The 57,671-nt window shown below is 64.8% G+C and carries 46 protein-coding genes and 1 riboswitch (2 of these 47 cut by a window edge); of the genes, 27 read left to right on the forward strand and 19 right to left on the reverse strand.

The annotated features are described in order from the left end of the window. On the reverse strand, window positions 1–339 hold the start of the coding sequence (locus DK366_RS03810) for a tetratricopeptide repeat protein (RefSeq protein WP_109124177.1). The gene continues 654 nt to the left of window position 1, outside the view; the window shows 339 of its 993 coding nt (coding positions 1–339); it begins with the start codon at window positions 337–339; the stop codon falls past the left edge of the window. 272 nt (window positions 340–611) lie between these two features. Here DK366_RS03810 and DK366_RS03815 point away from each other — a divergent pair, with 272 nt between their 5' ends. Next, complete coding sequence (locus DK366_RS03815) at window positions 612–2,219, forward strand: APC family permease (RefSeq protein ID WP_109124178.1); 1,608 nt, start codon at window positions 612–614, stop codon at window positions 2,217–2,219. Window positions 2,220–2,380: 161 nt separating this feature from the next. Here the strand turns inward: DK366_RS03815 and DK366_RS03820 are convergent, their stop codons facing one another. The 4 genes from DK366_RS03820 to DK366_RS03835 form a co-directional block, all read right to left on the reverse strand. Continuing rightward, entirely contained in the window at window positions 2,381–3,466 is a 1,086-nt protein-coding gene (locus DK366_RS03820; RefSeq protein ID WP_109124179.1) for a homoserine dehydrogenase, read from the reverse strand. Then, entirely contained in the window at window positions 3,463–4,653 is a 1,191-nt protein-coding gene (gene metB, locus DK366_RS03825; protein ID WP_109124180.1) for a cystathionine gamma-synthase, read from the reverse strand. The genes DK366_RS03820 and metB overlap by 4 nt, the downstream gene beginning before the upstream one ends. 36 nt (window positions 4,654–4,689) lie before the next feature. Then, window positions 4,690–5,733, reverse strand: a complete 1,044-nt coding sequence (locus DK366_RS03830) for a homoserine O-succinyltransferase (RefSeq protein ID WP_109124181.1) — start codon at window positions 5,731–5,733, stop codon at window positions 4,690–4,692. Between the two features lie 86 nt (window positions 5,734–5,819). Continuing rightward, a riboswitch (SAM riboswitch) is annotated at window positions 5,820–5,934 on the reverse strand. A gap of 159 nt (window positions 5,935–6,093) precedes the next feature. Beyond that, complete coding sequence (locus DK366_RS03835; protein WP_198651405.1) at window positions 6,094–6,885, reverse strand: hypothetical protein; 792 nt, start codon at window positions 6,883–6,885, stop codon at window positions 6,094–6,096. Window positions 6,886–7,094: 209 nt separating this feature from the next. Here DK366_RS03835 and DK366_RS03840 point away from each other — a divergent pair, with 209 nt between their 5' ends. The 8 genes from DK366_RS03840 to DK366_RS03875 all read left to right on the forward strand — a co-directional run bounded on the left by DK366_RS03840 (window position 7,095) and on the right by DK366_RS03875 (window position 17,475). Further along, window positions 7,095–7,451, forward strand: a complete 357-nt coding sequence (locus DK366_RS03840) for a DUF1304 domain-containing protein (RefSeq protein ID WP_109124182.1) — start codon at window positions 7,095–7,097, stop codon at window positions 7,449–7,451. Between the two features lie 81 nt (window positions 7,452–7,532). Further along, window positions 7,533–8,195 (forward strand): M24 family metallopeptidase, encoded by a 663-nt coding sequence (locus tag DK366_RS03845; RefSeq protein ID WP_109124183.1) that lies wholly within the window; start codon window positions 7,533–7,535, stop codon window positions 8,193–8,195. Window positions 8,196–8,529: 334 nt separating this feature from the next. Continuing rightward, window positions 8,530–10,131: a peptide chain release factor 3 gene (locus DK366_RS03850; RefSeq protein WP_109124184.1), complete on the forward strand. Its 1,602-nt coding sequence runs from the start codon at window positions 8,530–8,532 to the stop codon at window positions 10,129–10,131. Window positions 10,132–10,364: 233 nt separating this feature from the next. Continuing rightward, the gene (locus DK366_RS03855; RefSeq protein WP_109124185.1) at window positions 10,365–11,282 is read left to right on the forward strand and encodes a type II CAAX endopeptidase family protein; all 918 of its coding nucleotides are present in this window, start codon (window positions 10,365–10,367) and stop codon (window positions 11,280–11,282) included. 91 nt (window positions 11,283–11,373) lie between these two features. Beyond that, window positions 11,374–15,045, forward strand: a complete 3,672-nt coding sequence (locus tag DK366_RS03860; protein ID WP_109124186.1) for a response regulator — start codon at window positions 11,374–11,376, stop codon at window positions 15,043–15,045. Beyond that, on the forward strand, window positions 15,042–15,911 hold the full coding sequence (locus DK366_RS03865; RefSeq protein WP_109124187.1) for a protein-glutamate O-methyltransferase CheR: 870 nt from the start codon (window positions 15,042–15,044) through the stop codon (window positions 15,909–15,911). Before DK366_RS03860 ends, DK366_RS03865 begins: the two co-directional genes overlap by 4 nt. Window positions 15,912–15,913: 2 nt before the next feature. After that, a complete protein-coding gene (locus DK366_RS03870; RefSeq protein WP_109124188.1) occupies window positions 15,914–16,483 on the forward strand; it encodes a chemotaxis protein CheB in 570 nt (189 codons plus the stop codon). After that, entirely contained in the window at window positions 16,480–17,475 is a 996-nt protein-coding gene (locus DK366_RS03875) for a diguanylate cyclase (protein WP_109124189.1), read from the forward strand. The genes DK366_RS03870 and DK366_RS03875 overlap by 4 nt, the downstream gene beginning before the upstream one ends. Window position 17,476: 1 nt before the next feature. Here DK366_RS03875 and DK366_RS03880 read toward each other — a convergent pair whose 3' ends face one another. From DK366_RS03880 to DK366_RS03890, 3 genes are all read right to left on the reverse strand, one after another. Continuing rightward, a complete protein-coding gene (locus DK366_RS03880) occupies window positions 17,477–17,947 on the reverse strand; it encodes a hotdog fold domain-containing protein (RefSeq protein WP_109124286.1) in 471 nt (156 codons plus the stop codon). A gap of 207 nt (window positions 17,948–18,154) precedes the next feature. Then, window positions 18,155–20,626, reverse strand: coding sequence for an acyl-CoA dehydrogenase (locus DK366_RS03885; protein WP_109124190.1), 2,472 nt, complete (start codon window positions 20,624–20,626; stop codon window positions 18,155–18,157). A gap of 49 nt (window positions 20,627–20,675) precedes the next feature. Continuing rightward, window positions 20,676–21,566 carry an alpha/beta hydrolase gene (locus tag DK366_RS03890; RefSeq protein WP_109124191.1) on the reverse strand — a complete coding sequence of 297 codons (891 nt, stop codon included), beginning with the start codon at window positions 21,564–21,566 and terminating at the stop codon, window positions 20,676–20,678. Window positions 21,567–21,691: 125 nt separating this feature from the next. Between DK366_RS03890 and DK366_RS03895 the strand changes: the two genes are divergently transcribed. The 5 genes from DK366_RS03895 (at window position 21,692) to DK366_RS03915 (ending at window position 26,355) form a co-directional block, all read left to right on the forward strand. Further along, window positions 21,692–22,270: a TetR/AcrR family transcriptional regulator gene (locus DK366_RS03895; RefSeq protein WP_109124192.1), complete on the forward strand. Its 579-nt coding sequence runs from the start codon at window positions 21,692–21,694 to the stop codon at window positions 22,268–22,270. A gap of 233 nt (window positions 22,271–22,503) precedes the next feature. After that, window positions 22,504–24,285 (forward strand): phosphoenolpyruvate carboxykinase (GTP), encoded by a 1,782-nt coding sequence (locus DK366_RS03900; protein WP_109124193.1) that lies wholly within the window; start codon window positions 22,504–22,506, stop codon window positions 24,283–24,285. 153 nt (window positions 24,286–24,438) lie between these two features. Next, window positions 24,439–24,990: a sigma-70 family RNA polymerase sigma factor gene (locus DK366_RS03905; RefSeq protein ID WP_109124194.1), complete on the forward strand. Its 552-nt coding sequence runs from the start codon at window positions 24,439–24,441 to the stop codon at window positions 24,988–24,990. After that, entirely contained in the window at window positions 24,987–25,433 is a 447-nt protein-coding gene (locus tag DK366_RS03910; RefSeq protein WP_109124195.1) for a hypothetical protein, read from the forward strand. Before DK366_RS03905 ends, DK366_RS03910 begins: the two co-directional genes overlap by 4 nt. 19 nt (window positions 25,434–25,452) lie before the next feature. After that, complete coding sequence (locus DK366_RS03915) at window positions 25,453–26,355, forward strand: DUF4097 family beta strand repeat-containing protein (RefSeq protein WP_109124196.1); 903 nt, start codon at window positions 25,453–25,455, stop codon at window positions 26,353–26,355. Between the two features lie 81 nt (window positions 26,356–26,436). Here DK366_RS03915 and DK366_RS03920 read toward each other — a convergent pair whose 3' ends face one another. Beyond that, window positions 26,437–27,354, reverse strand: coding sequence for a hypothetical protein (locus DK366_RS03920; protein WP_109124197.1), 918 nt, complete (start codon window positions 27,352–27,354; stop codon window positions 26,437–26,439). Between the two features lie 262 nt (window positions 27,355–27,616). On the opposite strand from DK366_RS03920, the gene DK366_RS03925 reads away from it, so the two are divergent. Continuing rightward, the gene (locus DK366_RS03925; protein ID WP_109124198.1) at window positions 27,617–30,514 is read left to right on the forward strand and encodes an EAL domain-containing protein; all 2,898 of its coding nucleotides are present in this window, start codon (window positions 27,617–27,619) and stop codon (window positions 30,512–30,514) included. A 270-nt stretch (window positions 30,515–30,784) separates the two neighbouring features. Here DK366_RS03925 and DK366_RS03930 read toward each other — a convergent pair whose 3' ends face one another. Further along, a complete protein-coding gene (locus tag DK366_RS03930; protein ID WP_109124199.1) occupies window positions 30,785–31,684 on the reverse strand; it encodes an Hsp33 family molecular chaperone HslO in 900 nt (299 codons plus the stop codon). Window positions 31,685–31,815: 131 nt separating this feature from the next. Between DK366_RS03930 and mtgA the strand changes: the two genes are divergently transcribed. From mtgA to DK366_RS03945, 3 genes are all read left to right on the forward strand, one after another. Beyond that, window positions 31,816–32,556: a monofunctional biosynthetic peptidoglycan transglycosylase gene (mtgA, locus tag DK366_RS03935; RefSeq protein ID WP_109124200.1), complete on the forward strand. Its 741-nt coding sequence runs from the start codon at window positions 31,816–31,818 to the stop codon at window positions 32,554–32,556. A gap of 66 nt (window positions 32,557–32,622) precedes the next feature. Continuing rightward, window positions 32,623–33,561 carry a glycosyltransferase family 2 protein gene (locus DK366_RS03940; RefSeq protein WP_109124201.1) on the forward strand — a complete coding sequence of 313 codons (939 nt, stop codon included), beginning with the start codon at window positions 32,623–32,625 and terminating at the stop codon, window positions 33,559–33,561. 87 nt (window positions 33,562–33,648) lie between these two features. Then, window positions 33,649–34,077 (forward strand): CBS domain-containing protein, encoded by a 429-nt coding sequence (locus tag DK366_RS03945; RefSeq protein WP_109124202.1) that lies wholly within the window; start codon window positions 33,649–33,651, stop codon window positions 34,075–34,077. A gap of 7 nt (window positions 34,078–34,084) precedes the next feature. Here the strand turns inward: DK366_RS03945 and DK366_RS03950 are convergent, their stop codons facing one another. After that, window positions 34,085–35,419: an MFS transporter gene (locus DK366_RS03950; protein ID WP_255412546.1), complete on the reverse strand. Its 1,335-nt coding sequence runs from the start codon at window positions 35,417–35,419 to the stop codon at window positions 34,085–34,087. 69 nt (window positions 35,420–35,488) lie between these two features. Between DK366_RS03950 and DK366_RS03955 the strand changes: the two genes are divergently transcribed. Together DK366_RS03955 and DK366_RS03960 are read left to right on the forward strand one after the other, a co-directional pair. Then, window positions 35,489–37,090 (forward strand): choline dehydrogenase, encoded by a 1,602-nt coding sequence (locus DK366_RS03955; protein WP_232820890.1) that lies wholly within the window; start codon window positions 35,489–35,491, stop codon window positions 37,088–37,090. A 152-nt stretch (window positions 37,091–37,242) separates the two neighbouring features. Further along, window positions 37,243–38,541: a serine hydrolase domain-containing protein gene (locus DK366_RS03960; protein WP_109124204.1), complete on the forward strand. Its 1,299-nt coding sequence runs from the start codon at window positions 37,243–37,245 to the stop codon at window positions 38,539–38,541. Window positions 38,542–38,637: 96 nt separating this feature from the next. Here DK366_RS03960 and DK366_RS03965 read toward each other — a convergent pair whose 3' ends face one another. From DK366_RS03965 to cysD, 6 genes are all read right to left on the reverse strand, one after another. Beyond that, complete coding sequence (locus DK366_RS03965) at window positions 38,638–39,687, reverse strand: energy transducer TonB (protein ID WP_109124205.1); 1,050 nt, start codon at window positions 39,685–39,687, stop codon at window positions 38,638–38,640. Between the two features lie 335 nt (window positions 39,688–40,022). After that, window positions 40,023–40,604, reverse strand: coding sequence for a met regulon transcriptional regulator MetJ (gene metJ / locus DK366_RS21675; RefSeq protein ID WP_109124206.1), 582 nt, complete (start codon window positions 40,602–40,604; stop codon window positions 40,023–40,025). A 624-nt stretch (window positions 40,605–41,228) separates the two neighbouring features. Next, the gene (gene gcvH / locus DK366_RS03975; RefSeq protein WP_109124207.1) at window positions 41,229–41,624 is read right to left on the reverse strand and encodes a glycine cleavage system protein GcvH; all 396 of its coding nucleotides are present in this window, start codon (window positions 41,622–41,624) and stop codon (window positions 41,229–41,231) included. Between the two features lie 103 nt (window positions 41,625–41,727). Then, the gene (gcvT, locus tag DK366_RS03980) at window positions 41,728–42,828 is read right to left on the reverse strand and encodes a glycine cleavage system aminomethyltransferase GcvT (RefSeq protein WP_109124208.1); all 1,101 of its coding nucleotides are present in this window, start codon (window positions 42,826–42,828) and stop codon (window positions 41,728–41,730) included. A gap of 206 nt (window positions 42,829–43,034) precedes the next feature. After that, on the reverse strand, window positions 43,035–44,918 hold the full coding sequence (gene cysN, locus DK366_RS03985; RefSeq protein ID WP_109124209.1) for a sulfate adenylyltransferase subunit CysN: 1,884 nt from the start codon (window positions 44,916–44,918) through the stop codon (window positions 43,035–43,037). Beyond that, window positions 44,918–45,820: a sulfate adenylyltransferase subunit CysD gene (gene cysD, locus DK366_RS03990; RefSeq protein ID WP_109124210.1), complete on the reverse strand. Its 903-nt coding sequence runs from the start codon at window positions 45,818–45,820 to the stop codon at window positions 44,918–44,920. Before cysD ends, cysN begins: the two co-directional genes overlap by 1 nt. A gap of 203 nt (window positions 45,821–46,023) precedes the next feature. Between cysD and DK366_RS03995 the strand changes: the two genes are divergently transcribed. The 4 genes from DK366_RS03995 to DK366_RS04010 are packed head-to-tail and all read left to right on the forward strand — an operon-like array spanning window position 46,024 to window position 49,529. Beyond that, window positions 46,024–47,157 (forward strand): ABC transporter permease, encoded by a 1,134-nt coding sequence (locus DK366_RS03995; protein WP_198651407.1) that lies wholly within the window; start codon window positions 46,024–46,026, stop codon window positions 47,155–47,157. Further along, the gene (locus DK366_RS04000; RefSeq protein ID WP_255412549.1) at window positions 47,154–47,969 is read left to right on the forward strand and encodes an ABC transporter ATP-binding protein; all 816 of its coding nucleotides are present in this window, start codon (window positions 47,154–47,156) and stop codon (window positions 47,967–47,969) included. Before DK366_RS03995 ends, DK366_RS04000 begins: the two co-directional genes overlap by 4 nt. A 1-nt stretch (window position 47,970) precedes the next feature. Then, window positions 47,971–48,909: an MlaD family protein gene (locus DK366_RS04005; protein WP_109124212.1), complete on the forward strand. Its 939-nt coding sequence runs from the start codon at window positions 47,971–47,973 to the stop codon at window positions 48,907–48,909. Continuing rightward, entirely contained in the window at window positions 48,906–49,529 is a 624-nt protein-coding gene (locus DK366_RS04010; protein WP_109124213.1) for an ABC-type transport auxiliary lipoprotein family protein, read from the forward strand. The genes DK366_RS04005 and DK366_RS04010 overlap by 4 nt, the downstream gene beginning before the upstream one ends. 347 nt (window positions 49,530–49,876) lie before the next feature. Here DK366_RS04010 and DK366_RS04015 read toward each other — a convergent pair whose 3' ends face one another. Then, window positions 49,877–50,503: an alpha-ketoglutarate-dependent dioxygenase AlkB gene (locus DK366_RS04015; RefSeq protein ID WP_109124214.1), complete on the reverse strand. Its 627-nt coding sequence runs from the start codon at window positions 50,501–50,503 to the stop codon at window positions 49,877–49,879. An 11-nt stretch (window positions 50,504–50,514) separates the two neighbouring features. Next, window positions 50,515–51,912, reverse strand: a complete 1,398-nt coding sequence (locus DK366_RS04020; protein WP_109124215.1) for an amidase — start codon at window positions 51,910–51,912, stop codon at window positions 50,515–50,517. Between the two features lie 172 nt (window positions 51,913–52,084). Between DK366_RS04020 and DK366_RS04025 the strand changes: the two genes are divergently transcribed. From DK366_RS04025 to DK366_RS04035, 3 genes are all read left to right on the forward strand, one after another. Continuing rightward, window positions 52,085–53,704 carry an electron transfer flavoprotein-ubiquinone oxidoreductase gene (locus DK366_RS04025; protein WP_109124289.1) on the forward strand — a complete coding sequence of 540 codons (1,620 nt, stop codon included), beginning with the start codon at window positions 52,085–52,087 and terminating at the stop codon, window positions 53,702–53,704. 81 nt (window positions 53,705–53,785) lie between these two features. Beyond that, entirely contained in the window at window positions 53,786–55,801 is a 2,016-nt protein-coding gene (locus DK366_RS04030; protein ID WP_232820891.1) for a glycosyltransferase, read from the forward strand. Between the two features lie 49 nt (window positions 55,802–55,850). After that, window positions 55,851–57,671, forward strand: partial view of a glycoside hydrolase family 99-like domain-containing protein gene (locus DK366_RS04035; protein ID WP_109124216.1) — the 5' portion only. 237 nt of this gene lie beyond the right edge of the window; only the first 1,821 of its 2,058 coding nucleotides appear in the window; the start codon lies at window positions 55,851–55,853; its stop codon lies beyond the right edge, outside the window.

Genomic DNA, 57,671 nt, shown 5'->3' on the forward strand with positions numbered 1-57,671 from the left:
GTGGTCGGGGTTCTGATCCAGGTTGACGCTCTTGCGCATCCAGTCGATACCGCCGGGCACGTCGCGCGGCACACCCGTGCCGCCCAGCATGGACGAGCCCAGCATCCATGCACCTTCGGCACTGCCCGTGGCGGCGGCCTTGCGGAACCACTCCGCACCAGCGGCCTTGTCGGCAGGCGCGCCGTCGTTCTGCAAGGCGCGTCCCAACGCGACCTGGGCACTGGGATCGCCGGACACGGCCTTCTTCTGCAACGCGTCGCGAGCAGCATCGGCAGATACGGGAACCGAAAACACGGCTAGCGCCGCGGCCATCACCACCAGCAACGCGGCACGGATCATGGTGCGCCTACCTGACGTGGGAAGGCTCGATAGTAGCCGGCCCGACCACGGGCGCCAATTTGCCGGTTGCCCGATGCCGATCGTCGTGCACAAGGCATTTCATGCGTCGATTCAATAGCCTAAGTGCTGCGCTGCGCCACGGTTCGTGACGCCCTGCGGGCTGACAGTTGTAGGAGCGGTCTGTCATTATCCGTCCCTTGTGCCGCCCGGGAGGCGGCGCGTGAGTGTCGCCCCGGGAGGCGGCCCGTCGATCCACTGACCTGGGGACCTGCATGTCTCAATCTCCGATCCGCCGCGACGTCGGCCCGTTCGCCCTCATGCTTACCGGCCTGGGCTCCATCATCGGCTCCGGCTGGCTGTTCGGCGCCTGGCGCGCGGCAGGCCTGGCCGGTCCCGGTGCCGTGTGGGCCTGGGTGCTGGGCGCCGCGATCATCATGACCATCGCGCTGACCTACGCGGAACTGGGCGCCATGTTCCCAGAGTCCGGCGGCATGGTGCGTTACAGCCACTACTCGCACGGCTCGCTGGTGGGCTTCATCGGCGCGTGGGCCAACTGGATCGCCATCGTCTCGGTGATTCCGGTGGAAGCCGAAGCCTCGGTGCAGTACATGGCCTCGTGGCCGTGGAAGTGGGCGCAGGACTTGTACGTGCACATGCCCGATGGCCACGGCGAACTCACCCTGCCCGGCCTGTATATCGCTGCCGTGCTGGTGCTGATCTACTTCCTGCTGAACTTCTGGAGCGTGAAGCTGTTTGCGCGCTCCAACACCTTGATCACCGTGTTCAAGCTGATCGTGCCGGCCGCGACCGGCCTGGCGTTGATCGCCAGCGGTTTCCACAGCGGCAACTTCTCGGTGGGCGTGAATGGCGATGCGCATGCCATCGACTTCGCCGCGGTGCTGACGGCCGTCGCCACGGCGGGCATCGTTTTCAGCTTCAACGGTTTCCAGAGTCCGGTGAATCTGGCGGGTGAAGCGCGCAACCCGGGCAAGAGCATTCCGTTTGCGGTGATCGGCTCGATCCTGCTGGCCACCGTGGTGTACGTGATCCTGCAGGTGGCGTATCTGGGCGCGGTGCCGCCGGACATGCTCGCCAAGGCGGGCTGGCACGGCATCGACTTCCGCTCGCCGTTCGCCGAGCTGGCCATCATCGTCAACCTGCACTGGCTGGCCATGCTGCTGTACGTGGATGCCTTCATCAGCCCCAGCGGCACCGGCATGACCTACACCGCCACCACCGCGCGCATGATCTACGGCATGGAGCGCAACGGCACGATGCCGAAGATCCTCGGCCGCATTCATCCCAAGTGGGGCGTGCCGCGTCCGGCGATGTGGTTCAACCTGGTCATCTCCTACATCTTCCTGTTCAAGTTCCGCGGCTGGGGCACGCTGGCTGCGGTGATCTCGGTGGCCACGATCATTTCCTATCTCACCGGCCCGGTGAGCGCGATGACACTGCGCCGCACGGCACCGAACCTGCACCGTCCGCTGCGCATCGCGGGCCTGCCGATTCTTGCCGGCGTGGCCTTCATCATGGCCACGGAACTGCTGTACTGGGCGCGCTGGCCGCTGACCGGCGAGATCATCCTGCTGATGGTCGTGGCGCTGCCGGTGTACTTGTTCTATCAGTTCAAGGCCAACTGGCACGACTTCGGTCGCCAGCTGAAGGGCGCGTTGTGGCTCATTTTCTACCTGCCGACGCTGGCACTCGTGTCCTGGCTGGGCAGCACGGATTTCGGCGGCCACGGTTACCTGCCCTACGGCATCGACCTCGCTGTCGTCGCGGCGGTGGGCCTGGTGTTCTACGTGTGGGGCGTGAAGTCCGGCTGGCGTACGCCGTCGGTGGAAGAAGCGGAAGCGAATCCACACGTGCACGATTAATCGACACACTTACACCATGAAATGAAAAACGCGCGGCTCATCACCGCGCGTTTTTTTGTTTGGCGTGTCGCGCTCTGGAGGTCAGTCGCGCACAGGGTGCGCTCCCACAGTGTGGCGGCGCTCTTGTGGGAGCGCACCCTGTGCGCGACGTGCGGAATACATCACGCCAGCGCGAGCACATCTCCCAGCAACGCCTGCGCCGTCACTTCGGGACCCGCACCCGGCCCCTGGATCACCAGCGGCTGCGTGTTGTAGCGCGTGGTGCTGAGCGCGAACTGGTTGTCGGTGCCGTAGAGGCGCGTGGCAGGGTGGTTGGCGGGAACTTCGACCAGTCCAACGCGCGCACGGCCACGCTGGTTGAGTCGCGCAAGGAAGCGCAAGGCGCCGCCGCGCGCTTTTGCTTCAGCGAAACGTGCAGCCAGCGGTTCGTCGAGTTCCTCCAGGCGCGAGAGGAACGCGGCCACGTCCACGCCGCGCAGGTTGTCGGGCACCAGGCTTTCCACTTCCACTTCGTCGGGACGCAGTGCGAACCCGGCGCAGCGCGCGAGGATGAGCAGCTTGCGCGCCACGTCTTCGCCGGACAGATCGCTGCGCGGATCGGGTTCGGTGTAACCGAGTTCGCGCGCACGGCGCAGCAATGCCGAGAACGGCTGGCTGCCGTCGTACTGGTTGAACAGGTACGAGAGCGAACCGGAGAAAACGCCCTCGAGCGTTAGCAGCGCATCGCCACAGTGACGCAACCGGCGCAAGGTGGAAATGACCGGCAGGCCTGCGCCCACCGTCGCCGAGTCGCCGTAACGACCGCCACTCGCCAACGCTGCCTGCAACGCACGCCAGCCCGGCAGATCGCCACCGGCCAGCGACTTGTTGGCTGTCACCACGTGATAGCCGCGCTCCAGCCACTCCGCGTGGCGGGACGCGAGCGTGCCGCAGGCGGTGGCGTCGATGATCACTTTCACCGATGCCTCGTTGGCATCCAGTGCGGCCAGCAACGACGCATCGTTGCGGGCATCGCCGTTGATTTTCAGTTTCTCGCGCAGGCTGCGATCCGCGAGTTGTTCGGCCTGTGTCTGCTGGCGACGCGAATTGGCCGCGCCCACCAACCGGATCGATGACGCGGCCGGCGTGTTGAGCAGCTTGAGGAATGCACCACCCACCACGCCGGTGCCAAGCAGTACGGCAACAATGGACGATGGCGCTTGTGCTTTCGATACGTTCGCGGCTTCCGACGTCAGCACCGCGCTCATGCGCTCACCCGACGTTTGGTGTGCAGGGCGGCCTCGGCGCGCAGCAGGGCCGCATCGACATCGCGCAGCAGGTCATCACCATCTTCGATGCCCACGGAGAGGCGCAGCAGCGTGTCGGCAATGCCGGCGGCACGGCGTGCTTCCGGCGCCATCGAGGCGTGCGTCATCGTGGCCGGATGCGCTACCAGGCTTTCCACGCCGCCCAGTGATTCGGCCAGCGAGAAATAGTGGAGCCCGTCGACGAAGGCCGTGACCTGATCCTCACCGCCTTCCAGCTCGAAACTCAGCATGGCGCCGAAGCCCAGCTGCTGGCGTGCTGCCAGCGCGTGACCCGCATGACTCTCCAGGCCCGGGTAGTACACCTTGCGAATGGCCGCATGGCCGTCCAGGCGATCGGCAATGCGCACGGCGTTTTCCTGGTGCTGGCGCAGCCGCACACTGAGCGTGCGCAGGCCGCGCAGGGTCAGGAAGCTGTCGAACGGTGCACCCGTAAGGCCGTTGCAGTTGCCCCACCACTTGAGCTGCTCGGCCACGGCGGCGTCGCGCGCCACCACGGCACCACCCACCACATCGCTATGGCCGTTGATGTACTTGGTGGTGGAGTGCACCACCACGTCGGCACCCAGCGTCAGCGGCTGCTGCAGCGCCGGCGACAGGAAGGTGTTGTCCACCACCAGCAACGCACCCACCGCATGGGCCGCCTGCGCCACGTGGCGAATGTCGGTAATGCGCAGCAAGGGATTGGACGGCGTTTCCACCCATACCAGCGACGGCTTGAGCGCGAGACCTTCCGCCAGCGTGTGGTTGTTGGTGAGGTCGACGAACTTCACCTGGAAGCGACCCTTCTTCGCCCATGCATCCAGCAGGCGCCAGGTACCGCCGTAACAGTCGTGCGCCGCCAGCACCAGCGAGCCGGCCGGCACCAGCTCGAGCGCCAGCGCCACCGCCGCCATGCCGCTCGCCGTCACCACGGCGCCCGCGCCCTGCTCCAGTTCGGCCAGCGCTTCGCCCAGCAGATCGCGCGTGGGGTTGCCGCTGCGCGAGTAGTCGTAGGCGCGCTTCTTGCCGAAGCCTTCGAACGCATAGTTCGTGGACAGGTGCAGCGGCGGCACCACGGCGCCGTGCTGGGTGTCCGATTCAATGCCGGCGCGCACGGCGCGGGTAGCGGGGGCGGTGATGTCGCTCATGGTGGATCTCCGTGCGTGTGCTTTTTTCGATTGGGTTCAACAACCGGCCAGCGCATCGCGCAACAGCGGCGCAAGACGGTCGGTTTCCTTGAGGAAGGCGTCATGGCCATAGGGCGACTCGACCACTTCGAGCGTGGCCGGGCCATGCAGGCGCCGCTGCAGCTCGCACAGGTCAGCCAGCGGCACCAGGCGATCGGACGGGAAACCGATCAGCGTGGCGGGCGCGGCGACCTGCTCGGGCGTGACGTCGTGCAGGTCGATGGATTCGGACAGCGCCAGGAAGCGTTCCACGTCGAAGCGTTCGACGAAGCGACGACCGGCGTGTTCGAGATAGTCCTCGACCGGGAAATGGAAGCGGCCATCGCGAAATTCCGGCGCAGCGTTGAAGCGCTTGGCGAATTCCTCGCTGCCGCGATAGGTGGTCATGGCGAGCTGGCGGGCCAGCGCCAATGCCTGCTCCGGCTGCCCGCATTCCAGGCCCAGGCGCACGATGCCGCGCTGGATGGAACGCTGCGCCGTGGCCAGCGGATGCGGACGATGCGCGCCCGCCAGCAGCACGAGGCGACCCAGCGCATAGGGATGACGTGCAGCGAACGCCAGCGCCACCATCGCGCCGTAGGAGGAACCGATGAAGGCATGCACGCGGTTGATGCCCAATGCCTCGACCAGTGCGGCGAGTACGTCGGCCTGGTCTTCGCTCGACACGGTCTGCACACCGGTGAGCTCAGCCGGCGTGACCCAGTTGATGGACAGCACGCGGTAACGATCCAGATCCAGCGGCTGGCCACTGCCGATCTGTTCCTGCCACCAGCCCGGCGCGGATTCGCCATCCAGTGCCACCACGTCGCGCGTGGCGGAAATGCCGCCCTGCACGATCACGGTGGGAGCATCGGGCGCGCCGCACCACAGGTAGCTGACTTCCACCTCGCACGACGCACTGCCGTACTTGGGCGTGATGGCGAGGCGGCGAGTGCAGCGCTGGGTGGTGAGGTCCGGCGTGGCCAGGTCCGGCCGCATGCCGACGGTCACCGCGGCGGGAGCGGTGGCGACGGTCGGGATGGGTTGCGGCTGGCTGGACATCTGGCGCTTCTCCGGTCGGCATCGAACCCGCGGACCGGAGAGGAGAGCAACGCACAACCGGCATGAGGCGCGGCGGTGCTTATCTGCCCTCATCTCGCGGCGTGCGCCCTAGGCGCTGCCGCAGGAATTGGCACCGTCGCGGAAAATCCGCAGGTTGCCCCGGCTTCAAAGGGCCTGTCCCTCCGCCGGTCTCGATGAGTGAAGGAGAATCTAACGCCCACACATGGTCGTGTCAATAGACGTCTAAACGTCTATGCATCTAGCCATCGGTACATGGCGTGATGGAGACGTCTGTTTCGCATGAAACCACCTGGGAAACCGCGCCCGGCATGGGTCTGCGTCGGGCGCAGCTTCGCTGACTTATTGCTTCGTGGCGACAAAAGCCATCTTGCGGTCGCGCAGCTTGTCGTCCCACTGCACGTTCATGGTCTTGCCATCGGCGGTTACGGTGGTGGTCATGACGCCGATGACCTTGCCGTCACGCTTGTCGGTTTCCACCATGGACATCTTGCCGGTCTGTTTCACGGTGACGCTGGTGATGCCGGGATCACCCTTGTAGGGCGCTTCCGTGCCATCCAGCCTGGCGTCATAGGACTGCCCGGTGGGCGTGGTCATGTTGAGCATGTTGCCGTCCTGCTTATAGACCAGCGTGGTGCCGTTGGCCGACATGTCGGCAATGTTGGCCGTCACCCATGAGCCGGAGACGGCATGCGATCCAGCCGGCCCGGCGGCCACCTGCTTCAGTTCGCCATTGCCCGTGACGGGCGCGGCATTGGTATTGCTGCTGTCGGTGAACTCGAAGTGCGCCGTCTTGCCGTCGGCGGCCACCGTGGTGGTGGTGGTGGCAACGACCTTGCCGCCCTTCTTGTCGGTTTCCTTGATGGTGTGCGCGTCCACCACCTGGATGGCGATCGAATCGAGATAGGGGTGCCCGGTGATGGCGTGATCCTGTCCGTCGGCCTTGATGTCGATCGACGGCACGCAGGTCTTGCACGCGTACATGCCGTCCTTGAGCAGAAGCACATCAGGCTTCTTGGGCATCTGCACCTTGCTCATGTCGATCTTCCAGGTGCCGTCGAACGGCCCGTCGGCCAGCACGGCCAGCGGAAACAGCAATAGCAGGCCGAGGCCTGCGGACAGTGGCTTGTTCATGGCGAGGACTCTCCAGAGATGGTTTTGCCGGGCGATGCCCACGTCCCCTGGAGACGTCACTGTCGGTCGGGTGCACTCCCTCCGACCCGGTGAGGCCACGCTACGCCGCACCTCGACAGGCAGCCATTGGCCGGAAGTGTTAGCTGCGTTTGCCGGCACCGCACCGGGGCTGCAACACTGCGCGCCCGACCCTACGCTCCCGGATGCCGATGTCCCTCGCCGCCCACCTCGTCGTCGCCCTCGTCGCCCTGCTCCATCTGTGGTTCCTGGTGCTGGAGATGTTCCTGTGGACCCGCCCGGCCGGTCGCCGCGCTTTCGGCCTGACGGCGGAGTTCGCCGAGCAGTCGAAGGTGCTGGCCGCGAACCAGGGTCTCTACAACGGCTTTCTGGCCGCCGGCCTGCTCTGGAGCCTGTGGCTGGGCGACGCCGGGCGCGCTGTTGCGCTGTTCTTCCTCGGCTGCGTGCTGGTTGCCGGGCTGTACGGCGGCTTCACGGCCACCCGCAAGGTGCTCTGGATCCAGGGCCTGCCGGCGCTGATCGGCCTGGTACTGGTCCTGTTGACCTGAGCCTCGCGCAGCTTGGCGGTTTCTGCGCCGGAGACGGTGCTGTGCCATGCTTTTCGTCTTCCTGAACTATCCGGCACCCGCATGACCACCATCCACCAGGAAGCGGTAGGTACCCGCTTCGATCCCAGGCACATGCTGCACGCCCGCGAGCGCACCTGGGCGGCCGTGCAGGGTATCCGCGAACGCATGCGCCCCGGCATTACCGAGGAAGAGGCCAAGGCCGAGGCGGCCGAGGTGTTCCGCGCGCTGGGCTTCGAGCGGCTGTGGCACCCGGTGATCATCCGCATCGGCCCCAACACCACCAAGACCTATCGCGAGCGCTCGGAGCCCGTTCGGCTGGGCGAGAACGACATCTATTTCATCGACCTCGGCCTGGTTTTCGAAGGTCACGAGGGCGATGCCGGCGACACCTTCGTGATCGGCCACGCCCCCGAACAGCAGGCCTGCGCCGATGCGGCGCGCGAACTGTTCCGTGTCACCGCCGACGCCTGGCGCCAGCAAGGCCTGACCGGCGAGGCGCTGTACGCGTTTGCCGAGCAGCAGGCGGAAGCCATGGGCTGGCGCCTGAACCACGAGATCAAGGGTCATCGCGTCAGCGACTTCCCGCATTCGGTGCACAAGGCCGGCGACCTGGGCGAGTACGGTGACAACCCGTCCAGCGGGCTCTGGATTCTGGAAATCCAGATCGCCCACCCGACCGAACCCTACGGGGCGTTCTACGAAGACCTGCTGACGCGGGATTGAGCCGTCCGCCATCCTGCCCTGTGGGAGCGCACCCTGTGCGCGACTGCGGACTGGCGGCGCACTTCAGCCCGTGAAGCCCGGGCAAAAGGCGGTCGCGCACAAAGTGCGCTCCTACAGAGGTAGGACCGTGGCCCGGCATCCCGGCCTCACTCCCCTGTAGGAGCGCATCTTGTGCGCGACCGCGACCTGGCGGCGAACCTCAGTCCCTGAAGCGCGCGGCGAAACGTGTTCGCGCAAAGGGTGCGCTCCCACAAGGGTTTCGCCATGTAGGCCGTCCCGGCACCCCTGCCCCGCCCTTGGTACAATGGCCGGTTCGAGACACTGATACCCCGCCATGTCCACGCATCTCACCGAAACCCGCCGTCGCCGCACCTTCGCCATCGTCAGCCATCCTGACGCGGGCAAGACCACGCTCACTGAAAAGCTGCTGCTGTTCGGCGGTGCCATCCAGATGGCCGGCTCGGTGAAGGGCCGCAAGGCCGCTCGCCACGCGACGTCCGACTGGATGGCGCTGGAAAAGGAGCGCGGCATTTCGGTCACCTCGTCGGTGATGCAGTTCCCTTATGAGGGCCGCATCGTCAACCTGCTCGACACCCCGGGCCACGCGGACTTCTCCGAAGACACCTACCGCGTGCTCACCGCCGTGGACTCGGCGCTGATGGTGATCGACTGCGCCAAGGGCGTGGAAGAGCGCACGATCAAGCTGATGGAGGTGTGCCGCCTGCGCGACACGCCCATCATGACCTTCATCAACAAGCTGGACCGCGAAGGCCGCTCGCCCATCGAACTGCTGGACGAGGTGGAATCGGTGCTCGGCATCGCCTGCGCCCCGCTGACCTGGCCCATCGGCATGGGCAAGCGCCTGAAGGGCGTGTACCACCTGCTGCTCGACGAAGTGCACGTGTTCGAGCAGGGCAAGAATTTCACGCGCCAGGATTCGACCATCTTCAAGGGTCTCGATGCCCCGGGCCTGGAAGCCGCCATCGGTGCCGAGGCACTGACTGAACTGCGCGACGAACTGGAACTGGTGCAGGGTGCCTCGCATCCGTTCGACGTCGAGCAGTACCTCGCCGGCAAGCTCACGCCGGTGTTCTTCGGCTCGGCGGTGAACAATTTCGGCGTGCAGCTGCTGCTGGATTTCTTCGTCGAGCATGCGCCCTCGCCCAAGTCGCGCGGCACGCTCACGCGTGAAGTGAAGCCCGAGGAAGAGGCTCTTACCGGTTTCGTGTTCAAGATCCAGGCGAACATGGACCCGGCGCACCGCGACCGCATCGCCTTCATGCGTGTCTGCTCGGGCACGTACAACGCCGGCATGAAGATGATGCAGACGCGTACCGGCAAGGATGTGCGCATCGCCAACGCGCTTACCTTCATGGCGAGCGACCGCGAAATCGTGGAGAACGCGTATCCGGGCGATGTGATCGGCCTGCACAACCACGGCACCATCGGCATTGGCGACACCTTCACCGAAGGCGAGATGGTCAGCTTCCCCGGCATCCCCAACTTTGCCCCGGAACTGTTCCGCCGTGCGCGCCTGCGCGACCCGCTGAAGATGAAGGCGCTGCAGAAGGGCCTGGCGCAGCTGTCCGAGGAAGGCGCCACGCAGTTCTTCCGTCCGCTGATGAGCAACGACCTGATCCTCGGCGCGGTCGGCGTGCTGCAGTTCGATGTGGTGGCCTATCGCCTGAAGGACGAATACGGCGTGGACGCCACCTTCGAACCCGTCACGGTGGCGACCGCGCGCTGGATTCATTGCAGCGACGCGAAGAAGCTCGAGGAATTCCGCGAGAAGAACGCCAACAACCTGGCCATCGATGCGGCCGGGGAACTGGTGTACCTCGCACCCTCACGCGTGAACCTGCAGCTGGCACAGGAGCGTTCGCCGGCCGTGCGCTTCTCGGCCACGCGCGAGCATGCGACGTCGGTTGATCTGTAAGGCGTAAGTCGCGCACAGGTTGCGCTCCCACAGTGGCCGGTGTGCCAGTGGGAGTGTTCCCTGTGTGCAATGCCGGTCGACAGTCAAGGGCTGAAGTCCGCACAAAGTGCGCTCCCTCGGCAAGCATCGATGGGTGTTGTGGGAGCGCACCCTGTGCGCGACACCGCCCAGCCCCTGTCTGGAATCCTGAGCAGGCTGTTACCCTCCCCGACATCACCAGGGGGATTCAACGCATGCCGGCCGAGCAAATCGCCTTCACCACACCTGTCAACGCCACATCGTGGCAACGCTGGATGGTCTTCTCGCCGTTCGGCCGCATCGTCTTCTTCGCCGCCCTCTACTTCGTGCTGTTCAAGCTGGTGTCGGCGAGCATCGGCGTGACGGGCCTGATGGCGCCAGAGGTTTCACCCATCTCGCGCGCCTTCGGCATCCTGCTGATGCAGTTGATTCCGGCCGTGGTGGCGTACGTCATCCTGGTGAAGGCCATTGAACGTCGCCCGATGCGCGAGCTGGCCGCTCGTGACGTTCCCACGCTCGGCGGTGCAGGCCTGCTCGTGGGCGCCGTGCTGTTCAGTACCGTGGTGCTCGTGCTGTGGCTTGCCGGCAGCTACCACGTCACCGGCACCAACCCGCAGGTGAACTGGCTGCCCGCCGTGTTGACCACCGGCTTGGGCGCAGGCATTGGCGAAGAAATCCTGACGCGCGGCGTGCTGTTCCGTGCGGTGGAAGAAGGCCTGGGCACCTGGTGGGCGCTGGCCATCTCGGCCCTGTTCTTCGGCGCCGCCCACATCTTCAACCCCGGCGCCACGCTGTGGAGCTCGCTCGCCATCGCCATCGAGGCCGGCGTGCTGCTCGCCCTGCTCTATCACGTGACCCGCTCGCTGTGGCCGTGCATTGGCCTGCATGCCGCCTGGAACGTCATGCAGGGCACGGTGTATGGCATCCCCGTGTCGGGCACCACGGCGCACGGATGGCTGGTGTCCAACCGCACCGGTCCGGACTGGCTGAGCGGCGGCGTGTTTGGCGCGGAAGCGTCGGTGGTTGCGCTGATCGTCTGCTCCGCCTGCTCGGCCCTGCTGCTCATCGTGGCGCTGCGCCGCGGCACCATCGTTGCGCCTGCCTGGCGACGCAGGCCGTCCGCAGCCGCCTGAGGTCAGCTATCGCCTTCACGAAACTGCGGATACCCTGACGCGTACCGCCCCGGCCTGGCAGGACCGCCAGGCCTCAAACATGTGAAGACGCATGGCCACAACCAAGAACCGCTACTCCTGGCTGGCACACCAGCCGATGCAGCAGAAGATCCTCGTCGCGATCGGCACGCTGGTGCTGCTGTTCCTGATATGCAGCGTGGTCACCCTGCAATCGCTGTCACGCCAGGAGGTCAGCGCCCACTGGTCGCGGCACACCTACGAGGTGCGCGCCAAGATCGATGACGTGATCGAGCATCTGCAGGCCAGCCAGATGGCCTTGCGCGGTTACCTGCTCAATCCCGACGGCGGCGAGTTGACGGGCCATCAGCGCTCGAACGCCGACATCCTCAGGGACCTCGCCGACCTGCGCACGCTGACCAGCGACAACCCGCTCCAGCAGGTGCGGATCGACCGCGTGGAGTCGATGGTCACGCAATGGCAGCAGGACGCCCTGCACAACGGCATCGAGCCGCTGCAGGCCATCCACACGACCGATCCGGCCGAAGCGGCCATCGAACACGTGCGCGTGCAGACGCAATACCTGGGCCGCCGCACTGTGTTCGTCAATGACATCCTGGGCGTGCTCAACCAGATGGACGCCACCGAGGCCGGCCTGCTGGAGGAACGCCAGGCCACCCAGCACCGCGACGTGCTGGAGGTGCGTGCCGTCACCTGGATCACCATGGTGCTCAGCCTTGTGCTGGGCATTTCGGTGGTCTACATGACGTTCCGGCTGATCACGCGCCCCATCCGGCGCATGACAGACCTGATGACACGCCTGGCCGACCACGACCACACCGTGGAGATCCGCCAGCTGGAGCGTCGCGACGAGATCGGCGAGATCGCGCGCGCGCTCCAGGTGTTCAAGCAGATGGCCATCGAGACGGCCGCACAAACCTGGGTGAAAACACAGGTCTCGCAGATCGCCAGCGATCTGCAGAAAACGGAAAGCGAGCGCGAATTCGCCGAGCAGCTCACCGGCACGCTGGGTCCCCTGCTCGAATGCGGCGTGGCCGTGTTCTATCGCTACGACGAAGAACAGCATCGCCTGCGCCTGCAAGGCACCTACGGTTACCAGCAGCGTCGCCACCTGGGCACCGAATACACGCTGGGTGAAGGGCTCGTTGGGCAGTGCGCCGTGGAAATGAAGCCCATCACGTTGCAGAACGTGCCGGACGACTACGTGCGCATCCACTCGGGCACGGGCGAAGCCTCGCCGCGCAGCATTTCCGTGCTGCCGATGATTTACCGCGGCAAGCTGCTTGGCGTGCTGGAACTGGCCAGCTTCCAGCACTTCACCAATCCGCAGGAGCGCCTGCTGCAGGAACTCATTCCCATTGCTGCGCTGTCGCTGGAAAATCTGGGTCGCGCCATTCGCACGCAGGATCTGCTTGAGCGCACCAGCGAGCAGGCTGACGAGCTGCGCGCGTCCGAAGACATCCTGCGCCGCCAGCAGCAGGATCTCCAGGTCACCAACGAAGAACTTAACGCCAAGACGCACGAGCTGCAGGAACAGTCACAACGACTGCTCGCGTCGGAAGAAGAACTGCGCGTGCAGACCGAAGAGCTGCAGGCCTCCAACGAAGAACTGCGCCAGAAGACTGACACGCTCAACCAGCAGAAGCACGTGCTGGAACAGCTGCAGCGCGAGACGCAGGAAAAGGCCGAGGAACTGGCACGCGCCAGCCAGTACAAGTCCGAGTTCCTCGCCAACATGTCGCACGAGTTGCGCACGCCGCTGAACAGCCTGCTGATCCTTTCGCGCAGCCTTGCGGACAACCGCGAAGGCAACCTCGACGGCGAGCAGGTGGAATCGGCGCGCATCATCCACGACTCGGGCAGCAACCTGCTGCGCCTCATCAACGACATCCTCGACCTTTCGAAGGTGGAAGCCGGCAAGATGGACGTCGTCATCGACGACTTCCCGCTGGCCGACCTGGAACGCGCGCTCAAGCGAACCTTCAATCATGTAGCGCAGGAGAAACAACTCTCCTTCGTCGTGAAGATCGACCCCGGCCTGCCCGATGCCATTCGCACCGACTCCACCAAGCTGGAGCAGGTCGCCAACAACCTCATCGGCAATGCCTTCAAGTTCACGCACCAGGGCGCGGTGACGGTGCACATCGGGCGCCCGTCGGCCGCCATCGCGCTGCCGCCGTCGCTGCGCGGCAAGGACGTGCTGGCCATTGCCGTCACGGACACCGGCATCGGCATTCCGCCGGAGAAGGCGCAGAAGATCTTCCAGGCCTTCGAACAGGTCGACGCCAGCACGAGTCGCCAATACGGCGGTACCGGCCTGGGTCTCACCATTTCCAAGCGCATCGCCGAGTTGCTGGACGGCGACATCGTGCTGCACAGCGATGTCGGCCACGGCAGCACGTTCACCATCCTGCTGCCGCTGGATGGCCCCTCCGGGCTGGCAAACACCTCGCCCGCCGTCAGCTCACCCACGCCCGCGCCGTCGCGCCCCAGTGTCACGTCGGCCCTGCTGCCGGAGACCATCGAGGACGATCGCGAAAGCATCGCGCCTGGCGACACGGTGATCCTCATCGTGGAAGACGATCCGGTGTTCGCGCGCATCCTGGCGGACATGGTCCGCCGCAAGGGGTATCGCGTGCTGGCGGCGGCCGATGGCGAATCGGGGTTGCAGCTGGCCGCACACTATCGCCCCACGGGCATCCTGCTGGACGTGATGCTGCCCGGCATGGACGGCTGGACCGTGATCGAGCGACTCAAGGAAAACGCCGCCACGCGCCACGTGCCGGTGCATTTCATCTCGGCCGTGGACGAAGCCAATCGCGGCCGTGACCTTGGCGCCGTGGGCTTCCTCACCAAGCCGGTGAGCCGCGAAGCCATCGGCGACGCCTTCGACCGCCTGCTGCACTTCGCCGAAGGCCGCATGCGCCATCTGCTGATCGTCGACGACGACGCCGATTCGCGCGCCGCCATGCGTACCTTGCTGCGCAACGATGAAGTGACCATCGACGAAGCGGGCAGCGCCGAAGAAGCGCTGGAACGCATGACCGGTACGACCTATGACTGCATCGTGCTGGATCTCGGGCTGCCCGGCATGTCGGGCATGGAGTTCCTTGAGAAGCTGTCGGCCAGCGGCCGCATTCCGCCCGTGGTGGTTTATTCCGGGCGCGAACTGAGTCGCGAAGAAAGCCTCAAGCTTCGCCAGTACACCGACAGCATCGTGATCAAGGGCGCGCGTTCGCCGGAACGTCTGCTCGATGAAGTGAGCCTGTTCCTGCACAGCATCCAGGGCGCCCGCGTGCGCCAGGCATCCGTTGGCGCCACGGCCACGGCTACCGTCCCGGCCGCAGCAACGCCATCGGATCCGGGCGAGCTCGCCCAGCGCAAGGTGCTGCTGGTGGACGACGACATGCGCAACCTGTTTGCGCTGTCCAAGGTGCTGCGCGGCTGGGGCATGCAGGTGACCATGGCACAGGACGGCCTGAAGGCACTCAAGGCGCTGGAGGACAACCACGACATCGAGCTCGTGCTGATGGACGTGATGATGCCGGTGATGGACGGCTACGACACCATCCGCGAGATCCGCGCCCAGCCCTCGCTGGCCAAGCTGCCTATCATCGCGCTCACGGCCAAGGCCATGCGTGGCGACCGCGAAAAATGCCTTGAGGCCGGCGCCAACGACTATCTCTCCAAGCCCATCGACATCGACAAGCTGTCGTCGATGATGCACGTGTGGCTGCATCGATGAACAAGCTTGCCGGCAAGGCGCCCACGTCCGACGTCGCTCTCGAAGACATCGAGATCGAGCTGTTCGTGCGCGCGCTGAAGCTGCGCCACGGCTATGACTTCACCCAGTACGCGCCCGCTTCGCTGAAACGGCGTGTGTTGCAGTTGGCGCATGCGCAGCAGGCCGACACGGTAAGCGCCTTGACCACGCGCGTGCTGCACGACGCGGAGTTCCTGCCCGTGGTGCTGGAGGGCCTGTCGGTACCGGTATCCGAGATGTTTCGTGATCCCGACGTGTTCCGTGCGCTGCGCGAGCAGGTGTTTCCGGTGCTCGCGTCCTACCCGCAGATCAATATCTGGCAGGCGGGTTGCGCGCACGGGCAAGAGGTCTATTCGCTGGCGATCCTGCTCGAAGAAGCCGGGCTCTACGAACGCACGCAGATCTATGCGACCGACTTCAACGAGGCTGCACTGCGTCACGCGCAGGAAGGCATCTATCCCGCGCGCGAAGCACAGCTGTGGTCGCGCAATTACCTGGCCGCGGGTGGAAGCCACACGCTGGCCGACTACTACAGCGCGCGCTACGAACTGATCAAGCTCGACCAGCGCCTGCGTCGCAACGTCACGTTCGCCAACCACAACCTGGTCACCGACGAGGTGTTCTGCGAAGCGCACCTGGTGTTGTGCCGCAACGTACTCATCTACTTCTCCGATCCGCTGCAGGACCGCACGCTGGCGCTGTTTCGCGACAGCCTGGTGCGTGGCGGCTTCCTTTGCCTGGGCACGCGCGAAAGCCTGGATTTCGCGGCCTCGGCCGGCGACTTCATGCCCGTGGATGCGGCACGCCGCATCTACCGACTCGGGCCCCGCAGCGCAGGCATGGACTGACCATGGCATCGCCACAGGCCATCGTGATCGGTTGTTCCGCCGGCGGCTTGACCGCACTGGAACTGCTGTTCGCCGGCTTGGACGCCGCCCTGCCGCTACCTGTCGCCGTGTGCTGCCACACGGGTGCGTCCACGGTCGACCTGATGTGCGAGCTGCTCGCTCATCACGCCACGCTCCCGGTCGAAGAAGCGCGTGAGCGCAGCCCGCTTCGTGGCGGTGTCATCTACATCGCACCCAGCGGCTATCACTTGCTGGTGGAGAACAACCGTCGTTTTTCCCTTTCGGTGGATGGGCGCGTAAGCTTTGCGCGGCCTTCCATCGACGTGCTGTTCGATTCCGCTGCCGAGGCCTATCGCGATACGCTCATCGGCGTGGTGCTCACCGGCGCCAACAGCGACGGCGCAGCGGGACTGGCACGCATACGGGAGTATGGCGGCATGGCTGTTGTGCAAGACCCCGATGATGCCGAAGTGCCGACCATGCCCGCCGCTGCCATCGCCCGCGCCGGCGCCGACCATTGCCTTCCCCTGGCGGACATCGCGCCGCTGCTCAACCGCTTGTGCCTGCCATGACCCTGCCCGCTCCCAAGATCCTTGTCGTTGACGACACGCCGGCCAACCTCGTGGCCATGCGGCACCTGCTGGCGGACAGCGGTGCCGAGGTGCACGAAGCTTCCAGTGGCAATGCTGCGCTGGCCATGTGCCTGGACAATGAATTCGCGCTGATCCTGCTCGACGTGAACATGCCGGAGATGGATGGATTCGAAGTCGCCTTCCTCATTGGCGAAGACGAACGCCTGCGCGACACGCCCATCATCTTCGTCACCGCCGCCTACGCCGATGACATCAATCGCGTGCGCGGCTACCACTTCGGTGCGGTGGACTACATCGCCAAGCCGATCAACGACATGATCCTGCAGTCCAAGGTGCGCGTATTCCTGGAACTCTACCGCGCACGTGCCGAGCTGAAGGCAACGCTTGGCGAACTGGAAGAACGCAACGAGCAGCTCAATACGGAGATCGCCGAGCGTCGGCGCATCGAGGCGCAGATTCGCCACCAGGCCACGCACGACATGCTCACGGGCCTGCCCAACCGCACGCTGTTCCACGATCGCCTGGTCACGGCCATGCAGCGCGTTCCGCGGCATGGTCCCGGCTTCGCGCTGGCCATGCTCGACATCGATGGCTTCAAGGCCGTGAACGACAACCACGGCCATCCGGCTGGCGATGCGCTGCTCAAGGCCATCGCCGAGCGACTTGGCGACCAGACCCGCGCCAACGACACAGTGGCTCGCCTGGGTGGCGATGAATTTGCCTTGATCCTGGAAGACGTCGCCGACGACGCCCTGCTGATGCGCAAGTGTGCCGAAGTAGGCGCCGCACTCGGTGAGCCGTATCCACTGGAAGGACGTCACGGCCCCTTCGTGGCCAACGTCAGCGCCAGCATCGGCGTGGCGATCTGGAAAGGCGACGGCCAGTCCGACGAAGACCTGATCCAGTCCGCCGACCGTGCGCTCTACCAGGCGAAGGACAGCGGCAAGAACCGCTGCGTGATGGCGCCCTGAGTCAGGCGCCCTTGCGCGGCGACACCCACATGTCGATGCGCGCGCGGAACACGTCTTCGCCCGCTTCGTTGCGCACGCTTACCAGCACCGGCCACGCATAGCCGTTGGCCGCTTCGACAGCCGGCCTTTCCGGCTTCGCCAAGGCCACCAGCGTGCCTTTGGCCTTCGCCAGGTATTCCACCGTCATGCCCTTGGGAATCCAGCGCATGCTGGCGGGAATGGTCACGTCGGTCATCATGCCGGCAGTCAATTCGGCTGCATTGCACAACGCGATGGCATGCACCGTGCCGATGTGGTTGTGCACGCGCCGGCGATCGCGAATGGCGACTTCGCAGCGTCCGGGCTCCAACGTGAGGAAGCGCGGCGCGATGGTGGCGAAGTAAGGCGCCTTGAAGCAGATCAGGCGGCCATAGAGCCAACGGCCACCCGGCAGAGACACGAGGCGGCGATAAAGGGACAGCGCCTGGTTCATGGATGCGTGTTCCTGTGGATGGTTGGGCTTGGAGCTGAAGATGCGCTGGATCCCAGCTTCCGCTGGGATGACGGTGAGGGACGCGAAACGCTGCTCGTGATCCCAGCGAAAGCTGGAGACGCTTTTCAACGGCCGAAGGGCCTGTCATCCAGCGCCTTCAATGAAGCGAAGCGTGGTTCCGGCCAAAACCGAAACCACGCCACACCATCACGCCGCGTCGGCCAGCTTCTTGTTCTTGTCGGCGCGCGTCACCGCGGCACCCAGTTCCGACGGATCGAAATCATCCACCGAAATGAACTCGAACACGCCTTCGCGCACACGCTTGAGCAGATCGAATTCGGCGGCGTTGATGACGCCAGCCTGCATGGCTTCGGTGAGCTGCCCCACGTAGTCGTGCGACTTGAACTGGCCCGACTTCTGCGCCTTGCCGAACTTGCGCTCAACGGGTTCCGCAGCAATCACATCCGGCAGCAACGCATTCATGCGGCCGATGGTGTTGTTCGCCGTCGGCGTCAGGTAGGCCCACTCGGTAAGGCGATCACGCGCTTCACCCGGGGCCGTGATCAACGCAGCGACGCGACGACCCAGGCGATCGGACGGCGGCACCTCGCGGCGACCGAACGGGAACACCAGCGCACGCAGCAGCCACGAAATCGGCTTCACCGGGAAGTTGCGGATGGCGCCGTCGAGCGACGTCTGGATGCGCCACATGCACTCATGGAATGCCCACGCCAGCAGCGGACGATCCGCTTCCGGGCGGCCGGTATCTTCGTAACGCTTCAGCATGGCGCTGGCGATGTACAGATAGCTCAGCACGTCGCCCAGGCGAGCGGACAACTTTTCCTTGAACTTCAGCTTGCCGCCCAGCACGCCCATGAAGGTGTCGGCACACAGCGCGAGCGCGGCCGAGTAGCGATTGAGCTTGCGGTAGTAACGGCGCACGTAGGCATCGCCCGCGGTGTCGCCGATGCGCGAACCCGTCACGCCCCGCGTGAACGAACGCACCGCGTTGGAAATGCCGAAACCGATGTGACCAAACAGCGCGCGGTCGAAGGTCTTCAGGCGATCGCCATAATCGGCAATCGACAGCGCCTGCATTTCCTTCAGCACGTAAGGATGGCAGCGGATGGCTCCCTGACCGAAGATCATCAGGCTGCGCGTCATGATGTTCGCGCCTTCCACCGTAATGGCGATGGGCACGCCCTGCCACGCACGACCGGCGTAGTTCTTCGGACCCAACTGCACACCCTTGCCGCCGTGCACGTCGAGCGCATCACCGGCGATGGTGCGGCCCCACTCGGTGGCATGGTATTTGGCAATCGCCGACGGCACCGCCGGCTTCTCGCCGCGATCCACCGCGGCAGCGGTGGCGCGCGACAACGCAGCGGTGGCGTAGGTCAGGCCGCCGATGCGGGCGAGTGCTTCTTCCACGCCTTCAAAGCGGGCAATGGACAGGCCGAACTGCTTGCGCATGCGTGCATACGCGCCGGTCGCCGCAACGGCGGCGCGCACGCCACCCGTGGCGTTCGACGGCAGCGAAATGGCGCGACCCACGGAAAGGCATTCCACCAGCATGCGCCAGCCGTGACCGGCCATGTGCGGACCACCGATAAGCACCGACAGCGGCACGAATACATCCTTGCCGTGCAGCGGACCGTTCTGGAACGGGATGTTGAGCGGGAAATGGCGACGGCCAATTTCCAGGCCCTGCGTGCTACGCGGCAGCAATGCCAGCGTGATGCCTAGGTCTTCCTTGTCGCCCAGCAGCTTTTCCGGGTCGTACAAACGGAAGGCCAAACCCACCACCGTCGCGATCGGCGCCAGCGTGATGTAACGCTTGTCGAACGTGAGCTTCATGCCCAGCGTTTCCACACCATCCACCACTTGCTTGCACACGATGCCGAAGTCGGTGATGGACGTCGCATCCGAACCCGCATACGGACCCGTGAGCGCGAAACACGGAATTTCCTCGCCCACGGCGAGGCGCGGCAGGTAGTGATTCTTCTGCTCATCGCTGCCGTAGTGCAGCAGCAGTTCCGCCGGGCCGAGCGAGTTGGGCACCGCCCCGGTGGAGGCTACCGTTGCCGACATGGTCGCCAGCTTCTGCAGCACCGCCGAGTGCGCCAGCGCCGAGAAGCCCAGGCCGCCGTACGACTTCGGAATGATCATGCCGAAGAACTTGTGCTTCTTGATGAAGGCCCAGACTTCGGGCGGCAGGTCAGCCAGCTCGTGGGTAATCTGCCAGTCGTCGATCATGCCGCAGAGTTCTTCCACGGGGCCGTCCATGAAAGCCTGTTCTTCCTCGCTCAGCTCGGGCTTGGGCTGCTTGAGCAGCTCGTGCCAGTCGGGCTTGCCGGAGAACAGCTCACCTTCGAAACCCACCGTGCCCGCTTCCAGCGCGGTCTGCTCGGTTTCGGAAAGCTTGGGCGTCACCTTGGCGAACATCTTCAGCAGCGGCGCGCTGATCTGCTTGCGACGGAACGGCACCATCAGCAGCGGTACGGCGATGGCGAGCTCGATCACCAAGAGGACGAAGGTGGTCCACGGCGCACCAGCGACCAGACCCACCACGACGGTGGTAATCACCGTGGCGATGGCCCAGGTGCGCAAGCTGGAGCGGTGGTAGGCACAGGCGCCGGTGGCAATGATCGCCGCCAGCAAAGTCAGTATCACGGACATCACAACACCTCGTTACGAATGACGTCTGGGTGGAACAGGATTCATCGGTTCAAACAGTGACCGCATCGCTGCGATCACGGGAGGAAAGCTCGCCCACGAAGCGTGCGATTTCGCGGGTGAATGCGTCGTTGGCGTCGCCAGCCACCATGTGCGTGGCGCGCGGAAGCACCACGTGCTCGGCATGCGGCACCAACTGGAGGAATTCGTTGACGGTGTCGTGCGAGACGACGTCGCTGCGACCGCCCGAGAGCAACAGCACCGGCACGCGCACCTTCGCCGCCGCTGCCATCAATCGCGGCTGATAGCGTTCGCTTTCGGAGACCAGGCCGTTGAGCATCGCCGGATCCCAGTGCCAGCGCAGGCGGCCATCGGCGCCTTCGCGCAGCAACGGGCGAAGCTGGTCTTCGGTCTTTTTCTCGGCGCGATGCGGCATGTACTTGGCGATTTCATCGGAAGCCTCCGCGTAACTGGCGAAGCCGTCCGGGTGCGCCTGCATGAAGGCCAGGATGCGCTCCACGCCCTTGGTCTCCCAGCGCGGCGTGATGTCCACAAGCACCAGCGCCCGGAATGCGGTCGGATCGATTTCGCCAGCAAGGACCAGTCCGAGCAGGCCGCCCATGGATGCGCCCACCAGCACGGGCTTGCTCAGCTCGGCATGCGCAAGCAGGCGCAGATCGCCGATGAACTGCTCCATGTGGTAGTCGCCGCCCGCGACATGGCCGCTCTCACCATGCCCTCGTGCGTCGAAGGTGACGCAGCGAAAGCCTTCGGCCGCGAGTGCCCTGGCCGTACCGACCCACGCGCCACGCGTCTGGCCAAAACCGTGCGCGAAAAGCAGCGTCGGATGACCCGATGGCTGGCGCACTTCGACGGCCAGTGTCAGGCCATCAATGGCCGGGACGTGGCTGAAAGTCTTCTCGGTGGCGGCTGTCGTTACCATACGCATGAGTATGGATTGCGACAAAGCGCTGCGTCAATATGCGCTGCGACAAGCCAGCTCGCCCCGATTCAACGACTTGCCGCAACGCCAATTGCAAAGCCGGCTGCAGGGGCTACCATACGCATATGAATGCAAGCGCCAAACCCGAACGCACCCGCCTTTCCGCCGAGGATTGGGAAGACGCAGCTCTCAGGCTGATCGCCGACCAGGGCGTCGGTGCACTCGCCGTCGAGGCGCTGGCACGCCAGCTCGGTGTAACCAAGGGCAGCTTCTATTGGCACTTCCGCACCCGCGAAGCGTTGCTGCAGGCCGCGCTGGAGCGCTGGGAGCAGTACGGCGAAAAAGAGATCATCACCCAGATCGAGTCCATGCCCGATCCGCTCGCCCGCCTGCCCGAATTGTTCCGCCGCGTGGCGCACGAACTGGCGCCGCATCGCGTCTACGCCGCGCTGCTCAAGGCGCTGGATCATCCGCAGGTGGTGCCGGTGATGGCGCGTGTCTCACAGCGGCGCCTGGAATTTCTGACCAGCATCTACCGCGAAGCCGGCCTGGTACCGGAAGAAGCGCTCAACCGCGCCCGCCTGACGTACGCCGCCTATGTCGGCTTCCTGCAGCTCAATTTCACGCTTGGCCTGCCGCGCATCAGCCACGAGGAGTTCGACGCCTACGTGGAGCACATGATCCGGACACTGACGCCGGGCTGATTCCGTACACGGGGAAGTCCAGGGGAACGCCGCCTTCGGGCGGCGTTTTTTTTGGCCGCAATCCATTGGTAGACCAGCCGAGCAAGTGGTATGCAGTTGCATCTGTAACCTTCGGGTCGTGCAGCGTTTTAGGGGTGCGCCCAGTTGCGTTTTGTTGCGCCCTCACTTGCCATGCCACTACTCGTAAGTTACCGTTTCTGCTCTTTTTTAGCTCAAGACCAGAGTGAGGAAACATGTCGAGCAAGCTGGCAGCGCTGCAGCGCTGGGTTGATGAGGTCGCGGCGCTGACGCGTCCTGCAAAAATCCATTGGTGCGACGGCTCGGACGCCGAGTACCAGCAGCTGGTGCAGCAGATGCTGCAGACCGGCGATCTGATCGAGCTTAATCAGCAGACCCATCCGGGCTGCTACCTGCACCGGTCGAGCCCCTCCGACGTGGCCCGCGTGGAGCACCTCACGTTCGTCTGCACCGAGGGCGAGGAAGACGCCGGCCCGAACAACCACTGGATGGCACCGGCCGATGCGCACGCCAAGATGGATGCGCTGTTCGACGGCTGCATGGAAGGCCGCACCATGTACGTCATCCCGTACTGCATGGGCCCGATCGATTCCCCGCTCGCACGTTGCGGCGTGGAGATCACGGACAGCCCGTACGTGGTGATCAACATGCGCACCATGACGCGCATGGGCGCCGCTGCACAGGCGCGCATCGAGCGCGAGGGCACGTTCGTGAAGGGCCTGCACTCCACGGGCGAACTCGATCCGGATCGCCGCTTCATCATGCATTTCCCGGAAGAGCTGACCATCAAGTCGTACGGCTCCGGCTACGGTGGCAATGCGCTGCTCGGCAAGAAGTGCCATGCGCTGCGCATTGCCAGCTATCAGGCGAAGTCGGAAGGCTGGCTGGCCGAACACATGCTCATCGTCGGCATCGAGAACCCGCAGGGCGAAACGCACTACATCGCCGCGGCGTTCCCCTCGGCCTGCGGCAAGACCAACCTCGCCATGCTCATTCCGCCCGAAGGCTATCGCCAGGACGGCTGGAAGGTATGGACCGTGGGCGATGACATCTGCTGGATGCGCCCCGGTGCAGATGGACGTCTATACGCCATCAATCCGGAAGCGGGCTATTTCGGCGTGGCGCCGGGCACCAGCGACGCCACCAACCCGAACGCGCTCACCACCATCGCGCGCGACACCATCTTCACCAACGTCGCTGTCACCGCTGACAACCAGCCATGGTGGGAAGGCCTGCCCGGCAGTCCGGTCACCGACTGGCAGGGTCGTCCCTACGATGCCGCCAACGGTCCGGCCGCCCATCCCAATTCGCGCTTTACCGTCAGCGCCAGGCAGTGCCCGACCTGGTCGCCGCGTGCGGAAGATGCGCAGGGCGTGCCGATCAGCGCCATCGTGTTTGGCGGTCGCCGTCCGTCGCTGATCCCGCTGGTGTTCGAGGCGAAGGACTGGAAGCACGGTGTGCTCGTCGGCGCCGCCATGGGCTCGGAAACCACCGCCGCCGCCACGGGTGCCGTGGGTGTGCTGCGTCGCGATTCCATGGCCATGAAGCCGTTCGCCGGCTACCACTATGGCGACTACTTCAAGCACTGGCTGTCCTTCGACAAGCCCGGCGCAAACCTGCCGAAGATTTTCCACGTGAACTGGTTCCGCAAGGGCGAGGATGGCCGCTTCCTGTGGCCAGGCTTCGGTGACAACCTGCGCGTGCTGCAGTGGATGATCGATCGCGTGGAAGGCCGCGCCGCCGGCAACGCCACGCCGATCGGCACCCTGCCCAAGACCAGCGAGCTCAAGCTCGACGATCTCTCGCTCGATCGCGCCACCCTGGACACCCTGCTACACGTCGACCACGCCGGCTGGACCGCCGAACTGGCCGCCATCGGCGAATACCTGGACAGCTTCGGTGGTCGCATGCCGAAGGAACTCCACGCCGAACAGCAGCGCGTAGCCAAGGCCTTGGACGACGTGGCCGTGCCACCGCTCGCCGCCGTCGCCTCCTGACGAAAGCCACCCGCCGGCTTTCCAGGCCGGCGGGTTTGCTTTACTTGCACATCGCCGCTGATCCGTCCTTATCAGCCGCCGTTAAACCCTGTGGCGCGCCAGCGCATCCAAGCTGGCAAGATGATCGCAGCCTGCCCCGCCACTGGACCCACGATGCCGCCGCCAGCGCCCGCCGCGGATCCCCACGACATGGACGACGTTCGGGCCGCCGCTGCCGGTGACCGCATGGCGTTCCAGCGCCTGTACCGGATGCACATCGACCGTGTGTACGGTGCGGTCTATCGCCTTGCCGGCTACGACCACGCTCGCGCCGAAGACCTGACGCAGGAAGCGTTCGTACGTGCGTGGCAGAAACTGTCGGGCTTTCGCGGTGACAGTTCGTTCGGTACGTGGATATATCGCCTGGCGGTAAACGTCGCATTGATGGACATCCGGTCACGTGGATCGGATCCGGTCACCATGATGGACGAGGAACACATCCCCGATCACGGTGAAACGCCTTTCTGCGCGGCCGAACGCGATGAACTGGAACGTGCGATTGGCAAACTGCCACCGCGTGCCCGCGCCGTACTGGTGCTGCACGATGTGGAAGGCTGGCGACACGAGGAAATCGGTGCCGAACTCGGCATGGCGGTGGGCTCATCGAAAGCGCAGCTGCATCGCGCACGGGGCCTGCTGCGGAAAGTATTGGGAGAACGCTCATGAACGAATTTGAATGGCTCCGCCAGACACGCGCCTTGCGCGAACCGGTATCGCCGCGCCGCGACCTCTGGTCAGGCATCGAAGCGGCGCTGGATACCGTCGACACAGGCGCGAATTCACCGGTTGCGCGGCGCCCGCTGCGGCAACCACAGAACTGGCTGATTGCCGCGAGCTTTGTCGGGCTGTCACTTTTCGCCGGCAGTCTTGCCGTGCACCTGCGCGATCGCACGCTGGCCAACGCCACCACGACAACCACGGCGGAAGCTTCGCGTTGGCGCCCCAATGATCCGCGCCTTGCCGGCGCTGCCGTGGAACTCGACGCCGCCAGCATGGAACTCAAGCAAGCGATGGAACAAGCGCCCAATTCACCGGCGTTGCAGCGACTGCTATACCGCACCCAGAAACAACAGTCGCAACTGCGACAGATGGAACACCAGGCTGGTTGAGTCCAGCGGAGCCTTCACCATGAAAACCGCACGCTTCATCCCACTCCTGCTCAGCCTGTCCATCGGCCAGGCACTGGCTGATACACCCATCAACCTCACGCACAGCGCCACGCCCAACGCGCGCATAAGCATCAGCAACGTCAAGGGCGCGGTGACGGTAAGCGCCTGGGATCGCAACCAGGTGCAGGTCACCGGCCGCCTGGGTGACGGCGCCAAACCCCTCGCCATCGAAGGCGACGACAGCAACATGACCATCAAGGTCGAGTCGCAGGGCAAGTCGGGCTGGTTCAACTGGGGCAGCGATACCTCGATGAGTTCAACCACCCTGGACGTGCGCGTTCCCAAGGGCGCCTCGCTGGACGTCGACGTGGTCAGTGCGCCGATGAACATCGACGGCATCGACGGCGGCAGCCTCAAGGTGAACACGGTGAGCGGCAAGGCACGCATCAACGCACGCTCGCCCAGCATCGATGCCGATGCCGTCAGCGGCAGCATCGAACTCGCGGGCAATGCGGACAAGGTGAACCTGCAGACCGTGAGTGGCGACATCCTCGCACCCAATGTGGGAGGCGAAGCCAATCTCCAGACGGTGTCCGGCCGCATCCGTGTCAGCGGCGGTCCGTGGCGCAAGCTCAACCTGAGCACCGTGTCGGGCGATGTGCAGCTCGCCGGCGGACTCGCACCGAACGGCACGTTCGATGTCGACAGCATGAGCGGCGACGTACAGGTGCAGGTGCCTTCCAACCTGTCGGCCGTGATCAAGGCCAGCACCTTCAGTGGCGACCTGCGCAGCGACTTCGGCACGGTAAAGAAAGTGGAACACGGCCCGGGCAGCGAACTGCACGCGACGGCCGGTGCCGGCGGCGCCAAGATGAACATTGAAACCTTCAGTGGCGACCTGCGCATCCGCCAGCAGGATTGACGCCATCGAAGGCTCCAACAAAAAAGCCGGGCAATGCCCGGCTTTTTTTCTGCGTCGCTGACACGTTGTCAGCAGCGAGTGTCAGAGATCCTGGTGGTACTGCACGTACGGCGTGCGCGACTGATCCGGCTCCGGACCCATCGGCGTGTTGACGCCGCTGCCCGACGACCACAGGTTCTGCGCGCCCACGCTCAGCTGGCCCTGCCACGGCAAACGCCACGTCACACCGAGATCGATGCTGTTCCAGCGACGATCCGGGTTGTACGCATTGCCCGGCATGCCCGCTTCCGGTGCCATCGAACGGCCGACGATGCTGCCGCTCAGCGAACCATGATCCACACCGAAACTCACGGCCTTCTGGTCGAGTGCATTGGTACCGAGCAAATTGCCCGGCAACAAGCGAACGCGACCCACGCTGGCGCCCAGATCGATGCCGCTCTTTCCATCCAGAGCCACGCGGCCGCGCGCGTTGAGCTGCGTGCTGCTGTCGAAACCGGAAAGACCATTCACGCCCGGCATGGCACCCGGCAACAGGCGCGGCAATGTGGCGGCACCCTGCACGTTGTCGGTACCGACGCTCAGACCCAGCGAGTAATGGCCATCGCTGTACGTCGCACCCACTTCGCTGCCGATGATGCGCGGCGCCTGGTTGTTCGCCCAGTTGTGCTCGCTTACGCCAACGTGAGCCTGCACATTGGGAGCAATGCCGTATTTGATGTCGGAGGACTGCACGGTCGCCGAATCCACCGCGCGGAACTGCAGCGGCGAGTCGGTGATCTGCGAGGAAGCCAGCGAATCGCTGTTCGACTGCAAGGACAGCCAGCGGCCATCCGAGCCCCGCCACAGCAACGTGCCGGTGTTCGCGCCGCCCTGCGTCTGGTCCGCCGTCTGCTGCGACAGCAGGCGACCGGCTGCGCTGTACGAATCACTGGCCGCAGTCTGCCCTGCCGCGACAAACGGCATGAGCAACAGTGGCAATGACAGGTACAGACGACGCATGAACGCGAAAACCCCCGCGATACGTTGAACGGGAAACGTGTTCGCCCCCTCCCAGAGACGAGTTAGGTCTAACGATACCACGTTTTACTTTTTGCTAACACCAGGATTCCGGATTTGTGAGCCAGCTCTCCCGGGCTTTCATCACAAATTTTTGACATCTTGGAATCGAATAGGTTCCCGGTTCACGGAGCTGGCGACAAAGCTGAATGGAGGCGATATATAGTCGTACCTGTCGACAAAGTACGGATTTACCCCGCGGCTGATGACTTCGGTCCCTTCCAGCAATATGCCCGCGTGGCCTGCTGACAGCGCCGTCGCTGCCATGCATGCCGCCGTGGAGCGGCTCTTCCGCGCGGCCGATGCGGCCAGCGTGGCGGAGATCTGTGAAGTCATGCTGCGCGACCTGGGCATCGAGGGTCGCCTGCACTGGCGACTGCTGGGCGACACGGAAGCGCCGACCGAGCACCTCACGCAGCTGGACCTGGCCGAAGATCCGCAGGGCCTGCGCTCGCTGGTGCTGGCGCTGCCCACGGGCACGATCTCCGATCCGATGAGAGAGAACCTCTCGTGGATTGGCCGCCTGGTCGCGGGCCGTTTGCGACAGCTCGCCGAAACATCCCGGCTTTACGAGGCCATCTCTCGCCTCGCGCTGGCCGAGCGCCTGCAGCGAGCGCTCTACGCCATTGCCGACCAGGCGGGTGCCGAGCACAACATGACCGAGATGATGCACTCGCTGCACGCGATTCTCGGCAGCCTGATGTACGCGGAAAATTTCTACATCGCGTTGTACGACGCAGCCACCGACACGGTGCGCTTCCCGTACTACGTCGACACGATGGACAAGGAACCGCCCTCGCCCGACGAGTCGGTTCCGTTGCAGGACATGCGTTACAGCCTCACCTGGAACCTGCTTCAGGGCGGCCAGGCGATCATGGGCTCCGTGGCCGAGCTCACCGAGCAATTCAAGGGACGCTTCGTGTTGCTCGGCCCCGTGTGCGAACACTGGCTCGGCGTGCCGCTGCTGCGCGATGGACGCGTGGTGGGCGGCATCGTGATGCAGAGCTATCGCGAGGACACGCATTACAGCGAACACGATCGCGAGCTGCTCAGTTACGTGGCCAAGCACGTGCAGACCGCGCTGGAACGGCGCGAAGCCCACGAGGAACTGGAGCGCCGCGTATCCAGCCGCACCGCCGCACTGCGTGAAGCCAACCGCGTGCTGCGCCAGCAGGTGCTGCAGCGCCAGCGTGGCGAACGCCTCCAGGCGGCACTGTTCCGCATCGCGGAGCTCGCCAACGCATCGGAAAGCATCGACAACTTCTACGCCGCCGTGCACCGCGTCATCGGCGGCCTGCTCTATGCCCGCAACTTCTATATCGCGCTGCTGGACGAAGAGCAGAAGACGCTGAGTTTTCCTTACTCCGTCGACGAATTCGACACCGTGCGCCTGCCACGTGCGCATGGGCGCGGCGTGACGGAATTCGTGCTGCGCCATGCCAAGCCGTTGCTGGCCGATCCGGCGGAATTCGATCGCCTGCAGCAAGTGGGCGAAATCACCCATCGCGGTTCGCGTTCGGTCTGCTGGCTGGGCGTGCCGCTGGTGTGGGGCGACCGCGCGATGGGCGTGCTGGCGGTACAGAGCTATTCGCCCGAGCACACGTACGACGTGCGGGACCAGGAGCTGCTGACCTTCGTGGGATACCACGTGGCGAACGCGCTGCAACGCAAGCACACCACCGAATCGCTCAAGCAGGCTTATGCGAGCCTTGAGCGCCGCGTCACCGAGCGCACGCGCGCACTTGCACTCGCCAACCGCGACCTGCGCGAACAGATTGCCGAGCGCGAACGCGTCGAACGTCGCCTGAAGTACGAAACCCTGCACGACTCGCTCACCGGCCTGCCCAACCGCACCCTGTTGCTGCAGCGCCTGGAACAGGCACTCCAGCGCTACCACAGCGATGCGCAGGAGCTGTTCGCGGTGCTGTTCATCGACCTGGATCGCTTCAAGGTGATCAACGATTCGGTGGGCCACCTGGTGGGCGACGATCTGCTGTTCCAGGTGGGTGGCCGCATTCGCGCCTGCCTGAAGACGCGCGATGTCGTGGCGCGACTGGGTGGCGACGAATTCGCCGTGCTGGCCGAAGGCATCACCGATCCGAAGATGGCAATGCTGATCGCCGAGCGCATCATCGACGAACTGCAAACGCCGTTCCGCCTGGGTGCGAAGGAGATTTTCACCTCCGCCTCGATCGGCATCGCGCTGCCCGGCCCGCATTACCAGCGGCCGGAAGAATTGCTGCGGGACGCCGACGCCGCGATGTATCGCGCAAAGGACGAAGGCCGTCACCGCGCGGCCGTGTTCGACGACCGCCTGCGCCGGGAAGCCTTGTCGCTGCTGGAAATGGAAGGCGACCTGCGCCGCGCGTTGAGCCGCAACGAATTCGTACCGTTCTATCAGCCCATCGTGGCACTGCAGACGGGACGCACCGTGGGCTACGAAGCCTTGCTTCGCTGGCGCCATCCGGACCGCGGCCTGCTCACGCCCGGCGACTTCCTTGCGGTGGCCGAGGAAAGCGGCTGCGCGGAAAGCATCGACTGGCAGATTTTCGACCAGGTGTGCGCACAGGCCGAGGCGCTTGCCGGCACGGATGGCTTCGTCAGCATCAACGTGTCCGGTCGCCACTTCCGCTCGCTGGACCTGGACAAGCAGCTGCTGGATCTCATCCAGTCGCACCGCGTGCCGCCGCGCTGCCTGCGCATCGAGGTGACCGAACGCGCGTTGCTGGAAAACGCCATCCAGGTGAAGCGCATGCTGGACAACCTGCGCAGTCACGGCGTGAGCATCGCGCTGGACGATTTCGGCACCGGCTACTCGTCACTGAGCTACCTGCACCAGTACCCGATCGAAACGCTGAAGATCGACCGCTCCTTCATCGTGGAATTGCCACGCGAAGGCGGGCACGGTGCAGCGGTGGTGCGCGCCATCCAGGCACTGGCCAACTCGCTGCAGATGCAGGTGATTGCCGAAGGCATCGAGGACGAGGATCAGCGCGAGGCGCTGCTGCGCATCGGTTGCCGCTATGGGCAGGGTTTCCTGTTCGCCACGCCGAAGATGGCCGAAGTGTGGCTGCAGCGTGAGCATCACTTCGCGTTGCCGTAGCGCGGTGGCGCGACGCTACCTGCTTGTCGCTGGAAGACGTTGTGTATGCGCCCCGCCCGTCATTCCGGCGCAGGCCGGAATCCAGCGGCGTTACGGCCTGGTTTTCGCGATGCCGCGACGTGCTTTTCCTAGCGACGAGCTGACATCGACGAGACTGAATGACCAGCCTTTCGGCTGTTGAGAAGCACCTCCGGCCTGCGCCGGAATGACGGGCAAGAAAAAAGCCGACGCTTCTCAGCGCCGGCTTTTTTTCACAGTAGCGCAACGTCGTTACTGCGCCGTATGCGGTGCCGTCGCGCCCGGGCTCACGCTCAGCAAGTGCTCCGCATCGATGCGATCGAACGTGTAGCGCTGCGCGCAGAATTCGCAGATCACTTCGATCTCGCCTTCGCGTGCTTCCAACGCCGCTTCCACTTCATCGCGACCCAGCGAGCGCAGCACAGCCTCCACGCGCTCACGCGTGCAGCTGCAACCGAACGCCAGCGGTCGGGGATCGAACAGGCGCACGGATTCCTCGTGATAGAGGCGATACAGCAACTGCTCCGGCGGCGTGGCCAGCAACTCTTGCGCACTCAACGTGGCGGTAAGGTGCTGGATGCGCGTCCAGGCGTCTTCGTCTTCAACGGCATCGTGGCCACCTTCGTCAGGCAGCTTCTGGAGCATCAGGCCGACCGCATGCTCGCCGTCGGCAGCCAGCACGATACGCGCCGGCAGCTGCTCGGACTGGCCGAAATAGTTCTCCAGCGCGGAGGCAAGATCCGGATGCTGCAAATCCACCAGGCCCTGATAACGCTGGCCACGCTCGGCGTTGCCGATGGTGATCGCCATGATGGCGTCCGGCATGGCAGCCAGATCGAGCGTCTCGGGCAGCGGATCGTTCCAGCGCGCCAGACCGCGCAGGCGGCCCTGGTCGGTGCATTCGGCGAACAACAGCCGCAGCGGGCCGCTGCTCTTCAGTTCCACCGAAAGCGCGCCATCAAGCTTGATGTTGCCCGTCAGCAGCGCGCTGGCGGCCAGCGTCTGGCCAAGCACGGAGCGCAGCGCTCCGGGATAGGCGGCACGGCCGGCGACTTCTCGCCACGCCGGGCCAAGACGCACAAGCACGCCGCGCACGCCGGCGCGCTCGAGCATGAAACGATGCAGCACATCTTCGACAAGCACGGTTTCCACGGAAGGGACCTCTCAAGAGCAATCCCCCTACATGGGGGCGCCTGCATCCGGGCACAACAACCGCCGTTGCAGGCTTTCGGGGACGGGGGTGGCGCCTCCTATACTGCCGCCAATCCTGTTCAAGCGCCGCCATGACTTCACGACGCCCGCTCGCCGTTCGCCTGCTCCGTCTCATTGCCCTGTTCGCCATTGTCTGGCTGGCCGTCAGCTGGCTGGCGGTGCTGATCCTTCGGTTCGTGCCGCCGCGGACCGCGGCGACCATGCTGGAGCGCCAGGCCGGCGCGCTCATCCGCGGCGAGAAAGACTTCCGACTGCAGCATCGCTGGGTGTCGTGGAATGACGTGTCGCCTTACGTGCCGCTGGCCATGGTGGCGGGTGAAGACCAGAAATTCCCGTTCCATCATGGCTTCGACTTCGATTCCATCCAGCTGGCGATGGACGCGGCGGATGAAGGCCGTCGTTTGCGCGGTGCCAGCACGATCAGCCAGCAGACGGCGAAGAACCTGTTCCTGTGGAACGGCCGCAGCTTCGTTCGCAAAGGCCTGGAAGCCTATTTCACCGTGCTGATCGAGCTGACCTGGCCCAAGCAGCGCATCCTTGAGGTGTACATGAACATTGCCGAGCTGGGTGACGGCATCTATGGCGTGGGCGCGGCGAGCGATGCGTTCTTCCACACCCCGCCGGCACGACTCAGCGCCGCACAGGCGGCACGCCTGGCCGCCGTGCTGCCCAGCCCCCGGCGCTTCCACGCCGACCACCCCACCGCGTACGTGCAGAGCCGTGCCAACTGGATCCAGCAGCAGATGGGGCAGCTGGGCGGTCCGGCTTATTTGCAGGCCCGACAGGCGCCGCGTGATACGCGTCGCCGTTGATACCCTCGCCGTGTCATCGCGCGTGCACTAGCATTTGCCGACTTTCCGGGGAAATCCGCCGCTGCCATGCCACGCCTTACCGTCGTCGTGCCTGCCTACAACGAGGCAGCCGTTCTGGAAATCTTCCACGCCCGGCTTGGCCGCGTGCTCGACGAGCTCCCGCTGGACTGCGAAGTGCTGTACATCGACGACGGCAGCAGCGACAACACCTGGCAGCTGATCGAAGACCTCGCCGCGCGTGACGCCCGCACAAGCGCGCTCAAGCTCTCGCGCAACTTTGGCAAGGAGGCCGCCCTGACGGCAGGCCTGGATCACGTGGATGCCGATGCCGCCGTGGTCATCGATGCCGACCTGCAGGATCCGCCCGAGCTGATCCCTTCGCTGGTGGAGCGTTGGCGCGAGGGTTTCGACGTCGTCTACGCCACCCGCACCGCCCGCGAGGGCGAAACCGGTTTCAAGCGTTTCACCTCGGCCCTGTTCTACCGCAGCATGGAACGCGTGTCCGACACGCGCGTGCCGCGCGACACCGGCGACTTTCGCCTGTTGTCGCGCCGCGCGCTGGATGCGTTGCGCCAGCTGCGCGAGCGCCAGCGCTTCATGAAGGGCCTGTTTACCTGGATCGGTTATCGGCAAACGGCCGTCTACTACCTGCGTGAGCCGCGCCAGGCCGGCACCACCAAATGGAACTACTGGCGCCTGCTGCAGCTGGCCATCGAGGGCTTCACCTCGTTCTCCACGGCGCCCTTGCGGCTGGCGACATGGGTGGGCGTACTGGCGTCGCTGTTGGCGTTCCTTTACGGCGCATGGGTGTTCGGCAAGGCGCTGTTCTTCGGCGACCCGGTGCACGGTTACCCGTCGCTGATGGTGGTCATCCTGTTCATGGGCGGCGTGCAGTTGCTGGCCCTGGGCGTGATCGGCGAGTACCTGGGTCGCAACTACGCCGAGAGCAAGCAGCGGCCGCTCTATTTCATCGAAGAACGTCGCTCGGCCCGCGCCAAACGGTAACGCTTCACACCGGGCCAACACCCTGTGGGCACGGCGGCGGTAGACTGCCACCCTGCGCTTCCATCCTCACTGGCAGGAGGTTCAAGCATGCGACAGGTCAAGCATTTGCTGGAGAGCAAGGGCACGGACGTCTTCAGCATCGCACCGGACACGCCCGTACTCGAAGCGATCAAGCACATGGCGGAGCGCCGCGTGGGCGCGTTGCTGGTGATGCGCGACGACAGGCTGGTGGGCATCGTTTCCGAACGCGACTATGCGCGGAAGGTGATCCTGCAGGGTCGCTCCTCGGCACAGACCGCCGTCTCCGAAATCATGAGCAGCCCGGCGCTGACGGTGGGCCCGGATACCGACGTGTTCGACTGCATGCGCCTGTGCACCGACAGCCGCATCCGCCACCTGCCGGTGGTGAGCGGCGAGCGCGTGGTAGGCGTGATTTCGATTGGCGACCTGGTGAAGGAAGTGATCGACGCGCAGGCCGAGCAGATCGAGCAGCTGCAGCGTTACATCACCAGCTGAACGTGACTCAGGCGCCAGCGGCATCCGCTTGCCGCTGGCCCTTATCGGCGCCCGCCTGCGCGTTGGCGCTCGTCTCTGGCAGCAGGTCCGGCGAGCGTGATACGCGTGAGGAAACCCAAGTAGCAACCACGGAAACACCTGCGCCAATGGCGGCCATGCCTGTAGCGGCCATACCCAGCGCACCCAGCCATTTGACGCCACTGGTGACCACCAGGTCGCCGAAGCGCCAGATCGCCGTCTCCACGAAATTCTTGCCCTTGTAGCGCGTCTCGCGCGGCACGCGGGTGTAGAGCGAATCAGTGGCGGGCTTGGTCATGCCGTAGGCGAAGCCGCGTGAGCCCACCATCATCACTGCCAGCATGGGCACGGCGGCAATGCCGAAGACGCTGACCTTCCCGACGCCCAGCACCACCACCAGCAGCAGCAACAGCAGGTTGACCAGCGACGCGGTAACCAACGCCCAGCCCGCGCCCCTGCGCACCAGCAGCCAGCGCGTCACGGTGAGTTGCAGCACGGCACCGAGGATGTTGGTGGCCAGATCCAGGTCGAAATAGAAATCCGTGCGCGCCGCGCTCTGGGGATAGTGGACGTTGGTGTAGTCAGCCATCAGCGCATAAGCCAGCGTGCCAATGCCATCGCCCAGCACCATCAGCACGGCCATGTAGCGCAGGAACGGCCGCGTCCAAAGCTCCTTGATGCCCGCCCAGAGCGAACCGCCGATAACTTCTTCATGCGCCCCTGTGGCGCAGTGGTCGTGGTTCGTGGAGAGCGTCAGCAACAACCCCAGCGCAACCAGCAGCGCTCCCGCCGATACGACAAGCAGGGGCGGCATGCCGATGAAGCCGAGCAGCAGCTTGCCCAGCGATGGCCCGCAGATGGCACCGCCCATGCCGCCCAGCGCGATGATGGGAAACACGCGCTTGGCCTGCGCGCTCTGGAAGATGTCCGCCATCAGGCTCCAGAACAGCGACACCACGAACAGGTTGAACACGCTCAGCCAGACGTAGAACACCGAGCCCAACGCCAGGGCGCCGATGCGGTCCTGCATCACGAAGGCCGGCACGAAGGCCAGCATGCAGGCGATGAAAAAGCTGTAGCTGTAGCCGATCAGCCGTTTGCGCGGAAAGCGCGCCACCATGGCACCGAAGATGGGCGTGAGTATCAGCATCACGACGAACGTGATGGCGTAGAACAGCCACAGGTTCTTGGAGCCGACCGCGCCGCCAAGTTGTTCGCGCAAGGCGCGGACGATGTAATAGGCCATCAGCACGAAGAAGAAGGCCACCGTCGCGAGGATCGTGGTGCGGCCTTCGTTCGCCGTGGCAAGTCGGGGGGTATTCACCGGCGTTTCCAGCGTGGGTCCCCTACAGACTAGCATGGCGATATGACGGCCCAGCTGAGGGGAAGCAGTTTGACGTACGACACCATCATCGTAGGCGCCGGGTCCGCCGGCTGCGTGCTCGCCAACCGGCTCAGCGCCAGCGGTCAACGCGTGCTGTTGCTGGAAGCGGGTCCATCCGACTGGCATCCGCTTATCCACATGCCGGCAGGCATTGCGCGCCTGGCCAACAATCGTCGGCTCAACTGGAATTACCGCACGGAGCCCCAGGCGCAGTTGCATGGGCGCAGCCTGTGGTGGCCGCGTGGAAAGACGCTGGGCGGCTCCAGTTCCATCAATGCCATGTGCTACATCCGCGGCGTGCCCGGTGATTACGATCGCTGGGCGCAAGCCACGGGCGACGCACGCTGGTCATGGGCGCAGGTGTTGCCCTGGTTCCTGCGCAGCGAGGACAACACCCGCGGCGCCAGCACGCTGCATGGCAGCGGCGGTCCACTCGGCGTGAGCGATCTGCGCTACTGCAATCCGCTGTCCCAGCTGTTCATCGACAGTGCGGCGAGCGCAGGCTTTGCGCGCAACGACGACTTCAACGGATCGACGCAGGATGGCTTCGGCTTCTACCAGGTCACCCAGCGCAACGGGCAGCGCTGCTCCACCGCGGCTGCCTATCTGCGACCCGTGCGGGAACGTTCGAACCTGGAGGTGCGTACCGGTGCGCTGGTGGCGCGCGTGGTGATCGCCCAGGGCCGCGCTGTCGGCGTGCAGCTGCATGGCCATCGTGACGTCATCGAAGCGGGCGAAGTGATCCTGGCGGGCGGTGCGGTGAACACGCCGCAGCTGCTGATGCTGTCGGGCGTCGGGCCCGCCGATCACCTGCGCGACCACGGCATCGCCGTCCACGCCGACCACCCCGACGTGGGCGGCAACCTGCAGGATCACCTGGACATCTGCACGCTCGATGGCAGCACGCAGAAGATCACCTACGACCACCTCAACGAACTCGCCGCCGGCTGGCGCTTCCTGCGGCATCGCGATGGTCCGGGCACGTCCAACGTGGCCGAGGCCGGCGGATTCGTCCGCAGCCGCCTGGCAACCGACGAGCGCTGCGACCTGCAGTTCCATTTCGTTCCAGCGTTGCTCGACGATCACGGGAAGCACCGCCTGCCGGGCTACGGATACACGGTGCATGCGTGCTATCTGCACCCGCGTAGCCGCGGTCGTCTTCGATTGCGCTCGACCGATCCCGCCGAGCCCATCGCCATCCACGCCAACTACCTGGGTGACGAGGACGGCCACGACCTCAAGCGGATGATCGAAGGCGCACGCCTGTCGCGCGAACTGCTTTCCCAGGCGGCCTTCGATGCCTACCGCGGCAAACCCGTGTTTCCCGAACAGGCAATCAGCAGCGACGCCGAGTACACCGACTTCATCCGGCGCAAGGCAGAGACGATCTATCACCCCGTCGGCACCTGCCGCATGGGCAGCGACGCCCAGGCGCCGGTCGACAGCGAACTGCGTGTACGCGGCGTGGAAAATTTGCGCGTGGTGGATGCTTCGGTGATGCCCAGCCTGCCCAGCGGCAACACCAACGCGCCGGTGATCATGATTGCCGAGCGGGCCAGCGCGCTGATCCTGAATGAAACCCCAGCCCCGGTTGCGCTGTCACAGGCTTAACGTCCATCCGCCGTACGAACAGCGGATTTTCCCGCGCCCCTGCGCTACGCTCCGCCGGTCGTCATGGATGGACCGGCTCGCATTACTCAGGCCTGGCTCTTCCCGAGCTGTTTTCCCGCCCGCTTCTGGGGCGCCCAACGCACTCGAACCCCATGATGTTTCGCACGCTCCCCATGCTCATCGCCGCCGCACTCGCCCTGACCGGGTTGCCTGCTGCCGCGCGCGCGCCCGCGTCTCCCGCCGCAGCGCCGCCCGTAGCGCTGCAAGGCGTGCCCGCCGATCGCATGAAGGACACGCTGGCGTCCTATCAGCAGTGGCTCGCACGCGTGGACCAGCGCAACGTGGTCGCTGGCCTGGCCACTGCCGTGGTCGCCGACAACAAGGTCGTGTTCGAGGACACCATCGGCTATGCCGACGCCAGCACGCGCGAACCCGTCACGCCCGAAACAGTGTTTCGCCTGGCCTCGCTTTCCAAGGCGTTCGCCACCGCGCTCACCGGCGTGCTGGTGGATGAAGGCAAGCTATCGTGGGATACGAAGCTCGCCGCCGTGCTCCCGTTCTTCCATCTCAAGAGCGACAACGCGGCGCAGCAGGCCACGGTACGCGACATCCTTGGCCAACGCGTCGGCCTGCCCAAGAACACCTACGACAGCATGCTGGAAGAGAACGTGCCCTACGAAGAGCTGGTGCGCCGGCTCGACGAGGTCACCCTCACCTGCGACGTGGGGCAGTGCTATGGCTACCAGAACATCGCCTTCAGCCTGATCGGCGATGTGGTCTATGCGCAGACGGGCGACTTCTTCACGCGCCAGGTCGACAAGAACATTTTCTTCCCGCTGGGCATGAAGACCGCCAGCTACGGACGCGAAGGACTGGAGGCGAGCAAGAGCTGGGCGCGCCCGCATCGTCCCGGCAGCAACGGCTGGATTCCGTTTGAACCCAAGGAAGCCTATTACCGCGTGGCGCCGGCGGCCGGTGTCAACGCGAGCCTCAAGGACATGGAGCAGTGGTTGATCGCCCAGATGGGTGGCCGTCCAGACGTCTTGCCGGCCTCCCTGCTGACCACGCTGCACACGCCTGAGGTAGCCACCCCCATCGAGATGCATTCGGCGCCCTGGCGCCGTGCACGCCTGGAGGATGCCTCGTATGCGCTGGGCTGGCGCGTGTTCGACTACGAAGGCGAAACGATGATCTTCCATGCCGGCGCCGTGGAGGGCTACCGCACCATGATCGGTTTCCTGCCGAAGTACCACGTCGGCCTGGTGATGATGTGGAACTCCGCCGACCCGCTGCCCGCCGGCCTGCTGCCGATGGTGTTCGACAGCCTGCTCGGCCTGCCCCACGTGGACTGGGCCGGCATCGAAAGCGATGCACCGCCGGTCACAGCGCCCAAGGGAAAGCCACACCGGAAAGGCAGGAACGCGGCGACGGCGCGCAACAGCGGCGGCTGACCACCCTGCATCCGTTCCCATGAAAAAAGCGCCGCATGTTTCCATGCGGCGCTTTTTTAGTTGGTGGCCTTCCGCAGCTACGCGGAAGGCCGTACGTCAGTTGAGCTTGAACACGATGCGGCGCTTGTCCTGCGAAGGCACCGGGTTGCCATCCTGCGTCGCCGGCTGGAATTTCCAGCGGCTCACGGCTTCGGTCGCAGCGCGATCGAACACGTGTCGCGGCTCGGCATCCACCACCTTCACATCGTCCACCGTGCCTTCCGGCGTGATGGTAAAGGTCACTTCCACCCAGCCTTCCTGGTTGGCGCGCACGGCCGTGGTCGGGTAACGCGGCGGCACGTTGCGCAGGAGCACCGCCGGATGGGTGCCTGCAGCGTTTGCCGTCGACGCATTGCCAGTGCTCGCCGTGTTGGTGGCAGCCTGCTGGCGAGCGGCTTCCGTCGCCTGTTGCTGCTGGGCTGCGCGGGCCTGCGCCGCACGCTGGTCAGCCTGCGCCTTCTGCTGTGCTTCCGCGGCGACGCGGTCTGCATCGGCCTTGTCAGCCGCCGCCTTCTGCGCGGCTACCTGTTGCTGCGCCTGCCTCTCCTTGTCCGATGCCAGCTGCTGTTCGCGATCCTGCAGCTTGCGTTGGGCATCGAGCTTGGAACGCAGGATGGTCAGCGTGTAGTTGGCGGGGTCGGCTTTCGCCAGCAGATCGATCTGGCGCTGTGCTTCGTTGAAGTCGCGCTGGTTGATCGCCTGCTCGGCCACGCTGGCACCCACCGGGAAGGTTTCACGCAGTGCGTCGGTGGCCACCTGGTTACCGGGCTGCTTCTCCAGCACTTCCAGGTAGAACTCGAAGGCGTTGTTGCCGGCCGGCGCCAGCAGGCGCTGCTCGTTCACGGCCTTGCGCGCTTCGGCGAGCAGCTGGTTCATGCTCATCGCGGCCACGTTGACCGGCGGCGGCGGTGCTTTTTCCGCACCTGCCTTTACCGGCGTGGACGGATGCGATCCGGCCTCGGAGTCGACCAGATCCTGGTGCGGCTTGATGATGAGGAACCACGACGCTGCGGCAAGAACGGCAACGACAGCAATGATGGCGATGGCGGCGGGCCGAATGGCCCCATGCGCGTGACGACGCGCATGATGTGTGTTTCGGGTACCCATGAGCTCTCTTCCCCCTGTGCATCCATGATGCGTCCACCCTCCCCGGGCGGCCGCGGCGCGGATGGGAGAAAGGTAACCGTAATGCAGCACTACGGCAAATCACTCAACGTGTCGGAGACGAACCGCACACCGCGCAGTGTCAGCCCACACACTCAATCGCTGACGCAGGGCCGTCGACGGTAGGAAATTTTCTTACTCCAAAATTTCCGAACCCCGGAAACGAAGCGTCCCGGCAAGGGCCGGGACGAATCGCTCTTTCGAAGGACTCTCCCCACGCTGGGCACCGCGGGGAGAAAAGTCGTTCTTGCTTCTTATTAAGAGTAAAGCAGTAAAGCTTACTTAGCCTTGGCAGCCTTGGCAGCCTTGGCCTTGGGAGCCTTAGCAGCCTTGGTCGCCTTGACGACCTTGGCAGCAGCAGCCTTCTTCACGGTGCGCTTCTTAGCAGCCTTCTTCGCAACCTTCTTGGTCGCGACCTTCTTCACGGCAGCCTTCTTGGCAGCAGCCGGGCGCTTCTTAGCAACAGCCTTCTTGGCAACCTTCTTGGCGGCAGCCTTCTTGGCGGCCGGCTTGCGGGCGACCGGCTTCTTGGCAGCGGTCTTCTTAGCCGCGGTCTTCTTCACGGCGGCTTTCTTGGTCGCCTTCTTGGCGGCCTTCTTTGCAGTGGCTTTCTTGGCAGTGGCCATAGTTCGTCTCAGCTCCTCATCAGTTGGCAGTGGTTGCCCAGTAAAAGCGTGTAGGAACGCCTCAACCAGCAGATCGCTGTTCGTGGCGTGCCGAAGATTGTTCACCTGACGACGGGTGCGTTCGTCAGACAGAGGCCTCAGGATGTGCAAGGGAATCGAGACCGTGATCTTGCGTACTGCGCCGGCCTTTTCTCCGTGCTCGACATAAGGCTTGATGAATTTCGATGTTGCCATGGCACCCGTTCTCCGTGTTCCGATGCGAAAGCTATTCCTGAAGATTTCAGCTGTCAATTGATTTTAACCATGAAATCAATCCGTTTCATCCACCCTGGGGAGGGTCCAAACCCCCGTCACACAAGGCCTTTCAGGGGTTTTTGTGCATTTTCATTTGGACGTCCATACGCCCAGAATGAAATGCCTTTTCCATTATCTCGATAGCAATAAAACCGCTTAAAACAAGGTGTTTTGGTTTTATTAGCCAAAAATTTCCGTTCATCCGCGTCTCACAAGGCCAGACACATCAATGACATGCGGAGGGGTGGCCGGACGCAGCCTCCAGGATGAACGAAACACGACTGAATTTATTTTTTCGGGACACCCGCCCGAACGACCGCTTCGGCCCTCCCCGACGACCGTCGAAGGCATCGAAGCGGGTCCGATCGCCGTACCGAGGTCGATGCGGAAGAACCTTCCGCTGGCCATCCATCCGCCTGGATGGCGAATGAGGGAACACGAAAAACGTCGCCGCGTTCACCCCTGCGTTCGCCCTGTCGAAAGACGAAAATCGCCTGGACGTCACTCAAAAAAGACGCCGGCCGCTGCGGGCGGCCGGCGTCGGGTAAAGCAAGCGGCAAATGCTTAGTGGTCTTCGTTCTCGACCAGGTCGGCATAGGCATCAGCGTCGAGCAGCTCGTTGAGCTCGCCGCGGTCGCTGGCACGAACCAGGAAGATCCAGCCATCGCCGAAGGCGTCTTCGTTGATGGTTTCGGGCTTGTCGTTCAACGTTTCGTTGACGGCAACGATCTCGCCGGACACCGGGCTGTAGATGTCGGAAGCGGCCTTGACCGATTCGACCACGGCCACGCCGTGACCCGCCTGCACGCTCGCGCCGATCTCCGGCAGTTCGACGTAAACCAGGTCACCGAGCTGGCCCTGGGCATGGTCGGAGATGCCCACGCGAACCAGGCCATCGTCTTCGACGCGGGCCCACTCGTGGGACTTGAGGAATTTCAGATCGCCGGGAATCTCGCTCATGATCAGATCCAGTCGTTGATGTGGGTCGTGGATGGAGCGGCAATTCTATCCGCTTCAAAGGATGGGCAACACGGGCCTCGCCCGCGTGCGATGAAAGCTGAGGTCAGATGCCTTCGCAGGGCTGGCCGTCGCGCACGAAGGGATATTTGACCAGGCGCACGGGCACTTCCTTGCCGCGGATATCCACGCGCACGTCGCCCGCCTCGCCGGTGGGAATGCGTGCAAACGCCACGGCCTTGCCAAGGGTCGGCGCGAAGCTGCCGGAAAGGATTTCGCCGTTGCCGTTCGCGGTCAGCACGACCTGGCCGTGACGCAGCACGCCCTTGTCGTCGAGCACCAGGCCGACCATCACGCGCTTTACACCTTCCGCCTTCTGCGCCTCGAGCGCCTTGCGGCCGATGAAGTCACGGCCTTCGTCGAGTGCGATGGTCCAGCCGAGGTTGGCTTCCCACGGTGACACCGTGTCGTCCATGTCCTGGCCGTAGAGATTCATGCCCGCTTCCAGGCGCAGCGTGTCGCGCGCGCCCAGGCCGGCCGGCGCAACGCCCGCATCGGCGAGTGCCTGCCACAGCGCCACGGCGTGTTCCTGCGGCACGATGATTTCGAAACCGTCTTCACCCGTGTAGCCCGTGCGCGCCACGAACAGCGGCATGCCATGCGGGCCCTGCGCAGCGGCGGCGGCGAACTTGCCGAGCTTCTTGATGCGCTCGTGATCAACCTCGGCCAGCAGGCCGATGACCTTGCTGCGGGCGTTGGGACCCTGCACGGCGATCATGGCGAAGTCGGGACGCTCCTTCACCTCGACACCGAAGGCCTTGGCCTGCTTTTCGATCCACGCAAGGTCTTTCTCGCGGGTGGCGGCATTCACCACCAGGCGGAAGAACTCTTCGCCCAGGAAGTAGACGATCAGGTCGTCGATGACGCCGCCCTGCTCGTTGAGCATGCACGAGTACAGCGCCTTGCCCTGCACCTTCAGCTTGTCGACGCTGTTGGCGAGCAGGTGGCGCAGGAATTCGCGCGTGCGGGCGCCGTGCAGGTCCACCACGGTCATGTGCGACACGTCGAACATGCCGGCGTCGCGGCGAACGACATGGTGTTCCTCGATCTGCGAGCCGTAGTTGATCGGCATGTCCCAGCCGCCGAAATCGACCATGCGCGCGCCGAGCGCACGATGGGTTTCATTGAGTACGGTCTTCTCGGTCATCGCAGTGGTGCCTTGGGGAAAGGACCATTATCGCCGGCCGCGCCGATACATTCCAAGCCAAGCGGAATGCGCACTTACCGTGCGTTGGCGTATCGCAACAGCATCGTGCGGCGCAGCATGTGCGAGGCGAGCGGGCTGTCTTGTCGCAAGGACGAATGCGCCGCCCCATGCTACCGGAGCGGCGCCTGATCGCCCGCGGTGAACGTTTAGTGCCTGGAGTCCGTCTGCCCCGAAAGGAGCTGTTCCACCACTTGTTCGGCCAACTGCTCGGGACGCAGGCCCGAGGTGCGCAGGCGCAGCTCGGCGTCATCGGGTACTTCGTAAGGTGAATCGATGCCGGTGAAGGTGAGGATTTCACCCGCGCGCGCCTTGCGGTAAAGACCCTTTGGATCGCGCCGTTCGCACTCTTCCAGCGTCGTATCCACGAACACCTCGACGAACTCGCCCTGGCCAAACAGGCTGCGGGCGAAGCGGCGTTCGCTCTGGAAGGGCGAGATGACGCATACCAGCACGATCAGGCCGGCATCGACCATCAGGTGGGCAACCTCGGCGACGCGACGCACGTTCTCCACGCGAGCCTCGGGCGTGAAGCCCAGATCTTTATTGAGGCCGTGCCGCAGGTTGTCCCCGTCCAGCATATAGGTGTGATAACCGAGCGAATGCAGGCGGCGCTCGACGAGGTTGGCGATGGTCGACTTGCCCGCGCCGGAAAGACCGGTGAACCACAGGCAGCGCGGCTGCTGGCCCTTGCTGACGCTGCGCGCGTCCTTGTTGAGGTCAGTGTGCTGCCAGTGCACGTTGGTGGCACGACGCAGCGCGAAATCGAGCATGCCGCAACCGACCGTGGCATTCGTGGTGCGATCGATCAGGATGAATGCACCCAGCGTGCGGTTGGCCTCGTATGACTCGAACGCAATGGCATGGTCGAGATCGATGTTGCAGTAACCCACCTCGTTGAGGTCGAGGCGGCGGGCCGCCAGCTCGGCCTGGGTATTCACATCCACCTTGTGCTTGATCGAGGTGACGCGCGCATTCACCGTGCGCGACCCGATCTTCAGCCAGTAGGCGCGATTCGGCAGCAGGGGTTCATCGCCCATCCACAGGATGTGCGCGGCGAACTGATCGGCCACCGGCGCGGGACGCAGTGCGTCGGCGATCACGTCGCCTCGGCTCACGTCGATCTCGCGATCCAGCGTCAGCGTCACCGCCTGCCCGACCGTCGCCTCCTGGAGATCACCGTCCGCCGTCACGATGCGCTCGACCCGCGCCCGGCGCATGGCGGGTTGCACCACCACTTCCGCGCCCACCGCGAGCTTGCCGCCGCAGATCGTGCCTGCGTAACCGCGGAACGATGCATCCGGTCGGTTCACCCACTGGACCGGCATCCGGAAATCCACACCCTGCGCGACGGCAGTGTCGGCCGCCTCCAGCAGCTCCACCAGCGTGGGGCCCTGGTACCAGGGCATGCGCGTCGACGGCTTGCCTACGTTGTCGCCCGTGGGCGCCACCACCGGCAGGCAGTGCACCGTGGTGATGCCCAGCTGCACGGCGAGTTCACGGTACTCATGGGCGATGGCTGCGTAGATGTCCTCGCGGCAATCGACCAGGTCCATCTTGTTCACCGCCAGCACCACCTGGCGGATGCCCATGAGGGCGCAGATGTAACTGTGCCGGCGCGTCTGCGGCAGCAGGCCCTTGCGCGCATCCACCAGCACCACCGCCAGCTGCGCCGTGGAGGCGCCCGTGGCCATGTTGCGGGTGTACTGCTCGTGCCCGGGGCAGTCCGCCACGATGAAGCTGCGTCGCGACGTATGGAAGTAGCGGTATGCCACGTCGATGGTGATGCCCTGCTGGCGCTCGGCGTCGAGGCCATCGGTGAGCAGGGAGAAATCCAGTGCGTCCGGCGCATCGGCATGCAGCTTGCGGCTGTCGCGTGCCAGGGCGGCGAGCTGGTCTTCAGGCACCATGCCGGCGTCGTAGAGCAGGCGACCCAGCAAGGTGCTCTTGCCGTCGTCGACGCTGCCACAGGTAATGAAGCGAAGCAGGTTGGTCTCTTCCGAGACGGTCGGGATGACGTCCACGGCGGCCATCAGAAGTAGCCCTCCTGCTTCTTGCGCTCCATCGAGGCATTGCCGTCGTTGTCGATCACCCGGCCTTGTCGCTCGGAACTGCGCGATGCAGCCATCTCGTCGATGATCTTGTCCAGCGTGTCCGCCGTGGATTCCACCGCACCCGTGAGCGGGTAGCAGCCCAGCGTGCGGAAACGCACGTCGCGCATTTCCACCTTTTCACCCTCACGCAAGGTGAAGCGCTCGTCGTCGACCATGATCAGGGCGCCCTCGCGCTCCACCACCGGACGCGGCTTGGCGAAATACAGCGGCACCACCGGAATGCCTTCGCGGCGGATGTAGTGCCACACGTCCATTTCCGTCCAGTTGGACAGCGGGAACACGCGCACGCTCTCGCCCTTCTGGATCTGCGTGTTGAAGGTGTGCCACAGCTCCGGTCGTTGCTGCTTTGGGTCCCAGCGATGCTGCGCGTTGCGGAACGAGAACACGCGCTCCTTGGCGCGGGACTTCTCCTCGTCACGACGGGCGCCGCCAATGGCGGCATCGAAAGCGTACTTGTCCAGCGCCTGCTTCAGCGCCACGGTCTTCATCACGTCGGTGTGCACGGCCGAGCCATGCGTGAGCGGCGAGATGCCCTGGCGCACGCCGTCTTCGTTGATGTGGACCAGCACCTCGACGTCGCCATCGGCCGCCACCTGCTCGCGGAACGCGATCATCTCGCGGAATTTCCAGGTGGTATCCACGTGCAGCAGCGGCATCGGCGGCCGCGCCGGATAGAACGCCTTGCGCAGCAGATGCAGCAGGACGGAGGAATCCTTGCCGATGGAATACAGCATCACCGGGCGCTCGAACGCCGCGGCGGTTTCACGAAAAATGTGGATGCTCTCGGCTTCGAGGGCGTCCAGATGGGACATGGAAGTCATGCTTGGTGCCACTGGTTTCAGGTGTGCCGGGTGCCTGGAAGCACGCGGTCGATGGATCAATCTAGCGGAAAATCGCGGCCCGGACAGCGCCACGGGCCGCAGAGCGTAAGGAAACGCTTCAGGTCGCCCACCGATGACTCACCATCATTTCGTCACCTGAGCCACGTAAGACTCCACTACTATCCCGCCCCATGAGCACATCGATGGCGACAGGAAGCGCACAACTCGATGCCACGGCCCAGCCCCCACGCCTGCGCGTGGCTGGCGACTGGACGTTGCCTCACTACGCTGCGCTGGAGCGCGTGGTCAACGGCCTGAAGAGCCGGCTGGACAGCCAGACACCCATCGACCTGAGCGCACTTGGCGCGCTGGACACCGCTGGCGCGGCGCTGCTGGCGGGCTTGCTCGGCGCAGCGCGACTGGGCGACCTGGCCACGGATGACCCCACCCTGCCGCCGGCACAGCGCGCCCTGCTGCAGACCGTCGGCAAGGCCATGGCCGGCCATGTGCAACCGAAGGTCTCGCCCCGCCACAACAGCGTGACCGACGTGCTCGCGCGCATCGGCGCCGCGATGGAACACATCTGGCACCAGCAGATACAGCTGCTGGGTTTTGTCGGCCTGACGCTGCAGACGCTGGCGCAGACCGTCTGGCGCCCCCGCCGCTGGCGCGTCACCTCGCTGGTGGCGCACATGGAGGAAACCGGCCTGGATGCGGTGCCCATCGTGGTGCTGCTCACCTTCATGGTCGGCGCGGTGGGGGCCTTCCTCGGCTCGACCGTGTTGGCCGATTTCGGCGCCACCATCTACACGGTGGACCTGGTCGCGTTGTCCTTCCTGCGCGAATTCGCCGTGCTGCGTACCGCCATCCTGCTGGCCGGCCGCACCGCCAGCGCGGTCACGGCGCAAATCGGCTCGATGAAGGCGAACGAGGAAATCGACGCCATTCGTGCATTGGGCCTCGACCCGATGGAATTGCTGGTGCTGCCGCGCGTGCTCGCCATGCTCGCCTCGATGCCCATGCTCACCTTTCTCGCCATGATCGCCGGCCTGATCGGCGGCGGCCTGGTGTGTGCGCTGGTGCTGGGCATCCCGCCGGTGATGTTCATCAATCTGGTCAAGACGGATATCGGCGTACGCCACTTTCTGGTCGGCATTGCCAAGGCGCCCGTGTTCGCTTTCCTCATCGCGGTCATCGGATGCCTGGAAGGCTTCAAGGTCACCGGCAGCGCCGAATCGGTGGGTGAACACACCACTTCGAGCGTGGTGCAGTCGATCTTCGTGGTGATCCTGCTCGATGCCGTCGCCGCGCTGTTCTATATGGAGATGGGCTGGTGAACGCCGTGGCCAAGCCGCAACCGGCAACCAATGTCATCGAGGTTCGCGACCTCGTGAACCGCTTCGGCACGCAGACGGTGCACGAGCATCTGGATCTGGACGTGCACCGCGGCGAAATCCTGGGCGTGGTCGGTGGATCGGGCACGGGCAAATCCGTGCTCCTGCGCAGCATCGTGGGATTGCAGCGCCCCACGTCGGGACAGGTCCGCGTCTTCGGCCAGGATCTGCTCGCCCTGCCACCCGAACAACGCTCGCGCCTGGAGCGCCGCTTCGGCGTGCTGTTCCAGAACGGCGCGCTGTTCTCCTCGCTCAACGTGGTGGAGAACGTGGCGATGCCGCTGATCGAGCATGCCGGCCTCTCGCGTTCGGATGCGCAGCAGCTGGGCAGCGTGAAGCTCGCGCTTGCCGGATTGCCGGTGGGCACCGAAGCCAAATATCCCTCCGAACTTTCCGGCGGCATGGTCAAGCGCGCGGCGCTGGCCCGCGCGCTGTCGCTCGATCCGGAAATCCTTTTCCTGGACGAACCCACCGCCGGCCTCGACCCCATCGGCGCAGCGGCGTTCGACCAGTTGATCCTGACCCTGCGCGACGCCCTGGGCCTGACGGTTTTCCTCGTCACGCACGACCTGGACACGCTTTACACCATCTGCGATCGCGTGGCCGTGCTCTCGCAGAAGAAGGTGCTGGTGGTAGGCCCGCTCGACGAGGTAGCCGAATACCCCGATCCGTGGGTGCAAGCCTATTTCCACGGCCCGCGCGGTCGTGCCGCCGAAGAAGCGCACGAGCGCGATTCATCCCCCGAGGTGCAGTGACATGGAAACGCGTGCCCATCACGTACTCATAGGCCTGTTCACGGTGATCGTGGTCGGTGCCGCCCTGCTGTTCGCGCTGTGGCTGGCCAAGTCCAGCTCGGATCGCCAGTTCGCCGAATACCAGGTGGTGTTCAACGAAGCGGTGAGCGGGCTCTCCCAGGGCAGCGCCGTGCAATACAACGGCATCAAGGTCGGCGACGTGGTCCAGCTGAAGCTCGATCCGCAGGATCCGCGCAAGGTGCTGGCCCGCATTCGCGTGGGCGGCGACACGCCAGTGAAGCAGGACACGCATGCCAAGCTCACCCTGACCGGCGTGACCGGCCTCTCCATCATCCAGCTCAGCGGCGGCTCGCCGGCAAGCCCCGCACTGGAATCGAAGGATGGCCAGCTGCCGGTGATCGTGGCCGATCCCTCGCCACTCAGTCGCATCCTTGCCAACGGCGAAGACCTGGTCACCAACATCAACGAAGTGGTGGCCAAGGCCAACATGTTGCTGTCCACCGAAAACACGGAGCACATCAGCCGCACGCTGGAGCATCTGGATCAGGCAACGGGCGCCATTGCCGGCGAGCGCGACGACATCCGCCAGCTGCTGCAGCAACTGGCGCTGGCCAGCAAGCAGGCCAACGAAACGCTGGCCAAGACCGATCAGCTCATCAGCAGCGCCAACGGTCTTGTCGACAACCAGGGGCGCGCCACGCTGGACAGCGCGCGCAATGCAATGGCCTCGCTTGAACGCTCCACCGCGGATATCGACCGCATGCTCAGCGACAACCGCGCCGCCATCAACGGCGGCCTGCAGGGCTTCAGCGAACTGGGGCCGGCCGTGCGCGAACTGCGCGACGCCGCCGGTTCGCTGCGCGGCATCTCGCGACGTCTCGACGACAACCCGGCGGGCTTTCTGCTCGGCCGCGAACGCAGCAAGGAGTTTGAGCCATGAGGTTGCCCATTCGTCTCTCCGCCGTCGTGGCACTCGCGCTGCTCGGCGCCTGCTCGGTGCTGCCCAAGTCGGAGCCTCAGGACATCTATCGCCTGCCCGAAACACCACTGCCGCGTGACAGCGCGTCGGCGGTGGCGTGGTCGCTGCGCGTGGACTCGCCCAACGCCGAACGCATGATCGACAGCTCACGCATCACCGTGCTTCCGCAGGGCGACACCGTGACCGTCTACAAGGGCGCGCGCTGGACCGATTCGGCGACCACGCTGCTGCGCAACCGCCTGGTCGATGCATTCCGCGACAACGGCCGTATCGCTGCCATCAGCACCGACGACAGCAGCCTGCAGGCGGATTACTCGCTGTCCGGCGACCTGCGCGCGTTCCAGTCGGTCTATGAGAACGGGCAGCCCGTGGTGGTGATCCGCTACGACGCGCGGCTGGTGCGCAACAACGGGCTGGCAATCGTGGCAACCAAACGCTTCGACATTTCACAGCCGGTATCGGGAACGGCCGTGCCGCAGGTGGTGACGGCCTTTGGGCAGGCATCCGATGCACTCGCTGCACAGGTGGTGGCGTGGACGTTGCAGCAGCCGCTGGAGGGGCGGGAAGCGGCGAGGCATTGAGTGATGCGGGGGCGGCACAAGTCATGGGCGTGCAGGCACGGTGCCGGCTCCTTCACGCGAACTTGCTCATTGCTTTGGCTTCGTCAACACCTCCGCGAGCCCACTGCCTGCCCTCCCTAACCGTCTATATTCCCTAACCGTCTACATTCCCTCACCGTCATTCCGGCGAAGGCCGGAATCCAGTGACTTTGTTCTGGACTGCATGAAAGTCTCTGGATTCCGGCCTTCGCCGGAATGACGGTGAGGGGACATGAGGCCGCACTACGAAAATCCAGCGCCATGGCATCGCCAGACGAGGGAAAGCGAGACCTTGCCTTGAAAGCTCTGCGCCCTCGCCTCTCGAAAACCTACCACCTCGCCGCATCCACCCAACGAAACGTCAAATTGAGCCGAGGCCCAACCGCCGACGACGTCTTCGGTAGATCGTGCACATAAAGCCGCTGCGTATCGCCCGCCATGCGCAGCAGACTGCCGTGACCCAGCTCGATACCCATCACATCATGGCGCGCCGCACCCGCGCGTGGCTTCAGCCGAAAACGCCGCACGGCACCCAGGCTCAGCGATGCAATCACCGGCTGCTTGCCCAGCTCCGGCTCGTTGTCACTGTGCCAACCCATCGAATCACGTCCGTCGCGATAGAGATTGGCCAGCACGCTGTTGAAGCGCGCATCACAGGCAATCGCCACGCGGTCACGCAGTGCGGCCAGCGCGGGCGTCCACGGATGCGGTTCAAAGCGCGTGCGTGAATACACGTAGCTGGCTTCCGCATCACCGATCCAGCAACTCAGACGGGGCGAATCCACCTCGCGGCCAAAGACGCGGATGCGGTGGACTTCCCAGGGAATAGACGCCCGCAGCTCGGCAAGCAAAACGTCGGCTTCGTCGCCGTCGAGCCATTGCGGCCACAGCGACAGCTCACCGCCGGGCAACCGCAACGGCTGCCAGCCGGCGGAGGTCTGATCGAACAGTCCCACGCGGCGCCTTGTCAGCGAATGGCCGGGAATGCCGGTTCGACGTCGAGGGTCGCCGCACACACCGAGGCCAGTTCGAGCAACCGCAGGTCCGAACCGCGCGCACCCACCAGTTGCAGACCAATCGGCATGCCGTCCGGCAGGTAACCCATGGGAATGTTCACCGCAGGGCATCCCGCCAGGCTGGCAAAACTGGTGAGGTCGGCCTGCGAATCGGGCACCGGGCCATCGAGCGGGAACGCACCCTGCGGCGTGGTCGGCAGCACGAGAACGTCGATCTGCGCGAACAGGCGCCGCATCTTGAGCGTGGCGGCATCGAGCACGCGGTCGGCGCACGCGTAATCCGCCGCGCTCTTGCCGGCGGCATAGCTGAGCAAACGGCGGAAATGTTCCGACACGCGATGGTCGGTATCGGCCAGGTCCTTGGCGAACGTGCCCAGCATTTCCGCTTCCATCAGCAACAGGCCGGCGCGACGCGTGCGCGCGAAATCCCAGTCGGCGAAATCGACCGTGCGACGCTCGCCCAACTCGCGCGGCCACTTGGCCAACGCGGCTTCGAACACGGCAATGACATCCGGATGCACACCCACGGCGGAAAGGTCGGGCAGGAAGCCTGCGCGCAGTCGGCCCGGTTCCCAGTCCGGCGGCGACAACGCCACGCGACGGCGACGCGAGCGCGCATCGTCGGCGTCGTAGCCGGCCAACACCTGCAACAGCACGGTGAGGTCATCGGCACTGCGTGCGATCAGGCCCACGGTGTCCAGGCGCCGTGCCGCGGGCACCATGCCGCGGGCGGATATCTCTCCATGCGTCGGCTTGAGCGCATAGACGCCGCAATAGCTCGCCGGGATGCGAATGGAACCCAGGCTGTCCGAACCCACCGCCGCCACGGCCAGGCCCGCAGCCACGGCCGCCGCCGCACCACCCGATGAACCACCCGCCGTGTAGCCATGGCGCAGCGGGTTGTGCGTTGCACCGTAATGCGGGTTGTCGGTGACCGCGCCCAGCGCGCCTTCATCCATGTTGGTCTTGCCCACCAGCACCGCGCCGGAGGCACGCAGGCGCGATACCACATGGGCGTCATCCGTCACCGGTTTGCGCCGCCCCGCCAGGCCCGCACCGGTGGGCCAGCCGGCCACGTCGAAGTTGTCCTTCAAGGCGATGGGAATGCCGTCGAGCCGGCCGATCACGCCATCGCGTCGCCGATGCTGCGCTGCAAGAGCCTGCTCCTGCAGCATCGCCGAACTCAGGCTGACATAGGCGTTGATTTCGGGGTTGAGGCGTTCGATGGCCTCCAGGTACGTCTCGGCCAGCGCCTGTGGCTGGACGCGCTCCACCGCCAGCCAGTGCAACAGCTGGCACATGGTGGCGCGACGCAGATCGAGTTCGCTGATCGGAGGTTGCGCATTCATGCTTTTTTTCTTCCCTGGTTCGCTCTGGGAGGGATTATCACTACTGCACATGAAGGCTTTGCAAGGATTTGGCCACCGTTGCCCCCGGTGGCCTGAACCCGGACAATGCCGGTTTGTCCGTTCCATACGTCAGGGAACGGTATCGTGCCGCCCTAGCCCGTTGGAGTCCGCCGTGAGCGACCGCGAAATCATGGAATACGACGTCGTCGTCGTTGGCGCTGGCCCGTCCGGGCTCGCGTTCGCCATCCGCTTGAAGCAACTGCAGCCGGACACCAGCGTCTGCGTGATTGAAAAGGCATCGACCATCGGTGCGCAGATCCTGTCGGGCGCGGTGATCGAACCGCAGCCACTGGACGCGTTGCTGCCGGGTTGGCGTGACAATCCGCCGCCCATCTGCGTGCCCGCCACGGAAGACGAATTCTGGCTGCTCAGCAAAACCGGCGCACGCAAGCTGCCGGTGCCGCCGGGCATGAACAACCACGGCAACTTCATCGTGTCGCTGGGCGCCATGTGCGCGTGGCTGGCACCGCAGGCCGAAGCGCTGGGCGTGGACGTGTTTCCGGGCTTCGCCGCCGCCGACACCATCTACAACGAGGACGGTTCCGTCGCCGGCGTGCGCATTGGCGACATGGGCGTGGCGAAGGACGGTTCGCACAAGGCCGGCTACACGCAGGGCATCGACATCAAGGCCAAGGTCACCGTGCTGGCCGAAGGCGCGCGCGGCAGCCTGACCAAGCAGCTCATCAAGCGCTTCAAGCTGGATGCGAACAGCGACCCGCAGGGCTACTCCATCGGTATCAAGGAACTGTGGCAGGTGCCGGCAGGTCGTGCGCAGGCAGGCAAGATCGTGCACAGCTTCGGCTGGCCGGCCGACAGCCATACCTACGGCGGCAGCTTCCTCTATCACCTGGACAAGGACCGCATTGCGCTGGGCTACGTCAGCGGCCTCGACTACAGCGATCCGAACTACCAGCCGTGGGAAGCTTTCCAACAGTGGAAGAACCATCCGTCGGTGAAGTCGCTGCTCGAAGGCGGCACCATTCTCTCGGCGGGCGCGCGCGCCATCGTCACGGGCGGTTACCAGTCGTTGCCCAAGGTTGAAATGCCCGGCGCCTTGCTCATCGGCGATACCGCCGGCCTGCTCAACGTGCCGAAGATCAAGGGCACGCACCAGGCCATCAAGAGCGGCATGCTCGCCGCCGAGCACCTGGTCGCCAACTCGCTCAATGCCGCAGGGTTCGACGCCAAGCTGCGCGCCTCCGACGTGATGGCGGAGCTGAAGACTGTCCGCAACGTCAAGCCCGGTTTCAAGAAGGGTTTGTGGTTCGGCATGGTCAACGCGGCCTGGGAAACCCTCACGGGCGGCGCCTCGCCGTGGACGCTGAAGAACAAGGCGGACTTCTCCTCGCTGCACAAGCTCGGCGAATGCGAAGAACCCAAGCGCGACTACGTGCAGCCGCGCGAATTGCCGCCGCGTGACCGCCTGGCGGGCGTGTATTTCGCCGCCACCGAGCACGACGAAGACCAGCCCATTCACCTGCACGTGGCCGACACCGACGTGTGCGTCACCAAGTGCACCGTCGAATACGGCAACCCGTGCACACGCTTCTGCCCGGCCGGCGTCTACGAAATCGTGGATGAAACCAAGCCCGACGGCAGCAGCGGCAAGCGCCTGCAGATCAACGCCGCCAACTGCGTGCACTGCAAGACCTGCGACATCAAGGACCCGTACCAGATCATCAACTGGGTCACCCCGGAAGGTGGCTCGGGCCCGAATTACCAGAACCTCTGATGTGAGGGCACTGCGCTGTCCGCCCGACTCACCTGGCGCTTCAAACGCCTGAATTACGCCCTGCAGCGATTTCGCGGCAGCGTGGCGCTGCGCGGTTGGCGCGGCACGCTGGCGCGCGTTCGACAGGAATTCGAACGGCGTCCGACGTTCGACGACGCCTTGCACGTCGAACCGCTGGATGTGCCGTTCGAGCCCTTCGCGTTGCCGACATCGGCGAAACCGCTGGTCTCGGTCGTCATCCCCATCCACGGCAAGATCGCGTACACGCTGGCGTGCCTGCGTTCGCTGACGCGCCACGCGCCGCATGCGCCATTCGAAGTCATTGTGGTCGACGACGCGTCGCCGGACGATTCGGTCGAACGTCTTGGCCAGGTGGAAGGCCTGCGGTTGCTGCGCAATGCGCACAACCTGGGCTTCGTCGGCAGTTGCAATGCCGGCGCGGCGGCAGCGCAAGGCGAATTCCTGCTGTTCCTCAACAACGACACGCAGGTCATGCCGAACTGGCTCGATGGGCTGCTGTGTACGTTCGGCGACCGCAGCGATTGCGGCATCGCGGGCAGCCGTCTCGTGTATCCGGACGGACGGCTGCAAGAAGCGGGCGGCCTGGTGTTTGCCGACGGCGCCTGCTGGACATCCGGGCGTTTCGAGCAGCGCGACGCGCCGGCATGGCGCTTTCGTCGCGAGGTCGATTACGTCAGCGGTGCATCGCTGATGATCCGCCGCGACGTGTTCGATCGCGTGGGCGGTTTCGACATGCGCTACGCACCGGCCTACTACGAAGACACGGACCTTGCGTTTTCCGTGCGCGCCCAGGGCTTCAAGGTCTATTACGAGCCATCGAGCACGGTCATCCACTGCGAAGGGATCAGCGCGGGCACCGACCTGAGCAGTGGCATGAAACGCCACCAGGTGGTGAATCAGGCTACGTTTGCCGCGAAATGGGCCGACGCGCTGGAGCAGCAACCGCCGGTGGGCACCTCGCTGCTGCGTGCGCTGCGCTGGCGTCGCAAGGGGCGCATCCTGGTCGTCGACAGCATGACGCCCGAGCCGACTCGCGACTCGGGTTCGCTGCGCCTGAGCGCCATCCTGCGGCTGCTCGACGAACAAGGTTGGGCCGTGTCGTTCCTGCCCGATGACGGGCGCGCCAGCGATGAGGAAATCCGTGCGCTCGGCGCACTTGGCACGGAAGTGCTGTGCCGCCCGTGGATCTCCGATCTCCCGCACTGGTTGCGCGCACACGGCCACGAACTGCGTGCCGTCATGTTGTGCCGCCATACCGTCGCCGGCCAGTACGCATCACTGGTACGCAAGCACGCCCCCAAGGCGCGCCTGCTGTTCGACACGGTGGACCTGCACTTCCTGCGCGAACAGCGCGCCGCCGAACTCAGCGGCAACGCCAGCATGGCGCGCCAGGCACTGGCATCGCGCAAAAGCGAACTCGCCCTGATCGAGCAATGCGATGTGACGTTTGTGGTGAGCCCGCACGAGCAGGCTTTGCTTGCGGCGGAACTTCCTCACGCAAAGGTCGAGCTGCTGTCCAACATCCACGAGGTATTCGGCTGTCACCGCCCTTATCTAGGTCGCCGCGACCTGGTGTTCATCGGTGGCTACGGGCATCCGCCCAATGTCGATGCCATCCGCTGGATCGCAGCGGAGATACTCCCGGCTCTGCGTGCACATTTGAAGGACATCCAGGTGCATGTCGTCGGCGATATTCCGGAGGCAGCACGCAATGAGTTGTCTTCCCCCGGCCTGGTTTTCCACGGTCGCGTCCCTGATCTTGCGCCCATCATGGAGCGCACCTTGGCGTCGATAGCGCCATTGCGATTCGGTGCCGGTGTGAAGGGCAAGATCAACATGGCCATGAGCCACGGCTTGCCGGTAGTCGCCACAGGCACTGCCGTAGAGGGCATGCAGCTGAAGCCTGGCGTCGACGTACTGGTGGCGGAAGATCCGGCAGCCTTTACTGAAGCAGTGGTACGCCTTGGGTCAGACGAAGCCCTGTGGACTACGCTTTCCCGGAACAGCCTGCACAACGTGGATCGGCATTTCTCGCCCCGGGCTGCTGCCGACACCCTCCGCCGCGTGCTCGATTGACCAGCCACCCTGCAACCGGGACCATGCCCGGGTCGTCCGGGTAACGTACATGTCCTACTTCAATATCGCGAAACGCCAGTTGTTTCATTTGCTGCGCACGGGCTTCCGCCTGGTGCCCATGCCGGTGGCGACGCGTGACCGCTGGCGGCAGCGTTTCCTTGATCGTTACGCGGGACTGGTACCGTCCGGTCCGCGTGGTCGTGCGCCCGTCGCCAGCGCGCGGCGTCCGCTGCTAAGGGCGACAGGTCACGCCATCGGTTACGTGCACCGCCGCGAAGAACCGCTTCCCCCGTCGCTCCCCGCCACGCTGGTGACGTTCTATCTCCCGCAATTTCATCCCATTCCCGAGAATGATGCCTGGTGGGGTGAAGGCTTTACGGAGTGGCGCAACGTGACGCGAGCGCTGCCTCAATTCGAAGGCCATGCGCAGCCACGTTTGCCGGGAGATCTGGGGTTCTACGATCTGCGCCAACCCGACGCGATGCGCCGCCAGATGCAATTGGCGCGCGAGTACGGCATCGGCGCGTTCTGTACGTATTTTTATTGGTTCGCGGGCAAGACACTCCTTGAGACGCCGTTGCGCCAATGGCTTTCCAGGCCTGAACTCGATCTGCCGATCTGCCTTTGCTGGGCGAACGAAAACTGGTCGCGACGCTGGGACGGTCGCGCCGAAGATGTGCTCATCGGACAGCAACACAGTGCCGAAGACGATCTGGCATTCATCGCCCATGTTGCTACCTACTTGAAGGACCCGCGTTATCTCAAGGTCGATGGCAAGCCGATGTTGCTGGTCTATCGCCCGGGTCTTCTTCCTTCACCCAGGGAGACAGCCGCTCGCTGGCGCACCTGGTGCCACGATCACGGTATTGGCGATATCCATCTGGCGTACGTGCAGAGTTTCGACCGTGTCGATCCGGCAAGCATCGGCTTCGATGCGGCCGTGGAGTTTCCTCCCAACAACACAACCCTTGCCCCCATCACTGCCAACCAGCAGCTGATCAATCCCGACTTCGCCGGCGACGTGCTCGACTGGCGCGAACTCGCACGCGATGCCATGAAGGCTGCTTCTCCGGCATATCGGTTGTATCCCGGTGTGAACCCCGGCTGGGACAACGAGCCGAGACGCAGCGGGCGTGGCCGCGTTCTCGCACATGCTTCGCCACGCGGTTATCGCGACTGGCTCCGCCATGCCGTAGACGTGGCAAAGGTGCGTTCGCCTGGCGCTCCCATGGTTTTCATCAACGCGTGGAACGAGTGGGCTGAAGGCGCGGTGCTGGAGCCCGACATGCGCCTTGGCTACGCATGGCTGGACGCGACCCGTGCGGCGCTGCTGCCTTCGCGCGAAGGCACCGACAAGCGTCCATGCGTGGTTGTACACGCTTGGTACGTCGATGTGCTCGATGAAATCGTTGCGCAGCTGCAGGCCAATACGATGGACTGGCGCATCATCATCACCACGTCGCCCGAGCGCGAGCGCGACGTTCGCGCTCGCCTGGCGTCACTTGGGGTCGAGGCGGAAGTCGATGTCTTCGAGAACCGCGGCCGAGACATCCTGCCCTTCCTTCACGTCGCCGATCGACTGCTCAACGAGGGTGTCGATGTCGTGCTCAAGCTGCACACCAAACGTTCAGTGCATCGCGACGACGGAGCGCAATGGCGCAAGGAACTGCTGAATCATTTGGCAGCACCCGATCGAGCCTCCCGCATCCTGGAAGCGTTCGCCGCCGACCCGCACCTTGGCCTGGTGATGCCTGAGGGGCATTCGCAGCCGCTGAACCATTTCTGGGGTGCCAACGAGGGCAATGTGCGAGCGCTTTGCGTGCGCCTCGGACTTCCCCAACCTGCACCGGACGGTCAGTTCATTGCGGGA

Origin of the sequence: Dyella sp. C11 (assembly GCF_003121485.1) — a bacterium.
GTDB lineage: Bacteria > Pseudomonadota > Gammaproteobacteria > Xanthomonadales > Rhodanobacteraceae > Dyella.

What these genes read in the sequence shown, in the direction of transcription:
- DK366_RS03815 (WP_109124178.1), top strand. Translation starts at nt 612, where the DNA reads ATGTCTCAATCTCCGATCCGCCGCGACGTCGGCCCGTTCGCCCTCATG.
- DK366_RS03820 (WP_109124179.1), bottom strand. Translation starts at nt 3,466, where the DNA reads ATGAGCGCGGTGCTGACGTCGGAAGCCGCGAACGTATCGAAAGCACAA.
- metB (WP_109124180.1), bottom strand. Translation starts at nt 4,653, where the DNA reads ATGAGCGACATCACCGCCCCCGCTACCCGCGCCGTGCGCGCCGGCATT.
- DK366_RS03830 (WP_109124181.1), bottom strand. Translation starts at nt 5,733, where the DNA reads ATGTCCAGCCAGCCGCAACCCATCCCGACCGTCGCCACCGCTCCCGCC.
- DK366_RS03835 (WP_198651405.1), bottom strand. Translation starts at nt 6,885, where the DNA reads ATGAACAAGCCACTGTCCGCAGGCCTCGGCCTGCTATTGCTGTTTCCG.
- DK366_RS03840 (WP_109124182.1), top strand. Translation starts at nt 7,095, where the DNA reads ATGTCCCTCGCCGCCCACCTCGTCGTCGCCCTCGTCGCCCTGCTCCAT.
- DK366_RS03845 (WP_109124183.1), top strand. Translation starts at nt 7,533, where the DNA reads ATGACCACCATCCACCAGGAAGCGGTAGGTACCCGCTTCGATCCCAGG.
- DK366_RS03850 (WP_109124184.1), top strand. Translation starts at nt 8,530, where the DNA reads ATGTCCACGCATCTCACCGAAACCCGCCGTCGCCGCACCTTCGCCATC.
- DK366_RS03855 (WP_109124185.1), top strand. Translation starts at nt 10,365, where the DNA reads ATGCCGGCCGAGCAAATCGCCTTCACCACACCTGTCAACGCCACATCG.
- DK366_RS03860 (WP_109124186.1), top strand. Translation starts at nt 11,374, where the DNA reads ATGGCCACAACCAAGAACCGCTACTCCTGGCTGGCACACCAGCCGATG.
- DK366_RS03865 (WP_109124187.1), top strand. Translation starts at nt 15,042, where the DNA reads ATGAACAAGCTTGCCGGCAAGGCGCCCACGTCCGACGTCGCTCTCGAA.
- DK366_RS03870 (WP_109124188.1), top strand. Translation starts at nt 15,914, where the DNA reads ATGGCATCGCCACAGGCCATCGTGATCGGTTGTTCCGCCGGCGGCTTG.
- DK366_RS03875 (WP_109124189.1), top strand. Translation starts at nt 16,480, where the DNA reads ATGACCCTGCCCGCTCCCAAGATCCTTGTCGTTGACGACACGCCGGCC.
- DK366_RS03880 (WP_109124286.1), bottom strand. Translation starts at nt 17,947, where the DNA reads ATGAACCAGGCGCTGTCCCTTTATCGCCGCCTCGTGTCTCTGCCGGGT.
- DK366_RS03885 (WP_109124190.1), bottom strand. Translation starts at nt 20,626, where the DNA reads ATGTCCGTGATACTGACTTTGCTGGCGGCGATCATTGCCACCGGCGCC.
- DK366_RS03890 (WP_109124191.1), bottom strand. Translation starts at nt 21,566, where the DNA reads ATGGTAACGACAGCCGCCACCGAGAAGACTTTCAGCCACGTCCCGGCC.
- DK366_RS03895 (WP_109124192.1), top strand. Translation starts at nt 21,692, where the DNA reads ATGAATGCAAGCGCCAAACCCGAACGCACCCGCCTTTCCGCCGAGGAT.
- DK366_RS03900 (WP_109124193.1), top strand. Translation starts at nt 22,504, where the DNA reads ATGTCGAGCAAGCTGGCAGCGCTGCAGCGCTGGGTTGATGAGGTCGCG.
- DK366_RS03905 (WP_109124194.1), top strand. Translation starts at nt 24,439, where the DNA reads ATGCCGCCGCCAGCGCCCGCCGCGGATCCCCACGACATGGACGACGTT.
- DK366_RS03910 (WP_109124195.1), top strand. Translation starts at nt 24,987, where the DNA reads ATGAACGAATTTGAATGGCTCCGCCAGACACGCGCCTTGCGCGAACCG.
- DK366_RS03915 (WP_109124196.1), top strand. Translation starts at nt 25,453, where the DNA reads ATGAAAACCGCACGCTTCATCCCACTCCTGCTCAGCCTGTCCATCGGC.
- DK366_RS03920 (WP_109124197.1), bottom strand. Translation starts at nt 27,354, where the DNA reads ATGCGTCGTCTGTACCTGTCATTGCCACTGTTGCTCATGCCGTTTGTC.
- DK366_RS03925 (WP_109124198.1), top strand. Translation starts at nt 27,617, where the DNA reads ATGACTTCGGTCCCTTCCAGCAATATGCCCGCGTGGCCTGCTGACAGC.
- mtgA (WP_109124200.1), top strand. Translation starts at nt 31,816, where the DNA reads ATGACTTCACGACGCCCGCTCGCCGTTCGCCTGCTCCGTCTCATTGCC.
- DK366_RS03940 (WP_109124201.1), top strand. Translation starts at nt 32,623, where the DNA reads ATGCCACGCCTTACCGTCGTCGTGCCTGCCTACAACGAGGCAGCCGTT.
- DK366_RS03945 (WP_109124202.1), top strand. Translation starts at nt 33,649, where the DNA reads ATGCGACAGGTCAAGCATTTGCTGGAGAGCAAGGGCACGGACGTCTTC.
- DK366_RS03960 (WP_109124204.1), top strand. Translation starts at nt 37,243, where the DNA reads ATGATGTTTCGCACGCTCCCCATGCTCATCGCCGCCGCACTCGCCCTG.
- DK366_RS03965 (WP_109124205.1), bottom strand. Translation starts at nt 39,687, where the DNA reads ATGGGTACCCGAAACACACATCATGCGCGTCGTCACGCGCATGGGGCC.
- metJ (WP_109124206.1), bottom strand. Translation starts at nt 40,604, where the DNA reads ATGGCAACATCGAAATTCATCAAGCCTTATGTCGAGCACGGAGAAAAG.
- gcvH (WP_109124207.1), bottom strand. Translation starts at nt 41,624, where the DNA reads ATGAGCGAGATTCCCGGCGATCTGAAATTCCTCAAGTCCCACGAGTGG.
- gcvT (WP_109124208.1), bottom strand. Translation starts at nt 42,828, where the DNA reads ATGACCGAGAAGACCGTACTCAATGAAACCCATCGTGCGCTCGGCGCG.
- cysN (WP_109124209.1), bottom strand. Translation starts at nt 44,918, where the DNA reads ATGGCCGCCGTGGACGTCATCCCGACCGTCTCGGAAGAGACCAACCTG.
- cysD (WP_109124210.1), bottom strand. Translation starts at nt 45,820, where the DNA reads ATGACTTCCATGTCCCATCTGGACGCCCTCGAAGCCGAGAGCATCCAC.
- DK366_RS03995 (WP_198651407.1), top strand. Translation starts at nt 46,024, where the DNA reads ATGGCGACAGGAAGCGCACAACTCGATGCCACGGCCCAGCCCCCACGC.
- DK366_RS04005 (WP_109124212.1), top strand. Translation starts at nt 47,971, where the DNA reads ATGGAAACGCGTGCCCATCACGTACTCATAGGCCTGTTCACGGTGATC.
- DK366_RS04010 (WP_109124213.1), top strand. Translation starts at nt 48,906, where the DNA reads ATGAGGTTGCCCATTCGTCTCTCCGCCGTCGTGGCACTCGCGCTGCTC.
- DK366_RS04020 (WP_109124215.1), bottom strand. Translation starts at nt 51,912, where the DNA reads ATGAATGCGCAACCTCCGATCAGCGAACTCGATCTGCGTCGCGCCACC.